Consider the following 55057-nt stretch of genomic DNA (forward strand, 5'->3'; position numbering starts at 1 on the left):
CCTGATCCGTCGCGAAGAGGGCCCATCGGGCCTGATGAGCGGCGTGCCCTAGTGCGCTTCGGCCCAATTCGCGCCGCGCCCGGCATCGACATCCAACTTCACATCCAGCTTCACCGCCGGGTCCGAGGCCCCCTCCATCACATCGCGCGCCACCTCGATCAGCCGATCAACACCGTCCTCAGACACTTCGAACAGCAATTCGTCATGCACCTGCAACAGCATCTTGGCGGGCAACCCGTTGATCGCATCCGGCATCCGAACCATCGCGCGCCGGATCACATCCGCCGCTGTACCCTGGATCGGCGCGTTGATCGCAGCCCGGCGCGAGAAACCCGCATGCGGCCCTTTGGCGTTGATCTCGGGCGTGTGGATTTTGCGCCCAAACAGGGTCTGCACATAGCCGTGCTCTTTCGCAAAGGCGATGGTGTCGTCCATATAGGCGCGAATACCGGGGAAGCGTTCGAAATAGCGGTCGATGAATCCCTGTGCCTCGGCCCTTGGAATGCGCAGGTTGCGCGCCAGGCCAAAGCCCGAGATGCCGTAGATCACACCAAAGTTGATCGCCTTGGCCTGACGACGGATGTCCGGCGTCATCTCATCCAGTGGCACATCGAACATCTCGGACGCGGTCATCGCGTGAATATCCAACCCGTCGGCAAACGCCTGTTTCAAGGCGTCAATCCCGGCAATATGTGCCAGAATGCGCAGCTCGATCTGGCTATAGTCGAGGCTCACCATCACATTGCCCGGCTCGGCGATGAACGCCTCACGAATGCGGCGGCCTTCCTCGGTCCGGACGGGAATGTTCTGCAGGTTCGGATCGGTCGAGGCCAAACGGCCCGTGTTCGCCCCAGTGATCGAATAAGACGTATGCACGCGGCCCGTGTCCGGATTGATATGGGTCTGCAGCGCATCCGTGTAGGTCGATTTCAACTTCGACAGTTGCCGCCAGTCCAGTACCCGGCGCGGCAATTCATGCTCGGTCGCCAGATCCTCAAGAATATCCGCCCCGGTCGAGTACTTCCCGGTTTTCCCCTTCTTGCCGCCTTCCAGACCCATCTTGTCGAACAGGATCTCACCCAACTGTGCGGGCGAGCCGACATTGAAGTTCTGACCGGCCAACCCGTGAATTTCAGCCTCTAGTCCGGCCATTTTCTGCGCAAAGGCATTCGACATCCGGCTGAGGACATCGCGGTCCACCTTAATACCGTGCATCTCCATTTCCTTGAGAATCGGCACCAGCGGGCGTTCAAGAGTCTCATAGACCGTCGTCACCTGCACCTGATGCAGTTGCGGCTTGAACAGTTTCCACAGGCGCAATGTGATATCCGCATCCTCGGCGGCATAGGCCTTGGCCTCATCAATCGGAACCTTGTCGAAGGTGATCGCCGATTTGCCCGAGCCCAGCAGCGGTTTGATCGGGATAGGAGTATGGCTTAGATAGCGCTCGGACAGAGTATCCATCCCATGTCCATGCTCACCGCCATGCATGGCGTAGGACATCAGCATCGTGTCATCGATCGGAGCGATATCGATGCCATAGCGCGCAAAGATCTTGGCATCGTATTTCATGTTCTGCCCGATCTTGAGGATCGAGGGGTCCTCGAACAGCGGTCTCAGCAGTGTTAGAGCCTCATCTAGCGGCATCTGCCCCTCGGCCAGCGCATCCGAGCCGAACAGATCATCCGCCGATCCGTCGCGGTGGGTCAGCGGGATGTAGCAGGCCTCCCCTGCTTCGATACAAAGCGAAATGCCGACCAGATCGGCGATCATCTCGTTCAGGCCGGTGGTTTCCGTATCAACGGCGATCCAGCCGGTTTCATAGGCCCGGTCGACCCAGACTTGTAGCGCAGCCGCATCCCGAACACATTCGTATTTCGAGGCGTCAAATGGCATTGCTTCGACTTCGGGCGCTGCTTCGGCCGCGGGAGCATCGGGGATTACTGGCGAGTCCACGCCCAGTTTATCCGCAATGCGCTTGGTCAGCGTACGGAACTCCATCTGAGCCAGAAAACTCATCAAGACGTCGGCCTCAGGGTCCTTCACTTCCAGATCATCGAGCGTGAAATCAAGAGGGGTCTGTTCATCCAGCTGCACCAGCTTCTTCGACAGCTCGATCTGATCGCGCTTTTCGATCAGGGTCTGGCGGCGCTTGGGCTGTTTGATCTCTCCCGCACGGTCCAGCAAGGTTTCCAGATCACCATATTCGTTGATCAGCAAGGCTGCCGTTTTGACGCCGATTCCCGGTGCCCCGGGTACGTTGTCAACGCTATCCCCGGCCAGTGCCTGTACATCGACCACTCGTTCCGGGCCAACGCCGAATTTCTCAATTACCCCGTCCCGGTCGATGCGCTTGTTCTTCATCGCATCCAGCATTTCCACGCCGCCGCCGACCAACTGCATCAGGTCCTTGTCGGAACTCACAATAGTCACACGTCCGCCAGCCTCACGTGCCTGAACGGCAAGAGTGGCTATGATGTCGTCAGCCTCATACCCTTCCAACTCTTTGCAAGCGATGTTGAAGGCCTTTGTCGCCTCGCGGGTCAGCGGCATCTGCGGGCGCAGGTCCTCGGGCATCGCCTCACGATTGGCTTTGTACAGGTCATAGAGGTCATTGCGGAAGGTGTGAGAGCCCTTGTCGAAGATCACCGCCACATGGGTCGGTGCATCCGGGCCATCGTTCCCCTCGACATATTTTTGCAGCATGTTGCAAAAGCCCGAAACCGCCCCGATCGGCAGACCATCCGATTTCCGGGTCAGTGGCGGCAGCGCGTGATAGGCCCTGAAAATAAAGGCCGATCCATCGATGAGATGCAGGTGACACCCTTTTCCGAAATTGCTCATGCGCACGCTCCCTGTCGGTCAGAGATGGTTCTGCCACAGGGTCGCTCGGGTGACCAGTCTTGAACTTGGGCTAACCGCCGAAGAGGCCGCTGAAAACGTCCGAAAAGCTGTTGAGCAAAGCCATAATGATCAAAACACCAAGGAAGGCAAAAAACGCGAAGGCAAAGAACTGGAACAGGATTGCGCCGACGCCAACCGCAATCCCGGCGATGGCAGGGCGGCGCCTTTCGTGACGCAGGAGGCCGACAACCGACAGAACAACTCCCAGCGCACCCAGCATAGCCACGCCGATCTGCAGGAAATCATCCAGATCGCGCGCACGCGCAACCGGCTCGGGCTGTTCCAGCCCAGCCGCAGATCGCAGGGTAGATTTGCCGATTTCAGCCGCCAGTTCGCCCAGCGACACGCCGGCGGATTGCTGAGGCGCGAAGGGTCCAGCCCAAAAGACGAACAAGGCAGCAAACAGCGTCAAAGAGGCAATGCAAAAGCCGATCCATCCGAAAATCGGGTTGGCAGAGTCATTGGGTGTAATGTCGGTCATCACGCTCGCCTACGCTGTATGCGCCACCGAAATAGCATAAAAAACACGGCGAGATTTGGGCGAAACCCGATTGGACGGGCAATCAGCCCTGCTCTGTGCCTTTCAGAACATATTTGCAGTCGCAATAGGGGCACTCGACCCAGCCCGTATCTTCAGGGATTTGCAGCCACACGCGCGGATGGCCCAGCGCACCTTCGCCGCCGTCACAAGCGACGCGGGTGGTTTCGACGATCTTGGTTTCCGGCGCTTCGATTGTCACGGCTGGCGATCCTTCACTGGTTGTCGGCCTCGCGGGCATGCATTAGGTGCGTTTATGAGCGATGAGCAATCCGGGGGCAAGTGCCACATGAGCGATGCGGCAATCAGGATCGAAGGTCTGCGCAAGACCTATCGGGCAAGCAAGGGCCAGCCCGAGAAGTACGCACTGAAGGGGATTGACCTGACCATTCCCAGCGGCTCGGTTTTTGGGCTTTTGGGGCCGAACGGCGCGGGTAAGTCGACCCTGATCAACATTCTGGCCGGGCTGGTGATTAAAACCTCTGGGAAGGTTTCGATCTGGGGCTTCGATCAGGATCAGAACCCACGCCAGTCGCGCGCCGCCATTGGAGTAATGCCACAAGAGCTGAACCTGGACCCGTTCTTTACGCCCCGTGGCGCGCTGGAAGTGCAGGCTGGCCTGTATGGCGTGCCCAAGGCCCAACGCCGCAGCGATGAGATTCTGGAGCTCGTCGGCCTCAGCGACAAGGCCGAAGCTTATGCCCGCACGCTATCAGGCGGGATGCGGCGGCGGTTATTGCTGGCCAAGGCGTTGGTGCATCACCCCAGGATTCTGGTTCTGGATGAACCGACTGCCGGTGTCGATATCGAGTTGCGCCAGATGCTTTGGGCCAATGTGCGCAAGCTGAACGAACAGGGGATGACGATCATCCTGACCACGCACTACCTGGAAGAAGCACAGGAAATGTGTGATCAAATCGCCATCATCAATCATGGTGAAAAGATCACCCAGGACAGCACCGCCAATTTGCTGGGCCGCATGGACCGGCGCACCATGGTGATCATGCCCGATAGCCCGGTTGCGGACCTTCCATCTGCTGACGGGGTCGAGGCCGCATTGCGCGACGATGGCAGCCTACTACTGCAATATCGCAGCGCCCAGACCAGTGCCGAGCAGGTATTGGAATCCGTTCGCGCCGCGGGTATCCGCATCCGCGATGTGCGCACCGAGGAAGCAGATCTTGAGGATGTGTTCCTTGCGCTGACCTCGTCTCAAGCTCGGGCGTCGTAAGCGCGGCCCAGAACCAGCCCTTAGCCCCGGTCGATCCGCGCTTGATAGCAGTTGTTGCGCGCGGATCGGACATGGATATAGGCCACATCGAGGCGGTCAAAGATATCTTTGACCTTTGCACCAATCTGATCCGTGGGGGTGATCGCTCCGGTGCCATAAACGATCCGATCATCCTGCCCGTATCCCTTGATCAAATAGTCAGGAGAGCTGGTCAGAATCTCGGGCAAATCATCCCCTTCATAGCGCTCGCAGGGTTCGGCGCACAAAAATATGGGCCCGGTTTCCGCATACGGATGCGTTGCGGCAAAGGGCCTGTGCGCCAGAACCAGCATTGGCGCGCCTTCTGGGATGTTTTGCAGACAATGACGGCAGGGATTGCCTGCGCCGGTTGAAACAGCGTGCTCTGGCGTGACTCCATAGGCATCCGGACCACCCTGTTGCAGGGTGCGGACTTCGTCAGTGGGCAATGCAGTGATTTTGAACATATCAATCCTCCGGTTTTCCGGACCATGCCCAATCATGACCACGCCGCGCGACCCGATTCCTGCGCAAATCGCACGTCGCCGTTGGCCGTAAGGATGAGCGCGACAAAACCACGCCTGTAGAACCGCCGGGATTCTGGTTAGGACCAAAACACTATGACCCGACCCATTCTGCCGCCGCGATTTCCGGCCACGTCTGATCAGATCAATGCGCAAGTGTGCGCCTTTTACGCCCGTGTCAGAACCGACCCGGTGCTAGGTCCCGTTTTTACACAGCATGTCGATGACTGGCCCGCGCATGAGGAAAAGATCGCCTCATTCTGGCGCAATGCGATCCTGTATGAGCGCGGGTATGACGGCAATCCGCAGCGGGTTCATATTGAACGGCTGGCAGTTCAGCCTGACATGTTCGCCCATTGGCTGGACCTGTTCGAAGAGGTCGCAGCCCAGATGCTGCCAGCCGAAACCGCGACGCCCTGGGTCGCCCTGGCGCGACGCATCGGGGTGGGGATGAAGGCTGGCGTGCAATCGGCGCGTCAGCCCAAGGATGCGCCACCGATCCTGCGTTGATCTGAAGACATGGCAGCTTTGCACTGTTAGCGGTAAGATAGGGGCTATGCGCGCTGGCAGAATGGGTTTACTCAGGGGCAAGACAGCCCCTTTGCGCTGCGACGGCACAGTGCCACCACACCGACATCACCCGAGGCCACACCGATGAGCACTCAGAACACCACCCTAAGGGGACTTGGTTTCGCGTTTCTTGGATTCGCGGTTTTCGCCAGCCATGACGCGTTGATCAAGGTGCTGGGCGGGACCTATTCGGTGATGCAGATCATCTTTTTCGCCACCCTGTTTTCCTTTGTCCCCATGGCAGTGACAATCCTGACAGACCGGACAACGGGCAACTTTCTGCCGCACCATCCCTGGTTGGTGCTGCTGCGGTCGGGATTGATGGTTACGGCCATGGTCTGCGCCTTCTACGCCTTTTCGGTGCTGCCACTGGCCGAGGTCTACTCGTTGCTCTTCTCCTTCCCATTGATCGTGACCGTTCTGTCGATCCCGATTTTGGGAGAGGTCGTCCGCGTCCAGCGCTGGGCCGCCGTTGGTGTTGGCCTGATCGGTGTTCTGATCGTCCTGCGCCCGGGTTCAACGGATATCACACTGGGCCACCTGGCCGCTCTGGCTGCCGCGTTTTGCAGCGCGTTCGGGTCTGTTCTGGTGCGCAAGATCGGGAATGAGGAACGATCCGCCGTCCTGATCCTGTACCCCATGTTACTGGCCATCCTGGTCATGAGCCTGATGCAACCCGCCGTCTATCAACCACCCTCGCTGCTGCATCTGGCAATGATGGCGCTAGTTGGTGTGTTTTCGGTCATCGCGCAACATCTGATCATCCTCGCCTACCGCGCCGCGCCCGCCGGAGTCGTCGCGCCCAGCCAATACAGCCAGATCATCTGGGCCACTTTGTTCGGCATGATCTTCTTTGGCGAGCGGCCCGATGGCTGGGTCGCCGTCGGCGCAAGTATCATCATTGCATCCGGCGTTTTCGTGGTCTGGCGCGAGAGTCGTACCGATGTTTCCACGAACAAACCAGTACTACGCGTGCGCTCACCCCGCTCAGATACGGGGGCGTCCGCACGGCCGAACAGATCGCTTGAAACGGGGATCTGAATCCTATGCAATCGTAAGAAGGTTGAATAGCATTTCAGAAAATCGCCGTAGCAACCTTACATCATGCAAATTTTGGAAGTTTTTGACTTTGAAGTTCTTTATTTCAGCATTGGCCGTTTGCATTCTATCTACGCCCTCACTGGCGCAATACCAACTCACAGATGGAACCGAAGTCACATCCTTAGACGTGTTTCAAGAGTGCAACCTCTGCCCAGAATTGGTTGTCTTGCCTTTAGGTGACTTCATCATGGGTGGACCAATCGGCGACTCGATCAATGGGTTGGTTGCAATCGATGGAAAACTCACCATGGTTGAGGTTGGTCATCCGGCAATTGGCGCAGATGAACGACCTCTGCACCGCGTTGAAATCGACATTCCAATCGCGATGAGCCGCAACGAAATCACCTATGACCAATGGATGGCATGCGTCAATGAAGGGGGATGCGGCGGCTATGTCCCGGACAACGTGATACTGGGAATGAACGAAGCTCGAAAGCGCGTCGAAACTCCTGTGTATGGCGATCATCCCGTCGTCGATGTGTCATTTTTGGATGCACAAGCATATGTTGCGTGGCTGAACAAAAAACTTGGTGTTGACGCGTACCGTTTACCAACCGAGGCAGAGTGGGAGTATGCGGCGCGGGCAGGCACGCAAACGCGCTTTGCTCAAGGCGACGAGCTGACGTCGGAGCAGGCAAATTTCTACGGGCGTGGAACTGAACAACTAACTGGAGTTGCACGACCTGATCTACTCTCGCGGCTTTTGCCGGTTCCCGTGGATGAGCTGGATGCTGCGAATGGATGGGGTGTCAGACATATGTCAGGCAACGTCAACGAACGGACGCGCTCCTGTTACACTGACAAGTACGCCGGTTGGACCACATCTAGTGAATGGTTGCTTCAAAGCGAAGTAGAAAGTTGCAAGCGAGTGTCTCGTGGTGGCGCATTTAATACGGGCATGGACTCCGTACGCGTCGCTTCAAGAGGCTCGGCCAGAGAGGATTTTCGTAGTCAGTACACTGGTTTTCGAATTGTTCGCGAGATGGAATAAGACCGGCGTACTCTGTAAATACGCCGGTCTGCGCGGTCTCCGCAGTTCATTGTTCCTAGTTAATAAACCACAACGGAACGGATGCTCTCACCTTTATGCATCAGGTCGAAGCCGTGGTTGATGTCGTTCAGACCCATGGTGTGGGTGATCATCGGGTCGATCTCGATTTTGCCTTCCATGTACCAGTCGACGATCTTGGGAACGTCGGTCCGGCCCCGCGCGCCGCCAAAGGCGGTACCGCGCCAGGATCGACCGGTGACCAGCTGGAACGGACGGGTTGAGATTTCGGCACCCGCAGGGGCCACGCCAATGATGATCGATTCACCCCAGCCTTTGTGGGCCGATTCCAGTGCGTCGCGCATGACACCGACATTGCCGGTGGCGTCGAACGTATAATCCGCGCCGCCCTTGGTGAGGTTGACCAGATAGGGAACCAGATCGCCTTCGACCTCTTTGGGGTTCACGAAATCGGTCATGCCGAATTTCGTCGCCATTTCCACCTTGGCGGGGTTCAGGTCAACGCCCACGATCTGATCAGCCCCGGCCAGACGCAGGCCCTGAATGACGTTCAGGCCGATACCACCTAGACCGAACACGATGGCCCGGCTGCCGATCTCGACCTTGGCGGTGTTGATGACGGCTCCGATACCGGTGGTCACGCCGCAGCCGATATAGCAGATCTTGTCGAACGGCGCGTCCTCACGCACCTTGGCCAGAGCAATCTCGGGCAGGACCGTGTGGTTCGAAAAGGTAGAGCAGCCCATGTAGTGCAGGATCGGATCACCATCCAGCGTCGAAAAGCGCGAGGTGCCGTCGGGCATCAGGCCTTTACCTTGCGTTTCACGGATCGCCTGACACAGGTTGGTCTTGGGATGCAGGCAGTATTCACATTCGCGGCATTCCGGCGTGTAAAGCGGGATCACATGATCGCCGGGTTTCAGGCTGGTCACGCCCGGCCCGACTTCGACCACCACGCCAGCGCCTTCGTGGCCCAGAATTGCCGGGAACAGGCCTTCGGGGTCTGCCCCCGACAAGGTGAACTCATCTGTGTGGCAAATACCGGTGGCCTTGATCTCAACCAGAACCTCACCCGCCTTGGGGCCTTCGAGGTTCACATCCATAATTTCCAAAGGCTTGCCAGCCTGAACGGCGACGGCTGCACGGGTGCGCATAGTGCTTGTCTCCCAGTCTTGTTTGTCCAAACCCTGCGTCAAAAACGGGGTTCTTTCAACTATGCATTCATGACAGAGTGGCTAAACTTTTGATATTGAAGAAACGACATTGTCCGAATGAGGAACGCCAATGCACCGATTTTTTCCGATCCTGGTCCTTCTGGCGGCCTGTTCAGAACCACCCCCACCCGAAGATATTCCGATTGAGCCAGAGGCCGCGCCTGTCGATCTGGCCTTTTGTCAGGGTGATCCATTTGCCGAGACGATTGGCCAGCCGGTTTCAACCATTCAAGCCGACCTGCCCGAACGCAGTCGCGTGCTGGGGCCAAACGACATTGCAACCCAGGATTATCGCATCGATCGTCTGAATGTGTTTGTGGATGATACCGGCGTGATCCAACGCCTGACCTGCGGCTGACCCTGAATCAACGTTATTTCCCGCGATAGATCAGCCAATCCGGAAGGTAGTCCAGCAACCGGACAACCCATGAAAACGGGGCCGGGAAGTCAGTCCGGAAACGGCGGCGCGACATCGCTTTGATCACCCGGTCTGCAGCGTCCTCAGCCGTCATCAACATCGGCATCTTGAAATTGTTTTTCTCGGTCAGACGGGTCTTGATGAAGCCCGGGTTGACGATGCGCACAGTGACCCCGGTACCCGCAAGATCAAAGCGCATGGTTTCCGCCAGCGACACCAAAGCCGCCTTGCTGGCCGCATAGCCCACAGCCGCGGGCAACCCACGATAGCCGGACAGAGACCCGATCAGGGTGATATCGCCGCGGCCTGCACGCACGAAAGACGGCACCGTTTCACCCAGAACACGCAGCGCTCCGGTGTAGTTCACATCGGTCATGGCCAGTACCGCCTCAGTATCCCAATCGGCGCTGCGCATCGGCTCGTAGGCTCCGGCATTGTAGACAAGACCGTTAAGCTCTCCGACTTCAGCCACAGCGCCGCGCACAGCATCCAGATCGGTGACGTCAAAAGGAACCGGGCGGGCATTCGGCAGGCTCGCGCAGATATCGGCCAGCCGATCCGCATTGCGCGCCGACAGGATCAGATGCGCACCCCGGCGGCTGAGCGCCTCGGCCAACGCGCGGCCCAGGCCCTCGCTGGCGCCCACGATCCAATAGGTTTTTCCGTCAAAGCTGCTCATGTCTGGGCCGTATTGTGATCTGATGCTTATTTTACGGGCGGGCACGGATGCTGGATCACGCCGCCATACAGGAAATTCGGCGCAGAAGTCACAATATAGAGCAGCGTGGAAAATAATCTAATCTGATTGATCCGACATCAAACCTGCTACGTATCCCCTTGTAAAATGTCGCACTAAGGGGATCACATGTTCGACGAAACGCGAGGCGAACGCAAGAAAATCGCAATCGTAGGTGCAGGCATTTCCGGTCTATCCGCAGCCTATTATCTGTCAGAAGATCACGACATTACTATTTACGAGACCGAACCCCGGCTGGGGGGACATGCGCGTACCGTCATGGCCGGCAAGAATGGCGATCAGCCTGTCGATACCGGGTTTATCGTCTTCAACTATGCGACCTACCCCTATCTGACCAAGCTGTTTGACGAGTTGAACGTGCCGGTCATCAAATCCGAGATGAGCTTTGGCGCAACCATCGACAACGGTCGGATCGAGTATGGGCTGAACAACCTGCGCACCCTGACCGCGCAGAAACGGAATCTGGCGCGCCCGTCCTACTACAAGATGATCGCCGACATCCTGCGGTTCAGTAAAGAAGCACCCGAGGCTGCCAAGGATGATGACACCACAATCGGAGAGTTGGTGGATCAGATGCGTCTGGGCCATTGGTTCCGCCACAACTATCTGATGCCGATGTGCGGCGCGATCTGGTCGACCCCGGTGGAGTTTGTTGATCAGTTCCCGGCGCGCTCGCTGGTACAATTCTTCCGCAATCATGCGTTGCTGGCCAGTGGCCGGGCCAATCAGCATCAGTGGTATACGGTCAAAGGTGGCAGCATCGAGTATGTGCGCCGCATCGACGCCGCCCTGCGCGAACGGGGCTGCGATATTCGACTGGCTGCCCCGGTCGATCACGTTCAGCGCGACGACATGGGCGTTTCGGTGACAAGCCAGGGACATACCGACCAGTTTGACGAGATCATTCTGGCCACCCATTCCGACCAGTCCCGCGCCATTCTGGGCGACAATGCCACGACCGCCGAAGCTGCAGCATTGGAAGCGATCCGCTATCAGCCCAACAGCGCCATCCTGCATTGCGACCCCGGTCAAATGCCCAAGCGTCGTGCCTGCTGGTCCAGCTGGACCTATCGCTCGCAAGCCGGGAATGTTGGCGTCACCTATTGGATGAACCGGTTGCAGAATATTCCGGACAGCGACCCGCTGTTTGTGACGCTGAACGCGTCGTCAGAAATTCCCGCGGATAAAATCTATGATCAGGTCGAGTTCGCCCATCCGGTGTTCGACAAGGCCGCCCTGAAAGCACAAGGGCAAATCCGCGAGATGCAGGGACAGAACCGGACCTGGTTTGCCGGAGCGTATAACCGGCACGGGTTTCACGAAGACGGGATTGCCAGTGCGATGCACGTTGTGGATCGCATCAAGGGCACCTCGCAAACGATCGGAGCTGACCATGGCACTTTGGAACAAGACCCGGCCATCCCTGCTGTTGCGGCTGAATAGACGCCTGTGGCGCGCTGGGCTTCTGTCCTTGACGCTGCTGGCCCCCGGTGGGTTGGCGGCTGATCCGCTGGCAAGCGAATTGCAAGATCCCAAACAGATCGGCAGCGGGACCTTTCGGTTTCTCGGCCTGCCGCTGTATGATGCGAAACTCTACACACCAAGCGGGGCCGCGTTCAGTTGGAGCCAGGATTTTGGCCTGAAACTGACTTACCGCAAAAACCTGAAACAAAAGGCGCTGGTAGAATCGACGCTGGAAGAAATGGCCCGTCAGGGCAATCCGCAGCCCACGCAGGCGCAGCTTGAAAAGTGCTTTCAGGCTGTCAGCAAAGGGGACAGCTATCTGGCAATCTCAGAGGGGCCAAACAAGGTTGGCTTCTGGCGGAATGGTACCCAGACCTGCACATTGGCGAGCAACGACATCAAGAAGTCCTTCATGTCGATCTTTCTGGGCAACAACACCCGCTCGGCCAGCTTTACGCAAAGCTTGAAGGGCCAGTGATGCTGTACCCCCGTGTCAGCCTGTATGCGCTGATGCTCGCTGCGGCGGGTATTCCGCTTTATATTCACCTGCCACGCTTTGCGGCGGTGAACTTGGGCATTGGTCTTGGGGTGATTGGCACGGTCCTACTGGTTATCCGGTTGGTCGATCTGGTTCAGGACCCGCTGATCGGCTGGGCCATCGACCGCTGGCCAGGCGGGCAGCTTTTGTTCGCCGCCTTGGCCGCGCTGGGTCTGGCCATCGGCTTCCCCCTGCTGTTTGGCCTGCCCGAAGGCGCTAGTATTGCCACTTTGGTGGCGGTCCTGATCTTGCTGTTCTCGGCCTACAGCCTCGGTACGATCCTTTTATATGGTCGCAGCGCGACGCTTGCTAAAAAGGCCGATGCCAAAGAGCTGATGACACTCGCCGCCTACCGTGAAGGTGGGCAATTGACAGGCGTCGTGATCGCCGCCAGCGCCCCGGCCCTGTTCGTGGCCTTGGGTGCATCCGCACAAGGATACCCCGCCTTTGGCCTGTTTCTGGGCTTTTTGGCGCTGTTGACCCTAATCCTGACCATTCCAATCTGGCGACGCACGCCGATCACCGGTCAGGGCTTGTCTTTTGCCGGACTTGGGCAGGCCGGAGCGCTGCGTCTACTGGCATTGGCACTGGTCAACAGCCTGCCGGTCGCCATCACATCCACCCTGTTCCTGTTCTTTGTCGAAGATCGCCTGCAACTGCCCGGCAAGGCGGGGCCGCTGCTGATCCTGTTCTTCCTCTGCGCAGGCGCAAGCGTTCCGCTTTGGGCCAAGCTCAGCAATCGGATCGGCCCGAAAAAGACCCTGATCATCGCCATGCCGCTCTCCATCGCGGGCTTCATCGGTGCCGCAACGCTATCCTCCGGAGACCTCACCGGTTTCGCCATCATCTGCATCGCGTCTGGCGCGGCGCTTGGGGCGGATATGGTTGTTCTGCCTGCCATGTTTTCCGTGGTGCTGACACGCGCGGGGCTGAACGCCTCGGCCGCGTTTGGCATCTGGTCTTTTGCCGGCAAGCTGGGCCTTGCCCTCGCTGCCTTTTTCACTCTGCCACTGCTGGAGCGCAGCGGCTTTACACCCGGTCAAACCAATAGTGTCGAGGCTTTGAAAACACTCAACCTCGCCTATGCCGTACTGCCCTGCATCCTCAAGCTTGGCGCGTTCGGGATGGTTCTGACCCTGCCCACGGAGGTTACAGCCAAATGAATACACTTGTCGTGCTTCTACTCGCCATCCTCGCTGTTCTGGCGGCCAAGGGGCGTTTCCTCAGCTTTCGCTCACAATCGCCTGCCGATTATGGGGGCACGGGCCCCAACTTCTCGCTGAAAGAGCACTTGAATGGCGAAATCCTGTCCGAAGGCCTGATCTATGGCCCGAATGGCAAGATGTCGAACAGCTTTGTCGCGCGCATGGTCGGCGAATGGGACGGCAACTCGGGCACATTGGCCGAATGGTTCACCTATTCCAATGGCAAACAGATGACCCGCAAATGGTATCTGACACTGGGCACCGGCAACACGTTCATCGCCACGGCGGATGACATTGTCGGTGAAGGAAAGGGAGAGATCTCGGGCTCGACCGTCAAACTGACCTATCGGATCATCCTGCCTGAAGATGCAGGCGGGCATACGCTGGATGTCACCGACTGGATGTACCTGACGGAAAATGGCGCGATCATGAACCGCTCGGAAATGCGCAAGTTCGGCATCAAAGTGGCCGAGCTGGTCGCCACGATGCGCCCCGCGCCCGAGGTCAAGACCGCGCATCTGAACGGCGCAAATGGCTATGATGCCAAGGCTGCGGAAAGACCACTTCAATGATCCGCGCCCGCTTTGTCATCACCTTTGCCGCCATCGCGTGCCTTGTGGTTCTGGCCGCCTGCTCGGCCAAGCCCCGCGTGCCAAAGACCTTCCTTTCGGACCGTGAATTGAACCTCGAGGAGTTTTTCGAAGGCAAAACCGTCGCTTATGGTCAGTTTCAGGACATCCTCGGCAACGTTCCGCGCCGCTTTACCGTGGATATCGACGGCACCTGGGACGGCGAAACGCTCACCTTGGTTGAGGATTTCGTCTATGACGACGGCGCAACCGAGCAGCGTATCTGGACCCTGACCAAAACCGGCGCCGATACCTGGACCGGCACCGCCCCCGGCGTGCTTGGCACCGCTGAAGGGATCGAGCGCGGTGACACCTTCAACTGGAAATACAAGATCGACCTGCCGATCAAGGACGGCACCATGCGCGTGAAGTTCGACGACTGGATGTGGCTGCTGGAGGATGACCGCCTGCTAAACCGCGCCTATGTCTCGCGTTTTGGGGTCCGCATTGGCGAGGTGATCCTGTTTTTTGAGAAAAAGTAGGCTCTAAACAGGGTCTTCTACACCTCACGCATCAGCGCGGCCAGCTGATCGGTTTCAGCGCCAAAACCGGTCGCCACCTGATCCGCCGCAGCGCGTCGCACCTCATCGGGCTTGTTCTGACCCAGTTTCCAGGTGCCCTGAATATCCTCAACCTGCATCCGGCAAGGCACGATCATCCGCATCATCCGGGCCAGCGCATCCTTTGACATCTTACCTGTGACCCAAGGGGGTTTCGGCAGCAGCTTCTGTTCGTAGAAGGCAGATTGCCGGTTCAGCAGATCCAACAATTCCTCCTGCGGGCGCAGCTCAAGGCGGCCGATCAGATGAACCGCCACATAGTTCCAGGTGGGCACCTGGTCATCCACCGCATACCAATCGGGCGAGATATACGCATCCGGCCCAGTTACAGCGATCCGCACAGTGCGCGGTTCCCTGAGCAGCCTGACAATCGGGTTTGACCTTACCAGATGCAACTCGGCCAGCTCACCTGTTTCATCCAGCAGAAACGGGACATGACTCATGATCGGCGCGGTATCGCCTGACACAGCCAAAACGCCAAAGCCACGGTCACGGGCAAAGGTGATATGCCGGGCGCGGTCTTCGGCACGAAATGCGGGATTGGGGTGCATGAAAATCCTCCTGTCAAATCTCTTGCAGATCAGGTGGGTTCTATGCAAGGTCGCGCCTGTTCTCAGGGCGGGGCGAAATTCCCCACCGGCGGTATGCGGGCAATGATCCGTAAGCCCGCGAGCGGCCCCGAAGTCCGGGGTGTCAGCAGATCTGGTGAGAGGCCAGAGCCGACGGTTACAGTCCGGATGAAAGAGAACGTGCATCGTGCCGCCCAGCGGCGCGCCTGCTCGTGATCGCCTTGGGTGACGTGTCTGTTGCGAAAGGAGATCATGATGACACACACCCGCTATGCTTTTGTGAAAGCCAACTGGCATTCCGATATTGTTGATCAGGCCCTGGAAGGGTTTCTGGAACTCATCCCCGCCGATCAGGTCGACGTTTTCGACGTTCCCGGCGCGTTCGAGATGCCGTTGCTGGCCCGCGATCTGGCCCAGACCGGGCGCTACGCCGCGGTCGCCTGCGCGGCGTTTGTCGTGGATGGCGGTATTTACCGGCACGATTTCGTTGCTCAGGCCGTTGTTGATGGGTTGATGCGTGCTGGCATGGATACCGGCGTACCGGTCCTGTCCGTCTCCCTGACACCGCATCAGTATCAGGAGACCGATCACCACAACGCCATCTACCGCGCGCATTTTGTTGAGAAAGGCCACGAAGCCGCACAAGCTGCGCTGAAAATCAACGCGACACGCGCACAATTGGCCACCGCTGCGTAAGCTCATTGGGTTGGGGCAAACACGCCCCAACCGCAAATCCGCTTGAGGCCAAAGGCTCTCCCCGCTAATCACAACCCACAAAGGAGCATGCCCCATGTCGATGAACAGCTTTGGACACCTCTTCCGCGTCACCACCTGGGGTGAAAGCCACGGGCCCGCATTGGGTGCAACCGTTGATGGCTGCCCTCCGGGTGTGACAGTCGACGCCGCGATGATCCAACACTGGCTGGACAGGCGCAAACCGGGGCAGAACAAATTCACCACCCAGCGGCGCGAGCCCGATCAGGTGAAAATCCTGTCCGGCGTGTTCGAAGGTCAGACCACCGGCACGCCCGTTCAGCTGATGATCGAGAACACGGACCAGCGCTCGAAAGACTACGGCGATATCATCGACAAGTTTCGCCCGGGACATGCCGATATCACCTACTGGCAGAAATACGGCATCCGAGACTATCGCGGCGGAGGGCGCAGCTCGGCCCGTGAAACCGCCTCGCGCGTCGCGGCCGGAGGGCTGGCGCGCGAAGCGATCAAACAAATCGCGCCGAATGTGCAGATCACCGGCTACATGACCCAGATCGGCCCGCACAGGATCGACCGCGCCAATTTCGACTGGTCGCAGATAGAACAGAACCCCTTCTGGACACCTGACGCCCAGGCCGCCGAGGACTGGGCCGCCTATCTGGATGACCTGCGCAAATCTGGCAACTCGGTCGGCGCCGTGGTTGAGGTCGTGGCGCGCGGTGTCCCTGCCGGGATCGGAGCACCCGTTTACGCCAAGTTAGACACTGATCTGGCCGCTGCGATGATGTCGATCAACGCGGTCAAAGGCGTTGAAATTGGAGAAGGCATGGCCGCCGCTGAACTGACCGGCGAGGCCAATGCAGATGAGATTTTCATGGGCCAGAACGGCCCTCAGTACAGCTCGAACCATGCGGGCGGCATTCTGGGCGGCATCTCGACCGGGCAAGACATCGTGGTGCGCTTTGCGGTCAAACCGACGTCGTCGATCCTGACCACGCGCAAGACGATTACCAAATCCGGTGAGGAAACCGAGATCATCACCAAAGGCCGCCACGACCCTTGCGTCGGCATCCGTGCGGTGCCGGTGGGTGAGGCAATGATGGCCTGCGTGATCCTGGACCACCTGCTGCTGCATCGCGGTCAGATCGGTGAGAACCGTGGCCACATTGGCTAATCTCCGCACCCGGCTGCGCGGCATCGTCGCACAGCGCATGCAGGCTGATCCGGCCCATGATCTGGCGCATCTGGACCGCGTCTGGAGCAACGCACAGGCCATCGCAGATGATCAGGCCAATATGCAGGTCCTCATGGCCGCATGCTATCTGCACGATCTGGTCAACCTGCCGAAAAACGATCCGAACCGGCATCTCGCATCTCGTAAATCGGCACAGATATCAGAGTCTATATTGGACGATTTGGGATTTGACGCCCCCTCGATCCATGCCACCCAACATGCAATCGAAGCGCACAGCTACTCGGCCAATATCCCGCCTCGCTCACCCGAGGCCCGCATCCTGCGCGATGCGGATCGCCTCGATGCGCTTGGGGCAATTGGGATTGCCCGGTGTTTCACCGTGGCCGGTGCTCTGGACCGGACGCTTTACGATCTTGATGACCCATTTGCAGAAAACCGCAATCTGGACGATCTGACATTCGCGATCGACCATTGGAAGATCAAACTGCTCGACCTACCGTCCGGCATGCTTACACAGAGCGGACGGGATCTGGCGACCGCGCGTGTGTCAGTGATGCTGGGATATCTTGAGGCTCTGGCAGAGGAAATCGGCCACCCCGTTCCCGATCATTGGAAATCTGCATAATTGGTACAATCTCGTCGTTGATCTTTCCGCGCCAAAGGCGCAGGTTCGCCGCACATGGCACAATCCTTAACATCGCATCGACCTATGCTTGCCGTGGGTCTGAAACTGGCCGCGCTGATGCTGTTCACCTCAATGTCGGCACTGGTCAAAGCCCTGTCCGAGGATTTCCCTCCCGGTGAGCTGGTCTTTTTCCGCTCGCTCTTTGCCATCCCGGTCATAATCATTTGGCTGATATCTCGCGGTGAGCTTGCGCAAGGCTTTGTGGTCAAAAAACCCATGGGCCATTTCTGGCGCGGCGTGTTGGGCACCAGCGCCATGGGCTTGACCTTTACCGGCCTCAGCCTGCTGCCCCTGCCTGAGGTCACGGCCATCGGCTACGCCACCCCGATCTTCACCCTGATTCTGGCCGCCGTGATGTTGGGCGAGCGCATTCGAATGATCCGCATTGGTGCGGTTGCGTTGGGACTGTTGGGCGTTTTGATCATGATCTGGCCCCGGCTGGGCAGCACCCAGATGGAAATGGCCGCAACCATAGGCGCGCTATGCGTCTTAGCCGCAACGCTAGCCCGCGCCTTTGTTCAAATCCATATCCGCCAACTGGTCAAGGTCGATCATCCCGCCGCCATCGTGTTCTATTTTTCGATGACCGCGACGCTACTCTCCTCGTTGACTGCGTTCTGGGGATGGACGATGCCGACCCTGAATCAGGCTCTAATACTGATTGCAATGGGCCTTATTGGGGGGGTCGCACAGATACTGGTGACCTCATCCTATCGGTTCGGGCAAGCCTCGATGCTGGCCCCTTATGACTATACCACAATGCTGTTTGCCATCTTCATTGGCTATGTCTGGTTTGATGAACTGCCAACACTGGCCATTCTGCTGGGGGCTACTCTGGTGATCGCGGGCAATGTGGTCGTGATTTGGCGCGAGCATCAGCTTGGGCTGGAACGAGGCAAGGCCCGTTCGGTCACGGACCCCAAAGCCTGATCTTTACCTTTCGCAAACTTCGCCTAGGTTGGGCGGAACAATCAATGAGGGTGCCCCATGAGCGACGCGCAGGATCACAAGGAAAAGATGCAGAAGGTGCAGGCCAAGCACCGCAAGAAAGTGTCCGAGGCGGTCGATCCGGGGCGCGGCCTGGTTCTGATCAATACTGGTAAGGGTAAGGGGAAGTCCTCGGCAGCCTTTGGTGTTGTGATCCGTGCGCTGGGCTGGGGGCAAAAGGTTGCCGTTGTTCAGTTCATCAAAGGCAAGTGGAAGACGGGCGAGCGCCGGTTCTTTCAAGACCGCGATCTGGTGACGTGGCACACGATGGGCGAAGGCTTTACCTGGGACACACAAGATCGCGAACGCGATATTGCCGCCGCTACCGCTGCCTTTGACAAAGCCTGCGATCTGATGGCCAGCGGGGATTATGATCTGGTAGTTCTGGACGAGATTAATATCGCGCTGCGGTATGAATACCTGTCGGTCGAGCGTGTACTAGACGGTCTCAAGGCGCGGTCGGATAAGACTAGCGTTTTCCTGACGGGCCGCGACGCGCCGCAAGCACTGCGTGACTATGCCGATCTGGTCACTGAAATGACCGAAGAAAAACACCCTTTCCAATCAGGCATCAAGGCACAGCGGGGCGTTGATTACTAAGGGGTTTCGTGACGGGCAGGATGTGAGAGGGCCACACCTGCCTTATTCGAAGCGCCTTAGAAGTACATTTTCGAAGATGTAGCGTATCGAATCCATGCGGCTGGTGGCGCTTTCAGGCGGTGTCACGTCCTCGGCCCGTTCAGAAATCGCGCTCTCGCGTTTCGTGCAGTCGAAATAGGCCGCAAAGTCAGTGTCGCAGCAGCTGCAGCCACAAGCGGTTGCAGCGTCATGCCGTGCAATGATCTCTTCAAGCGGATCGCCCATACCAGAACCCTATGCGGTCGTTTTCGGAGCGGCGGCACGCCATCACCAAGTTGTGCGCTAAGCCTGCAAACCGCCCCGAAACCTATGGCCGGACGAGGTACAATCCGGCGTTGGTTTTTATCTGACTATTTTTGTCTATTATTTCAAGGAAAAAACGCCCTCGAAAAGCAACGAGGGCGCAAGTCACAGGGAAACAAGTATCAGATGGACTGACCCTGCGGATCCAAAGTCACCGACCAAAGCTCGGTATCGGCACGATCCATCAGGCGCACCGTCATCTGTTGCGTAGCACCATCAATGTCGACCAGGCCAAAGAACTGCAAACCAGCGCTTGGGGGAAGGTTGACGCCCTGCCCTTTGGCGGGGGCTTTGGCAAATTTCACCTCGGGACCGAAGGTGCCATCCAGCGCATTCGGGCCAAAGGTCCCCGCGTGGAGAGGGCCGGACACAAACTCCCAAAACGGTTCAAAATCTTGGAATTGGGCTTTGTTAGGGTCATAGTAGTGCGCCGCGGTATAGTGCACATCCGCGGTGAACCAGACAGTGTTGGTGACACCAGCGGTTTTGATGAACCGCAGCAGATCGGCAATCTCTAACTCGCGACCCTTGGCCGGTCCGCTATCACCGTTCGAGATCGCCTCTGCCCCGGCCTGTTCTTTCCAGTTGTCCCAGACAATCAAGCCAATCGGCATGTCCGAGGCGATGACTTTCCAGGTCGCTTGTGATGCTGCAAGCTCGCGCTTTAGCCAATCCAACTGTGCCGCGCCCAGAATGCGGGACTGGTCGGTGATCTCATCTTCCATCGCCGGGCCGTTCGGGCCGCGATAGCTACGAAGATCCAAGAAGAACACCTCAAGCATCGGACCGTATGATATCTTGCGATAAACCCGACCGGGTTCGGCCGGTGTGATCCGCAGCGGCGTCATCTCATGAAAGGCACGACCCGCGCGGGATTGCAGAACATGCACCGATTTCTCGGAATACCGGTCATCGGAAATCAGGTCTTTGGCATCCGACCAGTTGTTCACCACCTCATGGTCATCCCACTGGAAAAAGGTCGGGCAAACCGCATTCATCGCCTGCACATGTTCGTCCATCATGTTGTATTTCCACTGAGCGCGGAATTCATCCAGTGTTTCCGCAACCTTGCGTTTCTCATCGATCAGAGTGGCGTTCTTCCAGATCACCTGCCCGTCTTTTTCAACCTCGTCCTGCATTGGGCCATCGGCGTAGACAGTATCGCCAGAATGGATGAAGAAATCGGGCCGGTGCTGGCTCATGGTCGCATAGGTGCGCATTCCATCGTCGTCGATGCCCCAGCCTTGACCGGCGGTATCCCCTGACCAGGCAAAGCGAATATTGCGACGAGCGGTCGGCGCGGTGCGGAACTGGCCAATAATAGGCTCTGATATGGTGTTGATATCACTCAGATCAGCGGCCACAAAACGATAGAAGATATCCTGATCCGAGGGCAGCCCATCGATGAGACGCTTAACCGCAAAATCGCTGTTTGGGATCGCATCCATTGGCGGCAATTGGCGGGCATCAGCAAAGCTTTCGGTGGTCGAAACCTCCATCATCACGCGCGCCGGGCGATCTGTACGGGTCCAGATCATGCCAGAGCTTGTGTCCACGTCGCCCGACTGAACGCCGTGGGTAAACACCGGGCGCGAAGCGGCGCGGCTGATCGCTGGCATCGACAGCGAGGCTGCAACAGCGGTGCTTCCAGCCAGAAACATGCGGCGATTGGGGCGAAGGAATTTGGTCATGGGGGCTCTCCTGTCTGGACACCTGTTCGAAGGCGCGCGATTGGTAAGCCGCAGTGAGCCGCCCATTTGTAAAACGGACGGCTCAGTTTCTTGAAACTATCACGATGATATTATGAAGCCCTGTGGATAACTGCTCAGGCAGCTACGCGTTGCTCGGGTGCGCTGAGCGAGATAACCGCGACAACTGCAGCCCCGTTCAGCCAGTAAAATGCTGCGTCCAGACCCGAAAACCCAAACATGCTGGGTGCGAACAGGAATGTTATGCCGACCAGAAGATCGACAGCCAGATGAAATTTGTAGGGCAACACGCGCCAGATGCCGAGGTGGTGATCCGTCAGGACAGTCAGCACGAAGGCAGCCGCCCCGGTGACGACAGACAGCCACAAAGCCAGCGGATTGGATTGACCCAGCCCAAGCACGAAGGGCAGCACCATCAAGGCAATAGCGACAGGATAGTCCAGATATGCGTGGACGGAGCGGGTGACAAAGCGAACAGACATTGCGATTTCCTTTCCTGGGTTGGTATGGCCCCAAGTTAGGTGCAGGTATTCGGTCGCAGAATTCCGGATCGTACGCGAAATCGTGCAGGTCGTTCAGAAACCTGATCGATCAGTGCATCGATCGATAGGCTGCCGGGGACAAGCCAATCTGTTTTTTAAACACACGGGAAAAGGCTGCTTCGGAAGCATATCCAACCTCTGCCGCAGCATCAGCCACATTCCAGCGCGCCTCGGTCAGGCCATGGCAAGCGATTTGCATGCGCCAATCGGTCAGATATTGCATTGGCGTGGTCGCCATCTTCTCAGCAAAAAGCTGCGCGAAGGCAGTGCGTGACATCCCCGCCTCGCGCGCCAGAGACTCAACGCTCCACTCTTGCGCGGGCGCTTGATGAAATGCAGTCAAAGCGCGCGAGATACGAGGGTCAGCAAACCCCGCAAGGGCCGAATCTGTAGGGCTTTGATGTTCAAGATGCGCGCGGATCGCCTGCGCAAATAGCACTTCCGAGAGTTTCAGTGCGATCAAGTCACCGCCAATCCGCGCACCACTAACCTCAGACCCGATCATGCGAAGGGTGGCTTCGATCCAGGCCCCGGCCTCTTCGCCATAGTTCTCGATCAGGATGTAAGGTGGCAGGCGGTCGATCAGCATATGGCCGGTACCTTGGCGCCCCGGCGGACCTGAGAATGAGAAATGGCCGCAGATCAGCTGAGTGTCACGCCCGGTCTCTTCACCGCCATAAACCAGCACACCATCCCCCTGATAGCCCGACTCCTGCAGCACCTGTTCAAGCGGCAACGCATCGACCGGTTGGACCTCGTTGCATAGCAGTGCATGGGCAGAACCGTGGGGGATCAGGATCAGGTCGCCTTGCTTAAGACGCACAGTTTCGCCTGTGTTAGAGACGAATAGCTTTAGCTCACCCCGCTGCACGAAGTGGAAGCGCGCCACATTCTGATAGGACGGCACCTGGACACCGAAGGGTGGCGTGAAAGAGGTTCGGAAGTAGAACGTTCCCCTTAGGGACAGGCGTGTCAGGATATCGCTCAGCAGGTCTAGCATGGGTGTAACCTACAGCGGCCCATGCATTCGTCCAGCTGTCAGAACGATCTGCACAAGAACTTGAACGATGCGCAACAAAAAACCCCCGCTTAACGCGAGGGTTCAGAGCTGATGCTTCAACATCGCTTAGGCGCGCACCAGTTTCTCATAGTCTTCGGCGATCTCACGCGTGATGTCGCCCACCTCAAACGTGTAGTCACCGATTTGGCCTACAGGTGTGACCTCGGCCGCTGTGCCGGTCAGCCAACACTGTTCAAAATCCGCCATTTCTTCGGGCTTGATGCGGCGTTCATGGACGGTCAGACCTTTGTCTTTCAACATCTGAATCACAGTTTGGCGGGTAATGCCGTTCAGGAAGCAATCGGCCAGCGGGGTGTGCACCTCACCACCTTTGACAAAGAACACGTTCGCACCGGTCGCCTCGGCCACATAGCCGCGCCAATCCATGAAAAGCGCGTCGGAACATCCCTTGGCTTCAGCCTTGTGCTTCGAGATGGTGCAGATCATGTACAGGCCTGCCGCTTTCGCGTGCACCGGGATGGTTTCAGGGCTGGGGCGCTTCCATTCCGCGATGTCCAGCTTGGCACCCTGCATCTTTGCATCCCCATAATAGGCACCCCAAGGCCAGACCGCGATGGCCATGCGCACCGGGTTCTTGGCCGAGGCGACACCCATATCCTCGCCCGATCCGCGCCAGACCAGCGCCCGCACATAAGCGTCCGTCAGACCGCTGGCTTTCAGCGCTTCTTCCTTGGCGGCTTCGATATCATCGACCGAATAGGGCATAGGCATATCCAAAGCCTCTGCCGAGGCGATCAGACGCTCAGAATGTTCGCGGCTTTTGAAGATTTTGCCGTTATAGGCACGCTCACCCTCGAACACCGAGGACGCATAGTGCATCGCGTGGGTCAGAATATGTACGTTCGCCTCACGCCAGGGCACCAGTTTGCCATCCATCCAGATGGTGCCATCACGATCATCATACCCCGCCATGCGAAACCTCCAGCCCTGGGTTGAATTTCCGATTGTTGCGCTATTTAGGTCCGATGCGGACACAATCTTGCGCAAAAACTGCGATTCGATACCTGTCTGCCCTTGGAATGTCAATAACGCTGACATAAACTCGGAGCCATGTAACGAATGAGGCAAGATATGTCCGAAATCCGCCCCGCCCCGATGTTTGGGGGCGAAAGCCTGTTGTTTCTTACGGATGAGCAGTTGCGACAGGGGATCGAGGCCATGTTTTTCGCCTATCGCGGCTTTACCGCCGATCCTGACCGCATCCTGTCCGAGATGTCCTATGGCCGCGCGCACCACCGGGCGATTCACTTTGTCAATCGCGCGCCGGGGACCACGGTGAACAACCTGCTGGCCATTCTAGGGGTGACAAAGCAATCCCTGAACCGGGTGCTGCGGACATTGATCGAGGATGGAATGGTCGAAAGCCGGGTGGGTACCGTCGACAAGCGCGAGCGGCACCTGTTTCTGACCGAAAAGGGCCGCGCGCTGGAGGCCACGTTGTCCGACGCCCAGCGCGCCCGGATGCGTGCGGCATATAAGGACGCAGGCCCCGAAGCGGTGGCCGGTTTTCGTAAAGTGCTTGAAGCGATGATGGATGCTGATATGCGTCATGCGTATACGAAGCTGCGGGATACGACCTCATGAGCGATATGGACGCCCATCTGCTGATCGTCGACGATGACGAACGCATTCGCGATCTGTTGAAGAAGTTCCTGATGCGGAACGGGTTTCTGGTAACCGCCGCTCGCGACGCAGCCCATGCGCGCCGGGTGCTGTCGGGGCTGGATTTCGACATGATCGTGCTGGACGTGATGATGCCGGGTGAGGATGGCGTGAGCCTGACAAAGGCACTGCGCGAAACGCATGCGACTCCGATCCTGCTGCTGACCGCGCGGGGTGAAACCGAGCACCGGATTGCCGGGCTTGAGGCCGGAGCGGATGATTATCTGGCCAAACCGTTCGAGCCGAAAGAGCTGCTGCTGCGCATCAATGCCATTCTGCGGCGGATGCCGGAAACACCAGCCCAAGATACCGCGGCGAAGATCCTGACGCTGGGCCCGATCCGCTATGACATCGAACGTGGTGAGATGTGGCAAGGTGAAGACCCCGTGCGTCTGACCGCAACGGAAAGCCAGTTGATGAAGATCTTCTCGGCCCAGCCGGGCGAGCCGATCAGCCGGGCCAAACTGGTCGAGGATCTGGGCCGCGACAAGGGGCAGGCGCAGGAACGCGCGGTGGACGTGCAGATCACCCGGTTGCGTCGGAAGATCGAACAGGATCCGAAGCAGCCCAGATACCTGCAGACGGTTCGGGGTGCAGGATATATGCTGGCGCCGGATTGATTTGGCCGCTGCGCGGCGATTTTATGCCTTCGGCGAAGGTATTTTTAGCCAGATGAAGAAGGGATCCCGATGAAGACTGCCTTGTTGACCCATGCCGATTGTCTGGGGCACGTGACGCCGGACGGGCATCCTGAGCGGGTGGCGCGGCTGGAGCATATTCTTCATGCGCTGGAGCCTTTGGATCTGGATCGCAGGACGGCCCCGATGGCGGCGGATGATGATTTGCTGCGGGTCCATCCCGAAGACCACATCCGGGATATTCGCGCAGCGCGTCCGGCTGAGGGCTATACGCAGATTGATGGGGATACCTTTATGTCTCCGGGCTCGGTCGATGCGGCCTATCGCGCGGCAGGGGCCGTGGTGCGGGCGGTCGATCTGGTGCTTGGGGGAGAGGTTTCGAACGCGTTTTGCGCGATCCGGCCGCCGGGGCATCATGCGGAAACGGACAAGGCGATGGGGTTTTGCCTGTTCGGCAATGCGGCGCTTGCAGCGAAACATGCGCTGGATCATCACGGGTTAAGCCGCGTCGCCGTGGTTGATTTCGATGTGCATCACGGCAATGGCACGCAGGATCTGCTGTGGGATGAGAAGCGCGCGTTGGTGATTACCAGCCAGCAGATGCCCCTGTGGCCCGGATCGGGACGACCGGATGAGACCGGCGCATATGAAACCATTGTGAACATACCACTGGCCCCCGGCACGGGTGGGTCTGAGATGCGGGCGGCTTATGAGGCGCTGGCTTTTTCGCGCCTGCGTGCGTTCAGGCCCGAATTGATCATCATCTCAGCCGGGTTTGACGCCCATCAGGACGATCCGCTGGCCAATTTGAATTGGTCCACCGAAGATTTTGCCTGGATCACAGCTGAGCTTTGCAAGATCGCGGGTGAGGTTTGTGAAGGTCGTATCGTCTCGACTCTGGAAGGCGGGTATGATCTGAACGCACTGGCCGAGGCGACGCGCGCCCATGTGGAAGAACTGATGAAGGCAGCACAATGACCGATACCCCCGTTGAACAAATGACGTTTGAACAGGCGATGAAAGAGCTTGAAGCTGTAGTCGGCCAGTTGGAACGCGGCGACGTGGCTCTGGATCAGTCAATTGCGCTCTATGAACGCGGAGCGGCCCTGAAGAAACGCTGCGAGGATGAGCTGAAGCGGGCCGAAGAGAAGGTCGCCGCGATCACTTTGGACGCGGGCGGCCAGCCGACCGGGACGACACCTGTCGACGGTCAGTAAATGTTTCGGGACAGGCTGGCACAGGACGCCGCGCAAATTCAGGCGCAGTTTGACCATGTGCTGAGCGGCTTCGATGATTTCGACGTGACGCGGGCCATGGGCTATGCCACTCGTGGCGGTAAGCGCTTGCGCGGGTTTTTGGTGCTGGAAAGCGCCCGCCTGCATGACGTGGACGAGGCGCGCGCGATCTGGCCCGCCGCGGCGATTGAAGCACTGCACGCTTATTCACTGGTCCACGACGATCTGCCCTGCATGGATGATGATGACCTGCGGCGCGGGCGCCCCACAACCCATGTGAAATGGGATGAAGGAACGGCGGTTCTGGCCGGAGACGCGCTGCAGACACTGGCCTTTGAGCTGTGCACACGCCCTGAGGTGGGCAATGCCGAAATTCGTGCGGATCTGGCCCTGACGCTGGCCAAAGCCAGCGGTGCGCAGGGCATGGTTATGGGTCAGGCGCTGGATATCGCTGCTGAATCGGCGGCGGAGCCTTTGTCGCTTGAGGCGATCACCCATTTGCAAGCAGGCAAAACTGGCGCCTTGATTGAATGGTCTGCCTGTGCCGGTGCACGGCTGGCACAGGCCGATCCGTCCGCCTTGCGCCAATATGCCCAAGCCCTTGGCCTTGCTTTTCAAATTGCAGATGACATCTTGGATGTGGAAGGTGATGCGGAGCGCGCCGGAAAACGGCTGCAGAAAGATGCGGATGCGGGCAAAGCCACGTTTGTGTCGCTGCTTGGGTTGGGCCCCGCCAAAACCCGTGCGGCAGAACTGGTGGATCGGGCTTGCGCCGCGCTGGATGGATATGGACCAAGGGCCGAAACCTTGAAGGATGCCGCCCGCTTCGTTATTGCCCGGGACAGCTAAGTCAGGAACGCGCTAAATGTCTGATCGCCCGAACACGCCTCTGCTGGATCTTGTGAGCCGTCCTGCCGACCTCAAGCAGTTCTCGGACATGCAGTTGCATCAGGTGGCGCAGGAATTGCGGGCCGAGACGATTTCCGCCGTGTCCGTCACTGGCGGGCATCTGGGTGCGGGATTGGGCGTTGTGGAACTGACCACCGCGCTGCATGCAGTGTTCGACACACCCCGCGACAAGATTGTCTGGGATGTGGGGCACCAGTGCTATCCGCATAAGATCCTGACCGAACGACGTGATCGCATTCGAACGTTGCGCATGAAAGATGGCCTCAGCGGATTCACCAAACGCAGCGAGAGCCCCTATGACCCCTTTGGGGCTGCGCATAGCTCAACCTCGATCAGTGCAGCGCTTGGTTTTGCGGTTGCGCGCGATCTGGGCGGCGTCACGCCCGAAGGGCTGGGCGATGCGATTGCGGTGATCGGCGATGGCTCGATGTCGGCGGGTATGGCCTTTGAGGCGATGAACAATGCGGGCCACCTGAAAAAGCGCCTGATCGTGATTCTGAACGACAATGAGATGAGTATCGCGCCGCCCGTTGGCGCGCTGTCCAACTACCTATCGCGCATCTATGCCGAGGAACCGTTTCACGATCTGAAAGCCGCCGCCAAGGGTGCGGTGTCGCTGCTGCCCGAGCCGTTCCGCGAAGGAGCCAAGCGCGCCAAGGAGATGCTGAAAGGCATGGCCGTTGGCGGCACTTTGTTTGAAGAGCTTGGCTTTTCCTATCTCGGTCCAATCGACGGGCATGATCTGGACCAATTGCTGCCGGTGCTCCGCACGGTCAAAGCGCGTGCGACGGGTCCGATCCTTATTCATGTTCTGACCAAGAAGGGCAAAGGCTACGCCCCCGCCGAGCAAGCCCGGGACAAGGGCCACGCCACCGCCAAGTTCGATGTGGTGACAGGTGAGCAGAAAAAGGCGCCATCGAACGCGCCGTCCTACACCTCGGTCTTTGGCAAGACGCTGGTGGAAGAGGCCGCACGCGATGACAAGATCGTGGCTGTCACGGCGGCGATGCCGGACGGCACCGGGTTGAACCTGTTTGCGGAACGCTACCCCTCGCGCTGCTTTGATGTGGCGATTGCGGAACAGCACGGGGTGACCTTTTCCGCCGCGCTGGCGGCAGGCGGGATGAAACCCTTCTGCGCGATCTATTCGACTTTCTTACAGCGCGGATACGATCAGGTGGTGCATGATGTGGCGATCCAGCGCCTACCTGTCCGCTTTGCCATCGACCGCGCCGGGCTGGTCGGTGCCGATGGCGCGACCCATGCGGGGTCCTTTGACATTGCCTACTTGTCAAACCTGCCAGGTATGGTTGTCATGGCCGCCGCAGATGAGGCGGAACTGATGCATATGGTGGCCACCGCAGTCGCACATGACGAAGGCCCCATCGCGTTCCGATATCCACGTGGCGAAGGTGTGGGCGTTGACCTGCCCGAACGCGGAGAGGTGCTGGAGATCGGCAAAGGCCGCATGATCCAGGAAGGCGCGCGCGTGGCATTGCTCTCCTTTGGCACACGCCTCGCAGAGGTGCAGAAAGCCGCCGAGTCGCTGGCCGCGCGGGGGATCACACCCACCATCGCAGATGCCCGTTTCGCTAAGCCACTGGATCGCGATCTGATTCTGGGTCTGGCGGAAACGCACGAGGCGCTGATCACTATTGAAGAAGGCGCTGTGGGCGGGTTCGGCAGCCACGTAGCGCAATTGTTGGCGGATGAAGGGGTGTTTGATCGGGGCCTGAAATACCGATCAATGGTTTTGCCCGACATCTTTGTCGATCAGGCCAGCCCGGCTGACATGTATGCCGTGGCGGGTATGAATGCCGAGCATATCGAGGCGAAAGTCTTGGATGTTCTAGGCGTCGCATCGATCGGTGAAAAACGCGCGTAAGCGCTAAGCTGAGCTTGGTTGCAACGCTCGCAGGCTTATCTGCGACCGTCAATTCCATCGTTTTGCTTCTCATGGAGCACGCTATGAAAAAGAGCTTTGGTTTCCGACTGGTCCAGACCCCCATCGAAACGCTCGTCATCAGATGAGTCCGGAGCAAGATTTCCCGGTATGGAAATACGGACTGATTTGTTTTCCAACCATTGGTTCAGAAGCGACTTAATCGACATCTTTAAACTCCAGCGCGTGTATTTCTTAATCAATGAGGTCGCTGCGGGTCGTTTCCGAACCGTGAGGGGGAAGTGGCTCAAGGAAATTTTGTGAGTGAGCGGAACCCGCAGCGACACGGCGCATCTACGAGTTTTATTTGACCGTGGAAGGTATGGAATTCCGCCAGTTTTTGCGTTTGTTGACCGGTCAGTCAAAATTTTCGTTCGCAAGCTTACGTTTACGTCAACTTTCTAACCAAGCGGTCTTAGATCTGGACGTTGCGTCACATTCGTTCGATCGCTTCTGTGAGTACTTTAGTGCCAGTTTTTTGGTGCCGCTGAAGGGACTCGAACCCCCGACCCCATCATTACGAATGACGTGCTCTACCAGCTGAGCTACAGCGGCACCTATGGTCGCCCTGACAGGATACGCCCGGGTGCGGAGCGTCATTTAGACCGTCATGATCGGGCCCGCAAGTCCAGATGCATATGCATGGGAAATCAGCGGGCACCTCGGTTTATGAAAGTTCTGTAAAAAGGTCGAACTTGGATTGATCGGCCAACATTATTTCGATAATTCATGAAATATGATAGAAAGAATCACGGATCAGCTGGCCATTCTGGGCCACCCACAACGCATCACCGTGTTTCGCATGTTAATGCGTCGGTTTCCTGACACCGTGCCGGCAGGTGAGCTGGCATCTGAGCTGGATATTAAGCCCAGCACCATGTCGAACTATCTGAACGCGCTGCAACGGTGCGGGTTGGTGACACAGCAACGTTCTGGCACGTCGCTGCTCTACTCCATCGACATGAAGAATGTGCAGGGGATGCTGGATTTCCTGATCGTCGATTGCTGCCGAGGGCGGCCCGATCTCTGTATGCCTTCAACAAAAGGAAAAGGCGAAATGACTGACCGCAAGTTCAACGTTCTGTTTCTGTGCGTGGGAAACTCTGCGCGCTCGATCTTTGCTGAATCGCTGTTGCGCCAGATGGGTGGAGATCGGTTCACCGTCTATTCCGCAGGAACGCAACCCGCGTCCGAGCTGAACCCATTTGCCGTGCAGGTCTTGCACGATAAGGGTCACGATACCTCGGTCCTGCGTTCAAAGCATATGTCCGAGTTCGCCACGGCTGAGGCACCACAGATGGATTTTGTCTTTACCGTCTGTAACAGGGCAGCGAACGAGGAATGCCCCGCCTGGGAGGGCCAACCGATCAGCGGCCATTGGGGCATGGAAGACCCAGTCAAAGCAACCGGAACAGATGCCGAGAAAAGCCTAGCTTTCCAAACAGCCTATGGCGCGCTGAAGCACCGGATCGAGGCGTTCACCTCTTTGCCGGTCGAAAGCCTTGACCGGATCGCCCTACAATCTGCTGTCGATGAAATCGGCAGAACCTCTGTCGGAGACTAAAATGACCACATATGCTGTGAATGGCTTGGGCCGGATAGGAAAACTGGCCCTGAAACCGCTGTTGGAAAAAGGCGCCAAGATCGCCTGGATCAACGACGCGGTCGGAGATGCCGAGATGCACGCGCATCTGTTGGAATTCGACACCGTCCATGGCCGCTGGGATGCCAATTTCGAGCATGATGAAGACAGCGTCACCATCAACGGCACCCGGCTGCCCTTCATCGGCACCAAGGACCTGAGCGCCCTGCCCTTGGATGGCGTCGATGTAGTGATTGATTGCACTGGCGTGTTCAAAACCGAGGCCAAGCTTGCCCCCTATTTCGAGGTGGGCGTGAAGAAGGTTGTTGTCTCGGCTCCGGTCAAGGACGGCCCGACTGCCAATATCGTGATGGGTGTGAATGACGACATCTACGATCCGGCGGCTCATCAGATCGTGACAGCGGCTTCCTGCACCACGAACTGTCTGGCCCCGGTGGTCAAAGTGATCCACGAGAATCTGGGTATCCGCCACGGCTCGACGACCACGATCCATGACGTGACCAACACGCAGACCATCGTGGATCGTCCCGCCAAGGATCTGCGCCGGGCGCGCTCGGCCCTGAACTCACTGATCCCGACCACAACCGGCTCGGCCACGGCGATCACGCTGATCTACCCTGAACTCAAGGGGCGTCTGAACGGCCATGCGGTGCGGGTGCCGCTGTTGAACGCGTCGCTGACCGACTGCGTGTTCGAGGTTGAGCGTGAAACCACTGTCGAAGAGGTCAACGCCTTCTTCAAAGCCGCCGCCGAAGGAGAATTGAATGGCATTCTGGGCTATGAGACCCGTCCGCTGGTGTCAACCGACTACACCAATGACGAACGCTCTTCGATCGTTGATGCGCCGTCGACCATGGTGGTGAACGGGACACAGGTGAAAATCTATGCCTGGTATGACAACGAGATGGGCTATGCCCACCGCCTGGTCGATGTGGCGCTGATGGTTGGGGCCTCGCTGTGACCGATCGGCCCGAGGGGCTGTCGGCCTATATCGCGGTCACGGCGGCCTATTGGGCCTTTATGCTGACCGACGGAGCCTTGCGGATGCTGGTGCTATTGCACTTTCACACGCTGGGTTTCTCGCCGGTGCAGCTCGCCTACCTGTTTGTCCTCTATGAAATCGCCGGGATGGTGACGAACCTTGCAGCGGGCTGGATCGCGGCGCGGTTTGGCTTGACCTCGACGCTCTATGCCGGGCTTGGGTTGCAGGTGGTGGCGCTGCTCGCGTTGACGCAACTAGACCCTAATTGGGCGATTGGCGCATCTGTGGCCTTCGTCATGATCGTGCAAGGCGCAAGCGGAGTGGCCAAGGATCTGGCCAAGATGTCCTCGAAATCCGCGGTGAAACTGCTGGCCCCGACCGAGGGCGGCGGGCTGTTTCGCTGGGTGGCGGTGCTGACCGGATCAAAGAACGCCGTCAAAGGGCTAGGCTTCTTGTTGGGCGCGGCGATGCTGGCAACGCTGGGCTTTCAGGCGGCGATCATCGTGATGGCAGTCGTTCTGGCGGTGATCCTGTTCGCCGTCATCCGCTTCATGCCCTCCGGCCTGCCCAAAGGGCGCAAGGGCGCGAAGTTCTCTGAGGTCTTTTCGAAATCTGCCAACGTCAACTGGCTGTCCGCCGCGCGGGTCTTTCTTTTCGGTGCCCGCGACGTGTGGTTCGTGGTCGGCATCCCGATCTATTTCTACGCCGTCCTCTCGGATGGTACGGAAGAGGGCAACCGGGCCGCCTTTTTCATGATCGGCACCTTTATGGCGTTCTGGATCATCCTCTACGGCGTCATTCAGGCCAACGCGCCCAAAATCCTGCGGGCCTCAGACCGGTCCGAGGGGGATTTGATCCGCGCCGCGCGCAGCTGGGCCGCCATGCTTTTCTGCGTACCTGCGGCTCTAACACTGGCAGTTTTGCTGTCTTCCGGGCCGGAGACATGGCTGACAATCACTTTGGTCGTAGGCCTTCTGGTGTTTGGGGCAATCTTTGCCGTCAACTCATCCCTGCATTCCTATCTGATCCTCGCCTTCACCAAGTCCGAACGGGTCACGATGGATGTGGGCTTCTACTACATGGCCAACGCGACGGGGCGCCTTTTGGGCACCGTCCTGTCCGGCTTTACCTATCAGGTCGGCGGCCTGCCCCTTGTGCTGGGCACAGCGGCTGTCATGGTGGCCCTTGCAGCGCTCACTTCGGGCAAGCTGACCTACCAAACAACTGAGGCATATTCATGAGCATCTTCGAGCGCTATCTGACCATCTGGGTCGCCCTCGCCATGGTCGGCGGCGTGCTGATCGGACTGGCAGCACCCGGTCTGGTCGGGTTGGTCGCCTCAGCCGAATTCGCAAGCGTCAACCTGGTTGTCGCCGTTCTGATCTGGGCAATGGTCTACCCGATGATGGTTGGCGTGGATTTCCGAGCGGTCGCCGGTGTCGCACGCCAACCAAAAGGCCTGATTGTGACGCTGGTGGTCAACTGGCTGATCAAACCTTTCACCATGGCCCTCCTGGCCGTTCTGTTCTTTGACTATGTCTTTGCGCCATGGATCGAACCCGAGGATGCCGCACAATACACCGCAGGCTTGATCCTGCTGGGCGCAGCGCCTTGTACCGCGATGGTCTTCGTCTGGTCACAGCTGACCAAGGGCGATGCGACCTATACGCTGGTGCAGGTCTCAGTGAACGATCTGATCATGGTGGTGGCCTTCGCACCGATCGTAGCCTTTCTGCTTGGTGTGACCGACATATCTGTCCCATGGCAGACATTGGTTCTGGCAACTGTCCTTTATGTCGTTCTGCCACTGATCGCTGGGTTGCTCACACGCCGGAAGCTGGGATCAAAAGACGCAATCGACACGTTTTCTGCGCGCGTTAAACCATGGTCCATCATGGGCCTAATCGCTACCGTGGTCATCCTGTTTGGCCTTCAGGGCCAGACGATCCTGTCCAAGCCCATGGTCATCGTCCTGATCGCCATACCGATCCTAATTCAAAGCTACGGCATCTTTGCGCTGGCCTACGGCGCGGCCTATGCTCTGAAAGTCCCCCACCGCATCGCGGCACCCTGTGCCATGATCGGCACATCCAACTTCTTCGAACTAGCCGTCGCAGTGGCCATCAGCCTATTTGGTCTGAGCTCGGGCGCTGCATTGGCAACGGTCGTTGGTGTCCTTGTAGAAGTCCCGGTGATGCTGTCACTGGTCGCCTTCGCCAACCGGACCCGCGACAGGTTTGCTGAGCCTGTTGTGCAGTAACAATGGCGACCCCGGCAGGATTCGAACCTGCAACCTGCCCCTTAGGAGGGGGCTGCTCTATCCAGTTGAGCCACGGGGCCGCTTGGGGCCTTCTGTAACCGGGAATTTCGGGGTTGTCATTGCCTTTGCACAATTGTTGTACACGTCGACCTGTTCACGCTACCATCGGGCAAAACAACAACGCAGGTGCCTCTCGTGAACACTGAAACCAAACGCCCGCTGACCCTTCGAGATGTATCCGAGGCTTCGGGGGTCTCAGAGATGACGGTCAGTCGGGTCCTGCGCAATCGTGGGGATGTTTCCGATGCCACCCGCACCCGTGTTCTGGCCGCCGCAAAAGAGCTGGGATATGTCCCCAACAAAATCGCGGGCGCGCTGGCGTCCAGCCGGGTTAACCTGGTGGCGGTAATCATCCCGTCGCTGTCGAACATGGTGTTCCCCGAAGTGCTGACCGGCGTCAATCAAGTCCTGGAAGACACCGAATTGCAACCCGTCGTTGGCGTCACCGACTACCTGCCCGAGAAAGAAGAGAAGGTGCTGTACGAGATGCTCTCGTGGCGGCCTTCGGGTGTGATCATAGCGGGGCTGGAGCATACCGAGGCAGCACGCGCCATGCTGGATTCATCTGGCATTCCGGTGGTCGAGATCATGGACACCGACGGCAAACCGGTGGATGCGATGGTCGGAATTTCCCATCGTCGCGCGGGCCGCGAGATGGCGCAGGCGATCCTGAAAGCGGGCTATGAACATATCGGTTTCATGGGCACCAAGATGCCGTTGGACCATCGCGCGCGAAAGCGGTTTGAAGGCTTCACCGAAGTGCTCGGCAAGAAAGGGATCGAGATCGAGGATCGGGAATTCTATTCCGGCGGTTCAGCGCTCGCCAAGGGCCGCGAGATGACACAGACCATGTTGGAACGCTCACCCGATTTGGATTTTCTTTATTATTCCAACGACATGATCGGGGCAGGTGGTCTGTTGTATCTACTGGAGCAGGGCATCGATATTCCCGGACAGATCGGTCTGGCCGGGTTCAACAATGTAGAACTGTTGCAGGGTCTGCCGCGTAAACTGGCAACGATGGACGCCTGCCGATTGGAGATTGGCCGACAAGCGGCCGAAATCATCGCGGAACGGCTCAAGGACCCGGAGTCGGAGATTGAGACCCGCGTGACTCTGACCCCCAAGATCAGCTTTGGCGATACGCTGAAACGGCGCTAGGCCGATGGCACTGCGGCAACTGGACAACCGCACAGCGCGGGCGATTTTTATGGATCGTCATGCGCTGGCCGAGCCGCCTGCGGGACCTTCCAAAGGAGCAGACCTGTTGGAGCTAATCCAGCGGCTGGGCTTTGTTCAACTCGACAGTATCAACACCGTCGCCCGCGCCCATGACATGATCTTGTTCTCGCGCAGGCCCAGCTATCGCAGCGGGAATCTGAAACGCCTCTATGAACACGATCGGGCGTTGTTTGAACATTGGACCCATGACGCCGCTGTCATCCCGATGGAGTATTACCGTCATTGGCATCTGCGGTTTCTGCGTGATGCTGATCTGTTGAAGTCGCGGTGGAAGAATTGGCGCCGGGATGGGTTCGAACAGCAGTTCGAGACGGTGCTGAACCATATCCGAGATCATGGTGCGGTGTCCTCATCCGATGTCGGGAAGGGCGAAAAGAAAGGGTCCGGCGGGTGGTGGGATTGGCATCCCTCCAAGACGGCGCTTGAGTTTCTGTGGCGCTCCGGCGCGCTGACCGTGGTCGGGCGCGACGGGTTTCAAAAACGCTATGACCTGACGGAGCGGGTGATCGAGACGCATCTGTGCCCCGGTCAACACCCATGTGACGCTGAGGCGACCGTCGATTGGCTTTGCAATGCCGCGCTGGACCGGCTTGGCTTCGCCACATCAGGTGAGATCGCTGCGTTCTGGGATACTGTCAGCCCGACGGAGGCCAAAGATTGGTGCGCGAAAGCTCTGCAATCGGGAGCCTTGGAGGAAATCGAGATTGCCTGTGTTGACGGGCGAACGCGCAATCTTTTTGCACGACCCGATCTGACCGATGATTTGGCGGACCTACCCCAACCAACCGGGCGCATCCGCGTGCTCAGCCCGTTTGATCCGATGCTACGTGACCGGAACCGGGCCGAGCGGCTGTTTGGTTTTCACTACCGGATCGAGGTTTTTGTGCCTGAGGCGAAACGGACCTATGGCTACTACGTGTTCCCATTACTTGAGGGTGACAAGCTGCTTGGGCGGATCGATATGAAAGCGCATCGGGATGCGGGCGAACTGCGCGTGCGTGCCCTTTGGCCGGAACGCACCATCCGATGGTCTGACGCGCGCACCCGCCGCCTAGAGGCCGAATTGGATCGGGTTCGCAGATTTACGGACCTGGATCGCGTTAGCTTTGTACAAGATTGGCTGAAAGAGCCAAAATAGACCCTATTCCGCGTTGCTCAGGGTCAACCGAAGCGGTGCAAGCCCGTTAATGCCACCTTCGATCATATCCCCCGCAACTACGGGCCCGACGCCGGCAGGCGTTCCTGTCAGGATCAGGTCTCCGGGACGCAGGTGATAGTAACCGGACAAATGGCATATGATCTCATCAATCTTCCAGATCAGCTCTTGCAGGCTTGCATCCTGACGGAGTTCGGAATTGACACTCAAATGAATACGCTTGCTGTCGTCCGGAGCCCACTCAGCCGCACGGGTCAGCGGTGCAAAAACCGTTCCATTCTCTAAATCCTTGCCCAAATCCCAAGGGCGCTGTTTGTTGCGTTCACGGATTTGCAGATCGCGGCGCGTCATATCCAGCGCACAACCATAGGCATAAACCGCATCCCAGGCCTGAGCGCTGGTCGCTTTGAACACCGATCTACCAATGGCAACGGCCAATTCCATTTCGTGATGGAAATTCTCGGTGCCCGGCGGATATGGCACGGTCGCGCCGGTCAGAATGGCGTTCGACGCGGATTTGGTGAAATAGAATGGCGCTTCACGATCCACCTCATGCCCCATCTCGGCTGCATGGGCAGCATAGTTGCGACCAACGCAGAAAATCCGACCAACCGGATACCGGGCCGTTTCACCCTGCACTGGGATGCCAAGGATATCCGGAATCGGGAACAAATGGTCGGTCATGATGGGCCCTCATGGATGTTTGCGCGCATCTTAATTCACAAGACCAATCCCGCAACCCGCAGAAATCCGCCGGTTTTTACCCTGCTCTCTCTGTAAATTCGGCACGGAACTGCCCAATTTTGACAATTTGGAAACGAATTGTTTCCCGAATCCCGAGGAATCGGTTTTAGATATACACATCGGATGCGCTTTTTGACCCCCGGCGCAGTTCGATACCTGCGATGGGCCCCAGAATCTGCACATCGCCATTTGACGAAAAGTGCTTGGATACCATCCTGTTCGCCCCAGAACGCTGGTTGCCAAAGTAATGAACCAATCTATTTGGCTCTGCGCGATCTGGTGCAGAGCGCTTTATCAACCGCCAGAACCGGATCGTTGGAATGCCGGACAAACAGCACGATCAAAGCGACGAAAAGAAACCACTTGCGGACCAGACAGCAAGTCGGCAAACGAGCATGACCGCTTCGGAGCACACGCAAAGGTTTAGGTCCATCCCCCTGGATCCTAAGCCTCGGTAACGAACCAATTTTCGGTTCTGCACGTCTTCGAAGCACGGGCCAGGCACATATCCAGTCCGGGTCTGGCCAAACCCCGTCGGAGAGTTCCCCCTACCATCTCCGACGGGGTCATAAACCTAAGGCCGGACCAGATCTTAGCTTTCCAGATCATTGAGTTCATTGAGAAGATCCAGCAGCATTTCATGCTTGTCGGGGCCAAGCTGGCTGCGCACCCGTTTGGCCTGTTCCACACTCACGGCCAAATTAGCGTGAATGATCTGAACACCCGCATCACTGATTTCGACAATCTGACGACGACCATCCTGAGGATGGCGGCGGCGCAAGATCAGGTTTTTCTGCTCTAGCGTTTGCAGAATACGGGTCAGGCTGGGCAACAGCAGGCAGGCGCGTTCAGCAATATGCGTCGGCTCTTGCGGCCCTTCTTCGTTCAAGACACGCAACACCCGCCATTGTTGTTCGGTGACACCGGCATCCACCAACAGCGCACGAATTGGCCCCATCACCTTTTCCCGCGCCCGCAACAGCGCGATGGGTAAAGATCTTGAAGTTAACGGTAAATCATCGGCCATGTTTAACCTTACCACGGTATTGGCGGATCGGCGCTTGCCGAGTTCCAGCCAAGGTCTGCGGCAATGCCTCGGGAATGCGATTGCTTGAAATCTCAAGCGGTTTTTTTCCAAAAGCTATGGATATTGACCGAGACTGCATGACAGAATGTAGCAGAATCTCAAGAGTCTCATACAGGACAGCGCAAAATGCCCGCCCCAAAGAACACGTTCAAACAGGCTCTGGCACAGGGCCAACGGCAGATCGGCTGCTGGATGAGCTTTGCCGAACCCACCACTGCCGAAGTTATGGGAACCACAGGGTTCGACTGGCTGGTCATCGATGGAGAGCACGCGCCCAATGATATCCGGTCGATCCGGGATCAGCTGGTTGCCCTGGCCAACAGCCCGTCTCATCCCGTCGTCCGCGTACCGGTGGGTGAGACCTGGCTGATCAAGATGGTTCTGGATGCGGGTGCGCAGACCATTCTAGTGCCAATTGTAGAAAGCGCAGAACAGGCACAAGAGCTGGTCCGTGCTTGCCGTTATCCACCCGAGGGTGCACGCGGTGTTGGCGCGACATCCGCGCGGGCGACGATGTATGGATCAACCCAAGACTACATACAGTCCGCCGATCAGGAAATCTGCCTATTGGTGCAAGTAGAAAACCGCGCTGGTATGGCTGCGCTGGACGAAATTTTACAGGTCGACGGGATTGATGGGGTCTTTATCGGACCCGCTGATCTGTCGACCGATATGGGCTATCAAGGCAACAGTGCCGCGCCCGAAGTGCGCACAACCATTGCCGACGCGATGAAACGGATCAGGGCCGCAGGCAAAGCGCCGGGGATTCTGGGCACCAATGATGAGGCAACCCAAGTCTATCTGGACATGGATCCACTGTTCCTGGCGGTTGGCATAGATGTCATGCTTCTGGCCAACGCAGCGCGCGCACTGTCGGCGCGATGGAAGTCCGGCTAGCACTAGCCCCGCATCAAAGCCGCCGCCTGCGCATACCCGCCGGATGCACCATCAACGAAATGAACGTGATCATCCCGCGTGGCGGCGGGCACAAAGCAGGTCATCATCGCCTCATCCTGTGCATGCAGGCCATATCTGATTTTGCCGCGACCGCGCGCCTCTTCCAGCATATGTTCGATCTGATCCAGCGTGGCATCGTCGCAATCCAGCGTCATCTTCAGCCCATCGTCAAACTTGCGGAAATCGGCATTGCGGCTGACCATCCGCTTATAATGCTCGGGCTCGAACTGACCCATACGCTTATTGGTCCAGAACAGGATCGCAATCAGTAGGTTCTGCCCCAGCAACACAAGCTTTTGGAGCAACAGGCTGCGGCCGGTTCGCGATACATGCGCATCCAGATCAACACCCGGTGGCGGCCATGTCATGGGTGGTCCGTTTTCAGGCACTGGGTGACCCGCGCGGTCCAACCCGTCCGACGCACGCAAGACCGATTGCGCCAGATCGGCAAAGTCACGCTCGGTCGCCTGCGACGTGGGCTGCACAACAACCGAAACGATGCGCCCATGCTGCGCCGGGCTGTTGGACCAGCGACAGGACAGACCAGTCAGATCTGGCTGGCTACCCGGCTCGGCCAGCGGCACCTGATGCTCTCCGGCCTTCATCTGTGCCTCGGCCCAGGCCAAACCACCGCCCGAGAACATGGCATAGTCCACCCCGTTCGATGGCGCATACCGGGCCACGCGCAAATCCTTTCCCGCCTGACGCAGCTCTGCCACGGGCACCAACGCCGCCCGCAGCGGCATTGAAAACTCTTCCTCAGCCCAGCGCCGTAGCGCGGCAAGCGTCTGGCGGGCCTGATCGGCGGCACTGGGCGGCACGGCAAGCCCGGCACCGTCTCCACCAAAGACATAAGGAAACAGTTTGCCATCCATCGTGTTGATCATGCCCGAGATCACAGCCGCGCCCACCATGTTCACGGTCTTGTAGCGTCCGCGCGCAATCTCTCCGGTCGAGTCGACGATATCGGCAACGCCCAGAACCCATTCATCCGGGACAGCCGCAAACGAGGACGGATCCGCCAGCTGATTGAAATCGCGCAGCAGCGGCAGGTTTTCGTAAAATGCAGAATGGAGGTCTTTCATGGTCCCCCTCAGATTGAATTGAATGGTCAGATAGCTCAAACGTGATCAATGTCTGTTACCTGCAACATTCTACACGCGCTTGTGCGTTTTACCACAACATGCCAAGGAGTGATCGCAAGATTTGAAGGGGACGTTAGATGAAATCTGGGCTGGTTGTACTGTGTCTGGCCTATGTCCTCAGCCAGTTCTTTCGCGCGTTCCTTGCGGTCCTGAGCCTTGATCTGGAACGCGACATCGGCGCCACGCCCGAAGATCTGGCCTTTGCCTCGGGCCTTTGGTTTTTGGTCTTTGCGGCCATGCAAATCCCGGTCGGCTGGGCGCTGGACCGGGTCGGCCCGCGCCTGACCGCTGCTGTATTGCTGCTGGTCGGCGGTGCAGGTGGGGCGGTTGTGTTTGCCGTGGCCACGTCCGCCGTTCACGTCAGTATTGCGATGGCGCTGATTGGGGTTGGGTGCTCTCCGGTTCTGATGGCGTCGTATTTCATCTTTGCACGCGAGTATCCGCCCGCCCGGTTTGCCACGCTTGCAGCAGTGATGCTGGGCGTGGGATCGGTGGGCAATCTGGTCGCTTCCTACCCAACCGCTCTTGCGGCTGAAATACTGGGCTGGCGTGCCACCCTGCTGGGCCTGGCTTTGGTTTCTGCAGTTGTCGCCCTTGGCATCTGGATCAGCGTGCGCGACCCGGCCAAGGTTGAAACCGAGCATAAGGGATCGGTTCTGGACCTGCTCAAAGAACCCGCCTTATGGCTGATCCTGCCCTTGATGCTGGTGGCTTACGCCCCCTCGGCCGCGCTGCGTGGATTATGGGCCGGTCCTTATCTGAACGATGTCTTTGGGCTCAGCACCACCCAGATCGGCACTGCAACGCTGATCATGGGGGCCGCGATGATTGCAGGGACCTTTGCCTACGGTCCGCTGGATCGCATTCTGGGCACGCGGAAATGGGTGATCTTCGGCGGCAACGCGCTGGGCGCTGCGGCTTTGGGTCTGCTGTGTGTGTGGATCGACAGCGCGGTCTGGGTCTCGGTCCTGCTGCTGGCAGTCATTGGGTTTCTGGGGGCCAGCTTTCCGGTTATCATGGCCCATGGCCGCGCCTTTGTGCCGCCGCATCTGATTGGGCGTGGGGTCACCTTGCTGAATCTGTTTGGAATCGGAGGCGTCGGCATTGCACAATTCGTGACCGGGCGTATCCATGCGGCAAACGCCGCTACCGGAGCCACCGCACCCTATCTGGCCATCTTCAGCTTTTTTGCCGTGACCCTTGCCATTGGCTGCGTGATCTATCTATTCAGCCGGGACAGCCTGGACTGATTGGAAACCGGAGGGACGGCCCGTGCAGGATATCGAGGTGATCGCACCCAACCTGAAACACAGCCTGTCCGGGGTCACAACCACGGTCATCCGCCTGCTGCCGATCCAGAAAGAGATGATCGGGATCGTCGCTACCGGTCCCGGCCTGCCCGAAGACCTGCCGCATATCCGCCTGATCAAGGTTCCGTTCCTGTCGAACCGCACCTGCCGGGTCTGGCACGCGCGACGCAATACCGAAATGCTGATGGGGCTGTTTCTGCGCAAGGTCCTGCGGCGCAATCTGAAACTGCTATTCACCTCTGCCGCGCAACGGGATCATTCGGGGTTTACCAAGACACTGATCTCGCAAATGGACGCGCTGATCGCGACAACGCCGCAGGCGGCCTCGTTTCTGCAACACCCGTCAACCGTCATCATGCATGGCGTAAACACCGAACTGTTCCATCCAGCGACCGACAAACAAACACTGCGCAACAAGCTGGGCTTACCCAGTGGCACCCTGATCGGTTGTTTCGGGCGCATTCGCCCTCAGAAGGGCGTTGATCTGCTGGTTGACGGCGCACTGAACGTCCTGCCCAATCACCCCGATGCCCACATCATCTTCACCGGCCGCGCCACCAGCGAATTCGAAGGGTTTCAAGCCGAACAGGAATCCAAACTACAAGCCGCAGGTCTAGCTGACCGTGTGCACTTCCTCGGCGAACGCCCGTGGGAAGAGATTGTCGAGACCTACCGCGCCCTCGATCTGTTCGTCGCCCCCGCCCGCCACGAAGGGTTCGGGCTGACCCCGCTTGAGGCAATGGCCTCGGGCGTGCCCGCGATTGCCTGTCACGGCGTAGGGGCCTTTAGCGCCCAGATTAAGGATGGCGAAACCGGGCGGCTGGTTGAAAAAGACAATGCCCCGGCATTGGCCCAAACGCTGGATCAGATGCTGTCCGACCCGGCCCAACTGGCCGCCGCCGGACAGGCCGCTCGCGCCCATGTGGAGCGGAATTTTCGAATCGAAGGCGAGGCGGAAGCCATCGTAAAGGTCTATCGATCTCTGCTGGACGCCGATTAGAGTGCGGTGAACGCCTCAAATCCGCGTCATTCATCGAAAACCGATCCGAAAGCTCTTTTTTCTTTGCTGCAACGCGGCTATCAACGCGCGTCCTTAACTTTGGAGACATGAAATGGGCTATCGCGTCGTTGTCGCCGGCGCCACAGGCAATGTGGGCCGCGAAATGCTGAACATCCTGGCGGAACGCCAGTTCCCGATCGATGAAATTGCCGCTCTGGCAAGCCGTCGTTCGCTGGGGACTGAGGTGACATTTGGCGACAAGACACTGACGACCAAGGACATCGACACATTTGATTTCACCGACTGGGACATGGCGCTGTTCGCAATTGGCTCAGACGCAACCAAGACCTACGGCCCAAAAGCGGCCGCAGCGGGTTGTGTGGTGATCGATAACTCATCGCTTTATCGCTACGACCCGGACATTCCGCTGATCGTGCCGGAATGTAACCCGCAAGCGATTCACGACTACAAAAACAAGAACATCATCGCCAACCCCAACTGCTCGACCGCTCAGATGGTTGTCGCGCTGAAGCCGCTGCACGACCGCGCACGTATCAAGCGCGTAGTCGTGTCGACCTATCAGTCGGTTTCGGGTGCCGGTAAAGAAGGCATGGATGAGCTGTGGGATCAGACCAAAGCCATCTACAACCCCACGACCGAGGTTGAGCCGAAGAAGTTCCAGAAGCAGATCGCCTTCAACGTCATTCCGCAGATCGACGTCTTCATGGAAGACGGCTCGACCAAGGAAGAGTGGAAGATGGTTGTCGAAACTAAAAAGATCGTCGATCCGTCGATAAAGGTTACGGCCACCTGCGTCCGCGTTCCGGTTTTCGTTGGCCACTCCGAGGCCGTGAATATCGAGTTCGAGGAATTCCTGGACGAAGATGAGGCCCGCGACATCCTGCGCGAGGCCCCTGGCATCATGGTCATCGACAAGCGTGAAGAGGGTGGCTACGTCTCGCCCATCGAGTGCGCGGGCGATTTCGCCACGTTCATCAGCCGCATCCGCCAGGATTCGACCATCGAGAACGGTCTGAACCTGTGGTGCGTATCGGACAACCTGCGCAAGGGCGCCGCGCTGAACGCAGTTCAGATTGCCGAGCTTATGGGTCGTGAGGTTCTGAAGAAGGGGTAAGAAAACCACCCTGACAAGAATATACAAAGCCCCGCAGCATCACCTGCGGGGCTTCTTTATTGTCCGAACGCAACGCGAATGCGCCGATTCAGACAGCGGCGTGCAAAATCTATTGAGTGAGAAGGTGTTGATTAAACCGCCAGTTCTGGACAAACCGGATCAGGACCCGATCTTGATGGCATCCTCATAAAGAAGAACCGCCCGTTCGGATTCGTTTTCAAGAACATCCATCTCAGCGCAGAAATGCACAACGTCATCAAGGCTGGGAACATCTGCGGCGTTCAAGGCTTCCACAGTCGGCTGAAGCTCGGCCCAATAGGCTTTTACCTGCTTCAGCGCAGCAAGCGAGGCGTCGCTTGGAGGCGTGGACATCTTGATATAGTCATTGCCGCCATCAATCAGCGCGTCGACGATCTTGCCAAATTTCTCGGCGTTCTTCTTGAACTTCTCGTGGTGTTCCGCCGTGTCTTTTCCTGTCGCGGCCAGGGCGATTTCTTTGCAAATTTTCTGTGTGATCATCCGCTGCCGACCCGCAAACTCCAGGGCCAAAGCCATAGACGGTTCGATATCGACCTCGCCATAGGCAGCTTCCAGCTTGCGAACGACCACGTGGTTGGCCTCTTCCAAAGGTTCCACATCGCCCACGATCATGGTCAATTGTGCGTCGCTCACGGATTTGGTGGTGACAATATCCTCAACCGCGATCCGATAGGGCGCCCACAATGTTGCGACTTCCTCAAGCGCTTTGTTGACCGAGTAGAACCGTTCGCGATCGATGCCCGACGATCCCTTGCCCTCTTTGAAACCAAGCAGAATATCGTCAAACTGATCATGCGCTTGTTGCAGTTCAGTCAGAGCCTTGTCGGCTTCGGCACCCAGGCTCAGCAACACGGTGGCTTTTGCGACTTTCTCGGTTAAAAAACTCAGCTTTTCCGCAGCCAGAATGCGATGCGCCACCTGACCTGCCGCCATAGCATGCGCGTAGCCTCCAACCGGCAAGAATGCTGCTAGCCCAAGTCCCAACGTTCCAGTGACGAAAACACGACGATCGATACTCATTTTTTACCTAACCCTGCTGCTTTTGCATGTGCATATCGAGCAAGAAGCGCCGCAATTGTCCCAGCGTAATGTTGAAAATAAGAAAATATAGTGACCTTTTACGGCTGAAATCCGCAGATTCACGCGCTAATCAACCGTATTAGCTAGGGATTCCGATCAGGGTTGTGTCCACCATCGACCCGTCGGCTTTTACGCAGGTTGATATCAGCGAGGCGCGCGCTCCACATGACCCAGACGGGTTTTCTGTTGGGAAATCACCGTGACGGGTACACCAGCCGGAAACCCCTGTTGTTGCATTCACCGGGTGCGTGTTTAGAAATCGAGTGGTCTGGACAAGTCTTACGCCCGCAATCGATCACATCCGCTCAAACAGAAGGCCCCGAGTAACCCCATGACGAACACAGCCTCCGAACAAAACCAACAGGACGCCGTCGAATACAGCCAGTCCCGGGGCTTGGTAGACCGGCTGGCGCGGTTGGGATGCTCGCTTGCGTTTTCATCCTACCAATCCGGGCTGCTGTACCATCTGGGGCGGGGTACTGACGGGTCGTTGCATGTACATCAGTCGGCCATGCCGAAACCCATGGGGCTGCATTATGATGGCCAAGGCGGGCTGACGCTGGCCGGGGGCGCCCAAATTCTGAGGTTCGAGAACATTCTCGCCCCGCATGAGCGCATCAACAACGTCTTCGATGCCTGTTTTATGCCTCGGGTTATACATAGTGTTGGTGAGTTGGATGTTCATGATATCGGGCTGGATACAGATGGTGCCCCCGTCTTTGTGAACACCCGTTTCAACTGCCTGGCGACCTTGTCCAAGCGCCACAGCTTCGTACCTGTCTGGACCCCTCCGTCGATCACTCAGATCGTGGATGAGGACCGGTGCCACCTGAATGGGATGGCCATGCGCGACGGCCAGCCCGCCTATATCACTGCCGTATCCCAATCCAACACGATTGACGGGTGGAGAGATCGCCGCGTTGACGGAGGCGTCGCCATTGACGTCCAGAACAACCAAGTTGTGTGCAAGGGCCTGTCGATGCCGCATTCGCCGCGCTGGTATAATGGCAAGCTCTGGCTTCTGAACTCTGGCACTGGTGAGCTTGGCTATGTGGACGGGTTGGAGAACGACGCGCCGGGCCAGTTCAAACCAATTGTCTTTTGCCCGGGTTTCCTGCGCGGGCTGCGGTTCTACAAAGGATATGCTTTCGTCGGTCTGTCCAAGCCGCGCTACAAACGGTTCGAAGGGCTGCCATTGGCAGATCGGCTGGACGCCGCAGACAGTGACGCGTGGTGTGGCTTGCAGATCATCGACCTTGCCAGCGGCACCTGTGTCGACTGGTTCCGCATCGATGGCGCGATCACGGAACTCTATGACGTCGAGATCATACCAGGATTTGCAACGCCCATGACGGTCAGCCCTGGCAGCGCCGAAGCGGCGAGCCTGATCACCTGGGATGAAGCGGGGTCAAACGCTGTGACTGGTTCACAAAGGTAATTCAGCCTGACCTTTACCTCCCAACCAATGTATTGAACGTCACACGGACCTGAACCACCCGTCATAGTCAGATCAAGGCTAGACTAACGTTCGACATCAAAAGACCCAAAAAAAATCGAACATACCGTTTGCAGTGAAGCTAGCTGCGAGCTGCGAGCTGCTGATCAGTGCGGTAAACCAAAAGAAAGTCCACTAGCGCCCAAGCTCTCAAATGCTGCGCAAGGCCCGAATGGCTGCTCGCGCTCATCAGACGCTTGCCATTCCGGCAGTCATTGCACCCAGGGCGACAAGGTGGACAAGCATGAGCGCCTTGTCATTCCATAGTGCTCCGACGGCGAACCATCCCACGACACCGACAAGAAACAGGTAAAGGTTCCAAGGTGTCCAGCCAAACCCCGTCGCGGTGTATCCCATGATCTGAATGGCAGATGCGCCCCACTTGACCGCGAAGACAAGGCGCTCGTGCGGTGATACAAGGGCCAAGGTATCAGACTGCACGGGTCAAACCTCCGTCGATACGCAGGTTTTGTCCCGTCATATAGCTGCCATCTTCCGAGGCGAGCCACGAAATGAGAGAGGACACTTCCGAAGCGAAACCGTAGCGCCCCATGGGAATGCGCTCCTTGCGGTCTTCGGTTTCGGGTAAGCTGTCGATGAATCCCGGAAGGACATTGTTCATCCGGATATTCTCTGACGCATATTTGTCCGAATAGAGCTTCGTGAATGCCGCAAGCCCGGCCCGGAAGACCCCCGACGTTGGAAAAAGAGGGTCGGGCTCGAATGCCGCAAAGGTTGAGATGTTGATGATTGCTCCGCCCCCATGCTCCTGCATCAAGGGAGTGACAAGCCGTGTTGGGCGGATGACGTTCATCAGATAAACTTCCATCCCTTCGTGCCAATCGTCGTCGCTGATTTCGAGGACCGATCCTTTTGGCCCGTGGCCAGCAGAGTTCACCAAGACATCGATGCGGCCCCAGCGCTCCTTCGCACCCTCGACCAAAGCGGTAAGCGCGTCTTGATCAAGGTTAGAGCCGGTTACGCCAAAGCCACCAAGTTCGCCGCCAAGCGCTTCACCCTTCCCGGACGAAGACAGGATGCCGATCTTGAACCCATCATCAGCCAGTTTGCGCGCTGCATCCGCACCCATGCCGCTGCCGCCTGCCGTGATCAGTGCTACTTTTTCTACTGTCATATCGAGTTTCCTTTCTTGCTTGAGCCATACATGCTGTTTTCTATGACAAATTTGGATTCAGAATTGATGTTGCATGACAGTAGAATTACTATTGCAGAATGATTGAACTCCCCCCGCTCAACAGCTTGCGTGCGTTTGACGCAGCAGGCCGCCGCCTCAGTTTCCGCTCAGCCGCCGATGAATTGGGTGTCACGCAGGGGGCCGTTGCGCAACAAGTGCGCCAGCTCGAAGCTCATCTGGGTGTGACACTGTTCGAACGGGTCCCAAAGGGCCTGAAGTTCACATCGGTCGGACGCAGCTTTCACAACAGGATAGCTAAGGTGTTCGCAGACCTTCGATCTGCAACTGCCGAATTGAAACCAGAGCCGAACAAAGTTCTCATCAGTGTCACACCGACCTTTGCTGCAAAATGGCTGATCCCCAATCTACCGGACTTCACCGCAGCACACCCGGATATCGATTTGCGGATCATGGCGACCGAAAGAGTTTCCAGCTTCTACAGCGACGGGATAGACCTTGCAGTGCGCCAAGGATCACCACCGTTTGGCGCATCACTGGACGTAGCCCTTTTGTTCAAGCAATCGCTGATCGCGGTCGCTGCGCCAAAGTTTGCGGACGAAGGTGACATTCCTCTGGATCCAGAAACCCTAGCAGAAAAGCCGAAGATCCATGACACTCATGACCAATGGCCCAGCTATCTCTCGTATTTGGGTGTGCAGGACCAGTCTCCTCGTCACCTTCGTCTAAGCCAAACATCCCTTGCGGTCGATGCTGCTATCGCCAGGCAAGGTGTGGCCTTGGTAAACCGGTTTCTGGTGGCTCATGACCTTGAGGCCGGACGTTTGGTCGAGGTCGGTAAAGCTTGGGACGCGGGCGGAAGTGATTTCTATGTCCTCATGCCGCGAACAGCCAAGAACAATGAGACGGTCGTCAATGTCATGACGTGGCTTACGGCGCGCTCCGCCAAAGATACCTAACTGTCTTGAAACATGAGTGGCCATTCAGATCATTCGGGCGAACGGCGGCAAAGGTCCACACTCCCGCCATTGAGTTAGAAACTTTTGGCTTTTGGAGCAACGATGTATGTCGTGGCAGTGAAATCATGTTTGTCCGATCCGCAACTTAAACATCGAAGGTCAAATATGAACAAAGGATAGGCGGTCGAAGCTTTGCCGCCAGTCGCTGACCTCGGCACCAACGTCGTCGCCCGCCAAGCCGCGCGCGATCAGGGTGGCCAGCCTGTCTGCATGATCCGTTGTCATGCCCCATCTTACCAGTTCCGGGGTGCCTATGCGCAAGCCGTTCATGTCGCCCTGCACTTCTGGCGCTGGAAGGCCGATGCCACAGGCCAGAAAACCCGCCTGTCGCAGGGTTTTGGAGGCTGTTTGCCCGCCACCAAACGCCTTGGCCAAGACAGCAAACTGGTGGGAGCAGGTGAAACCCTCTCGGCCAGCAAAGACTGGTACGCCATTGTCATTTAGACGCTCGGCAAGCGCTTGGGCCATTGCGATCATCTGTGCCGCATAGTCGGCCCCGAAATCGCGCCAATCCAGCATAGTGACCGCAAGCGCAGCAGATTTCGCCGCGTCGAAATTGGCCGTCATTCCGGGGAACGCGATTGCGTCCAGACGCTCGGCTAGATCAGCCTCATTGGTAACAATCAGCCCACCGGCAGGGCCGCCAAGGCTTTTGTAGGTGCTCATTGTCATCAAATGCGCCCCTTCAGCCAGCGGGTCACGCCACGCCTTGCCTGCGATGATCCCGCACTGATGCGCCGCGTCGAACATCACTTTGGCACCAACCTCATCGGCAATGGCGCGTATCTCTTTGACCGGGTGTTCGAACAGGTTGAGGCTGCCTCCGACCGTGATCAGTTTGGGTCGTTCGCGTTTCGCCATCACGTGCAGTTGATCCAGATCGATGGTGTATCCATCTGCGTCAGTTGGTGCCTCAACAGTACGCAGCCCGAACAAACCCGCACAGCCCGCCAAATGATGCGTGACATGACCGCCAATCGACGCAGGGGGTGCGATGATCGTGTCACCCGGTTTGCACGTGGCCATAAAGCCATAAAGGTTTGCAATCGCGCCCGACGGCACGCGGATTTCCGCGAAGCGTGCGTTAAAAACCTCTGCACAAAGCTGAGTTGCGATCACCTCGATCTCTTCGATGGCCTCAAGGCCCATCTCATATTTGTCGCCCGGATATCCAAGCGAAGGGCGCGACCCGATACCCGAAGACAGCAACGCCTCGGCGCGTGGGTTCATGACGTTGGTGGCCGGATTGAGGTTGAAACACTCTTTCTCATGAATCTCGCGGTTTCGGTTCGCCAAGTCTTCAATCCGGTCGAGCAAGGCCTCCGAGGTGCTACGCGCAGTGGTCGCTGCGATCTGCTGCACGAGCGTTTCACTGGCGTCCGGGACCCAGGATCGTAGGTCTATTGTCATTGTTGCATACTCCTTGCTTGGCTTCAGAATGGACGGTCTGCATGACAATGCAAATCAGTTCTGCTATTTCTTGCCCTAGAAAAACTAAGGCTGATGAATGGCAGTTCTTCCCCGACGACCCAAGGGGCCACCCCTGAACGCATTACGCGCCTTCGAGGCTGCCGCCCGTCTAGGCAGTTTCGTTGCAGCGGCCGAGGAGCTGGGTGTCACCGCAGGCGCGGTTTCACAGCATGTCAAAGCGATTGAGGCGTGGTCCGGCACCAGCCTATTTGAACGCAGCGCACAAGGTGTTTCACTGTCTGCCGCTGGCCGGTTGGTGACTGAAGAATTCACACAGGCCTTCGACCTTCTGGCAGCAGCAACCCAAAATTTGCGCAATCTGGCACCCAACCCCGAGTTTCACATCGCCGCGTTGCCGTCAGTCGCACAGCTTTGGTTGCCACCGCGTCTGGGTCGATTGCGTGAAATGCGCCCCAATCTGAACATCTCCGTGACAGCGATGGAGAAACCTCCGAGCCTGTCGAGAGATCTGTTCGACCTGTCCATCTTCATTTCCCTGCCCGATGAAACCGCAGATCAGATCATTGTCGAGGACGACATCATCTTTCCGGTTTGCTCGCCAAAGCTGGCGCAGGGTATCGAGCTTTCAACTGCGCCGCTGCTGCACGATCAGACCTGGGACAGCGATTGGCCAGCATGGTCAGGCGCCACAGATATCGATATCGGCGATCCGGCGCGCGGCCCTCGGTACTCGCTCTATGCCTTGGCGGTAGAAGAGGCGAAATCAGGCGCGGGGGTGCTGATGGGGCATGGTGCGCTAGTTGCGCAGGCGCTGGATGCACAGCAGCTCAGCCGAGTTTCAGAACGCAGCCATAAAACCGGCAAAGCACTGATGATCGAACGTCCACACAAGTCGCGGCGCCATCCGGAAATCGATCATGTCATCGATCTGCTGTGTAGAAAAGACCAGAGCTAACGCCAAAGCTGGTTTCGCTAACCGGCCGCATATCCAAGATAGCGACGGGTCCTGATATCCTCTGGCCGCGATCCGCACCGCTCGAACAAGGCGCGCGACAAAGCTGAGCGCGAGGAAAATCCGGTCGCAGCCGCAATTTCCAGCAACGACATGTCGGTCTGCCTCAGCAGATCAAGAACCCTCTCCAACCGAAGCTCTTTATAGGTTTGCAGAAGCGTCGCACCGGTCTTGCACAGATAACGTCTTTGCAGCTGGCGGGTCGAGGCACCGACCGCCTTTGAAAGGTCAGTGATACTCAGGGGCTCTTCAATATGCTCCAACATGGTCGCCAGGGTCAGAATGACCAGCTCATCCCCGTTGGATCTACGAATAAGCCGATTTACGGTTTGGCTTTCGATGGCCTGATTTGGCTCGTCCAGACCGACATATCTGCGCACCGCATCTGCAAGATGCTCGCCATGATCCCGCGACACAAACTCAGCCAGCAGGCGAAGGGCGCTGATGCGTGTGTTGGCGCTGTGCAATCGTCCATTGGGCGAAAGATAGGTTGAGGCGCCGCAACTTCTTATGCCTTGCTCGGATGCGGCCGCTTGAAAACTCGGATGTATTGCAGCGATATGCCCATCACACCCGCTAGCCTGAGCCAACAGCATCACAGCACCTCCAACCAGAACCGCCCGAGGCGCCAGATTCAAAATCTGAGTCGCCCAGTGCTTTTGCGTGCCAATCAGGTTCCAGTTGTCATCCAGATTGCCCCAGAAGACAGCCGTCCGCCCCGACCAATACAAAGGCCCGCCGACCTTATCCTCCGCAAGGATACGCAGCGTCACAACATGGCTCTGGTTTTCCATCAAACCGTTCAAAGCCCGGTAGAAATCCAATACCAGCTCTGCCGACGCCTTCGAGGCCTTCGGGTGTAAAATAACATCAACATACTGAACACGCTCAGACACCGCAGCCAAGGCGTTTGCCCTGTTTTCGGGTTCGTTGCGCAGGACGTAGTGTTTCATTTGCCAGGATACTTCTGTTTTGAGTGGCAGAGAGCGGGAACCGCTCTGCTGCCGGTGGCCCCCTCCTTTGTGTCGGGGGTTTGTTATCTTTACTCTGCGGCTTCGATGTATTCGGTCATTGGTGGGCATGTGCAGATGAGGTTTCGGTCGCCATATGCGTTATCGACGCGGTTGACGGGGGACCAGTATTTGTCGACGCCCATGGAGCCCGGGGGGAAGCAGGCCTGTTCGCGGGTGTAAGGCCGATCCCAGTCGCCGACCAGATCGCGCACCGTGTGGGGGGCGTTTTTCAGCGGGTTGTTTTCCGCGTCGATGGTGCCATCGATGATGTCTTGCGCCTCGGATCGGATCGAGAGCATGGCGTCGCAGAAGCGGTCCAGCTCGGCCTTGGGTTCCGATTCCGTGGGCTCGACCATCAGGGTGCCTGCCACCGGCCAGGACATGGTCGGCGCATGGAAGCCTGAATCGATCAGGCGCTTGGCCACATCGTCGACGGTCACATGCGCCGCGGCGTCCAAGGGGCGGGTGTCGAGGATGCATTCATGCGCCACACGACCGGTCTCGGAGGTGTAGAGGATGGGATAAGCATCCTTGAGCCGCGCCGCGATGTAGTTGGCGTTCAGGATCGCCACTTTGGTCGCTTGCGTCAGGCCCGCGCCGCCCATCAGCAGCACATAGGCCCATGAGACCGGCAGAATGGACGGCGAGCCGAAGGGCGCGGCCGAGACCGGACCCACGGCGGTGCCGTATTCCGGGTGGCCGGGCAGGTGCTCAGTCAGATGCGCCTTGACGCCGATCGGGCCCATGCCGGGGCCGCCGCCGCCATGGGGGATGCAGAAGGTCTTGTGCAGGTTCAGGTGGCTGACATCGCCGCCAATGTCACCGGGACGCGACAGACCCACCATGGCGTTCATGTTGGCCCCGTCGATATAGACCTGACCGCCATGATCATGGGTGATCTGGCAGACCTCTTGCACGGTGGTCTCAAACACGCCATGGGTCGAGGGGTAGGTGATCATGCAGCCGGCCAGATGATCGGAATGCTTCTCGGCCTTGGCGCGGAAGTCGTTCAGATCGATATTGCCATTCTCATCCGCCAGAACCGGCACAACCTGCCAGCCGACCATCTGGGCCGAAGCCGGGTTGGTGCCATGCGCCGAGGTTGGGATCAGGCAGACGTTCCGCTGACCCTCGCCACGGGCGAAGTGATAATTGCGGATGGTCAAGAGACCCGCATATTCCCCCTGTGCGCCCGAGTTGGGCTGCTGCGAGATCGCGTCATAGCCGGTGATCTGGCACAGCTTGTCGTTCAGATCGGCAATCATCTCGTGATAGCCCTGCGCCTGATCTTGCGGCACAAACGGGTGCAGATTGCCGAACTCGGGCCAGGTGACCGGGATCATCTCGATCGTGGCGTTCAGCTTCATGGTGCACGAGCCCAGCGGGATCATCGCCCGGTCCAGCGCCAGGTCGCGGTCGGCCAGACGGCGCATATAGCGGGTGATCTCGGCCTCGGCCCGGTTCTGGTGGAAGATCGGGTGGGTCAGGTATGCGCTTTCGCGCAGGGCGTAATCGGGCAGACGGTAATCGACATTTGCGCTGTCATCCTGACGGTCGATGCCGAAGGCGCCCCAGACGGCCTCGATGGTCTCGGGCCGGGTCTGTTCGTCCAGGCTTATGCCAACCTTGGTCTCGCCCACCTTGCGCAGGTTCACACCACGCGCGACGGCGGCCTCCATCACTGTTGTCTGCAGGGGACCGACCTCAACCGTGATCGTATCGAAGAACACTTCCGGTTCCACGGCAAAGCCCGCCTCTTCCAGACCGGCCGCCAGACGCGAGGTCTTGCGGTGTACCGATTGCGCGATGGCCTTGATGCCATCAGGGCCGTGATAGACCGCATACATCGAGGCAATCACCGCCAGCAGCGCCTGCGCGGTGCAGACATTCGAGTTCGCCTTCTCACGCCGGATATGCTGTTCGCGGGTTTGCAGCGACAAGCGGTAGGCCTTGTTGCCGCGGCTGTCGATCGACACACCGATGATCCGGCCCGGCATCGAGCGCTTCAGCTTGTCGGTGGTCGCCATATAAGCCGCGTGCGGGCCACCATAGCCCATCGGCACACCAAAGCGCTGGGTCGAGCCGATGGCGATATCCGCGCCCATCTCACCAGGGGATTTCAGCAGGGCCAGCGACAGGATGTCGGCGGCGACAATGGCGATGGCTTTGTGCTCATGCAGCGCGGCGATTTCCGATGTGAAGTCGCGCACGTGGCCATGGGTGCCCGGGTACTGGAAGATCGCGCCAAAGACGGCGCCCGCATCCAGCGTGTCCGGATCGGCGACCTGCACGTCGATGCCCAGAGGTTCGGCGCGGGTTTTGATCACCGCGATGGTCTGCGGGTGGCAGTTCTTGTCGACAAAGAAGGCCGCGTTGTTGGCTTTCGAACGCCCGCCGCGCTTGGCCATCGCCATGGCTTCGGCCGCAGCAGTGGCTTCGTCCAGCAAGGAGGCATTGGCCACATCCAGCCCGGTCAGATCGCTGACCATGGTCTGGAAGTTCAACAGCGCCTCAAGACGGCCCTGGCTGATCTCGGGCTGATAGGGCGTATAGGCGGTGTACCAGGCCGGGTTTTCCAGGATGTTGCGCAGGATCGGCGCAGGCGTCGTGGTGCCGTAATAGCCCTGACCGATCAGCGAGG

Annotated in this window: 56 protein-coding genes, 2 tRNA genes and 1 riboswitch (2 of these 59 only partly in view); of the genes, 35 read left to right on the plus strand and 23 right to left on the minus strand. The window is 58.2% G+C overall.

What is annotated here, in order from left to right; genetic code table 11:
- Window positions 1-5 carry the 3' portion of a DUF2798 domain-containing protein gene (locus ACR0JX_RS09610; RefSeq protein ID WP_480543489.1) on the plus strand. The gene continues 226 nt to the left of window position 1, outside the view, so the window shows 5 of its 231 coding nt (coding positions 227-231); its start codon lies off the left edge, out of view; the stop codon is at window positions 3-5.
- Window positions 6-48: 43 nt separating this feature from the next.
- Here the strand turns inward: ACR0JX_RS09610 and polA are convergent, their stop codons facing one another.
- The 3 genes from polA to ACR0JX_RS09625 all read right to left on the minus strand — a co-directional run bounded on the left by polA (window position 49) and on the right by ACR0JX_RS09625 (window position 3644).
- The gene (polA, locus tag ACR0JX_RS09615) at window positions 49-2844 is read right to left on the minus strand and encodes a DNA polymerase I (protein ID WP_480543491.1); all 2796 of its coding nucleotides are present in this window, start codon (window positions 2842-2844) and stop codon (window positions 49-51) included.
- 70 nt (window positions 2845-2914) lie between these two features.
- Complete coding sequence (locus tag ACR0JX_RS09620; protein WP_480543493.1) at window positions 2915-3385, minus strand: hypothetical protein; 471 nt, start codon at window positions 3383-3385, stop codon at window positions 2915-2917.
- Window positions 3386-3467: 82 nt separating this feature from the next.
- On the minus strand, window positions 3468-3644 hold the full coding sequence (locus ACR0JX_RS09625) for a zinc-finger domain-containing protein (RefSeq protein ID WP_170533977.1): 177 nt from the start codon (window positions 3642-3644) through the stop codon (window positions 3468-3470).
- 87 nt (window positions 3645-3731) lie between these two features.
- On the opposite strand from ACR0JX_RS09625, the gene ACR0JX_RS09630 reads away from it, so the two are divergent.
- A complete protein-coding gene (locus ACR0JX_RS09630; protein ID WP_480543754.1) occupies window positions 3732-4673 on the plus strand; it encodes an ABC transporter ATP-binding protein in 942 nt (313 codons plus the stop codon).
- Between the two features lie 20 nt (window positions 4674-4693).
- On the opposite strand, the gene ACR0JX_RS09635 is transcribed toward ACR0JX_RS09630, so the two are convergent.
- Entirely contained in the window at window positions 4694-5158 is a 465-nt protein-coding gene (locus ACR0JX_RS09635; RefSeq protein ID WP_480543495.1) for a DUF1203 domain-containing protein, read from the minus strand.
- Window positions 5159-5311: 153 nt separating this feature from the next.
- Here ACR0JX_RS09635 and ACR0JX_RS09640 point away from each other — a divergent pair, with 153 nt between their 5' ends.
- From ACR0JX_RS09640 to ACR0JX_RS09650, 3 genes are all read left to right on the plus strand, one after another.
- Window positions 5312-5725 carry a group III truncated hemoglobin gene (locus tag ACR0JX_RS09640; RefSeq protein ID WP_480543497.1) on the plus strand — a complete coding sequence of 138 codons (414 nt, stop codon included), beginning with the start codon at window positions 5312-5314 and terminating at the stop codon, window positions 5723-5725.
- A gap of 144 nt (window positions 5726-5869) precedes the next feature.
- Window positions 5870-6826, plus strand: coding sequence for a DMT family transporter (locus ACR0JX_RS09645; protein WP_480543499.1), 957 nt, complete (start codon window positions 5870-5872; stop codon window positions 6824-6826).
- An 88-nt stretch (window positions 6827-6914) separates the two neighbouring features.
- Window positions 6915-7877 (plus strand): formylglycine-generating enzyme family protein, encoded by a 963-nt coding sequence (locus tag ACR0JX_RS09650; protein WP_480543500.1) that lies wholly within the window; start codon window positions 6915-6917, stop codon window positions 7875-7877.
- 59 nt (window positions 7878-7936) lie between these two features.
- Here ACR0JX_RS09650 and ACR0JX_RS09655 read toward each other — a convergent pair whose 3' ends face one another.
- Window positions 7937-9049, minus strand: a complete 1113-nt coding sequence (locus ACR0JX_RS09655; protein WP_480543503.1) for an S-(hydroxymethyl)glutathione dehydrogenase/class III alcohol dehydrogenase — start codon at window positions 9047-9049, stop codon at window positions 7937-7939.
- 130 nt (window positions 9050-9179) lie between these two features.
- On the opposite strand from ACR0JX_RS09655, the gene ACR0JX_RS09660 reads away from it, so the two are divergent.
- Window positions 9180-9467: an I78 family peptidase inhibitor gene (locus tag ACR0JX_RS09660; protein ID WP_480543505.1), complete on the plus strand. Its 288-nt coding sequence runs from the start codon at window positions 9180-9182 to the stop codon at window positions 9465-9467.
- 13 nt (window positions 9468-9480) lie between these two features.
- On the opposite strand, the gene ACR0JX_RS09665 is transcribed toward ACR0JX_RS09660, so the two are convergent.
- Window positions 9481-10206 carry an SDR family NAD(P)-dependent oxidoreductase gene (locus ACR0JX_RS09665; protein ID WP_480543506.1) on the minus strand — a complete coding sequence of 242 codons (726 nt, stop codon included), beginning with the start codon at window positions 10204-10206 and terminating at the stop codon, window positions 9481-9483.
- Window positions 10207-10392: 186 nt separating this feature from the next.
- Here ACR0JX_RS09665 and ACR0JX_RS09670 point away from each other — a divergent pair, with 186 nt between their 5' ends.
- From ACR0JX_RS09670 to ACR0JX_RS09690, 5 genes are read left to right on the plus strand one after another with little or no spacing between them, the layout of a single operon-like run.
- Window positions 10393-11727 carry an NAD(P)/FAD-dependent oxidoreductase gene (locus ACR0JX_RS09670; RefSeq protein WP_480543508.1) on the plus strand — a complete coding sequence of 445 codons (1335 nt, stop codon included), beginning with the start codon at window positions 10393-10395 and terminating at the stop codon, window positions 11725-11727.
- The gene (locus ACR0JX_RS09675) at window positions 11678-12226 is read left to right on the plus strand and encodes a hypothetical protein (protein ID WP_480543509.1); all 549 of its coding nucleotides are present in this window, start codon (window positions 11678-11680) and stop codon (window positions 12224-12226) included. Before ACR0JX_RS09670 ends, ACR0JX_RS09675 begins: the two co-directional genes overlap by 50 nt.
- Entirely contained in the window at window positions 12226-13449 is a 1224-nt protein-coding gene (locus tag ACR0JX_RS09680; RefSeq protein WP_480543511.1) for an MFS transporter, read from the plus strand. The genes ACR0JX_RS09675 and ACR0JX_RS09680 overlap by 1 nt, the downstream gene beginning before the upstream one ends.
- Window positions 13446-14063 (plus strand): DUF3833 domain-containing protein, encoded by a 618-nt coding sequence (locus ACR0JX_RS09685; RefSeq protein ID WP_480543513.1) that lies wholly within the window; start codon window positions 13446-13448, stop codon window positions 14061-14063. Before ACR0JX_RS09680 ends, ACR0JX_RS09685 begins: the two co-directional genes overlap by 4 nt.
- The gene (locus ACR0JX_RS09690; RefSeq protein WP_480543515.1) at window positions 14060-14602 is read left to right on the plus strand and encodes a DUF3833 domain-containing protein; all 543 of its coding nucleotides are present in this window, start codon (window positions 14060-14062) and stop codon (window positions 14600-14602) included. The genes ACR0JX_RS09685 and ACR0JX_RS09690 overlap by 4 nt, the downstream gene beginning before the upstream one ends.
- Before the next feature lie 17 nt (window positions 14603-14619).
- On the opposite strand, the gene ACR0JX_RS09695 is transcribed toward ACR0JX_RS09690, so the two are convergent.
- A complete protein-coding gene (locus tag ACR0JX_RS09695; RefSeq protein WP_480543517.1) occupies window positions 14620-15231 on the minus strand; it encodes an FMN-binding negative transcriptional regulator in 612 nt (203 codons plus the stop codon).
- Window positions 15232-15285: 54 nt separating this feature from the next.
- Window positions 15286-15433: riboswitch (FMN riboswitch) on the plus strand.
- Between the two features lie 71 nt (window positions 15434-15504).
- On the opposite strand from ACR0JX_RS09695, the gene ACR0JX_RS09700 reads away from it, so the two are divergent.
- The 5 genes from ACR0JX_RS09700 (at window position 15505) to cobO (ending at window position 19433) form a co-directional block, all read left to right on the plus strand.
- Window positions 15505-15945 (plus strand): 6,7-dimethyl-8-ribityllumazine synthase, encoded by a 441-nt coding sequence (locus ACR0JX_RS09700; protein WP_480543519.1) that lies wholly within the window; start codon window positions 15505-15507, stop codon window positions 15943-15945.
- 94 nt (window positions 15946-16039) lie between these two features.
- Window positions 16040-17140 (plus strand): chorismate synthase, encoded by a 1101-nt coding sequence (gene aroC / locus ACR0JX_RS09705; RefSeq protein ID WP_480543521.1) that lies wholly within the window; start codon window positions 16040-16042, stop codon window positions 17138-17140.
- The gene (locus ACR0JX_RS09710) at window positions 17124-17786 is read left to right on the plus strand and encodes an HD domain-containing protein (protein ID WP_480543523.1); all 663 of its coding nucleotides are present in this window, start codon (window positions 17124-17126) and stop codon (window positions 17784-17786) included. The genes aroC and ACR0JX_RS09710 overlap by 17 nt, the downstream gene beginning before the upstream one ends.
- A 54-nt stretch (window positions 17787-17840) precedes the next feature.
- Window positions 17841-18776: a DMT family transporter gene (locus ACR0JX_RS09715; protein ID WP_480543525.1), complete on the plus strand. Its 936-nt coding sequence runs from the start codon at window positions 17841-17843 to the stop codon at window positions 18774-18776.
- A 57-nt stretch (window positions 18777-18833) separates the two neighbouring features.
- Complete coding sequence (gene cobO, locus ACR0JX_RS09720; RefSeq protein WP_480543527.1) at window positions 18834-19433, plus strand: cob(I)yrinic acid a,c-diamide adenosyltransferase; 600 nt, start codon at window positions 18834-18836, stop codon at window positions 19431-19433.
- Between the two features lie 42 nt (window positions 19434-19475).
- Here cobO and ACR0JX_RS09725 read toward each other — a convergent pair whose 3' ends face one another.
- The 5 genes from ACR0JX_RS09725 to ACR0JX_RS09745 form a co-directional block, all read right to left on the minus strand.
- Window positions 19476-19697 (minus strand): hypothetical protein, encoded by a 222-nt coding sequence (locus ACR0JX_RS09725; protein ID WP_480543528.1) that lies wholly within the window; start codon window positions 19695-19697, stop codon window positions 19476-19478.
- Between the two features lie 200 nt (window positions 19698-19897).
- Complete coding sequence (locus ACR0JX_RS09730) at window positions 19898-21466, minus strand: alkaline phosphatase D family protein (protein WP_480543530.1); 1569 nt, start codon at window positions 21464-21466, stop codon at window positions 19898-19900.
- 134 nt (window positions 21467-21600) lie between these two features.
- Window positions 21601-21966: an SPW repeat domain-containing protein gene (locus ACR0JX_RS09735; RefSeq protein WP_353008637.1), complete on the minus strand. Its 366-nt coding sequence runs from the start codon at window positions 21964-21966 to the stop codon at window positions 21601-21603.
- A 109-nt stretch (window positions 21967-22075) separates the two neighbouring features.
- Window positions 22076-23026, minus strand: a complete 951-nt coding sequence (locus tag ACR0JX_RS09740; protein WP_480543532.1) for an AraC family transcriptional regulator — start codon at window positions 23024-23026, stop codon at window positions 22076-22078.
- A gap of 126 nt (window positions 23027-23152) precedes the next feature.
- Window positions 23153-24019, minus strand: coding sequence for a branched-chain amino acid aminotransferase (locus ACR0JX_RS09745; protein ID WP_480543534.1), 867 nt, complete (start codon window positions 24017-24019; stop codon window positions 23153-23155).
- A 159-nt stretch (window positions 24020-24178) separates the two neighbouring features.
- Here ACR0JX_RS09745 and ACR0JX_RS09750 point away from each other — a divergent pair, with 159 nt between their 5' ends.
- From ACR0JX_RS09750 to dxs, 6 genes are all read left to right on the plus strand, one after another.
- Window positions 24179-24691, plus strand: a complete 513-nt coding sequence (locus ACR0JX_RS09750; RefSeq protein ID WP_170631408.1) for a MarR family winged helix-turn-helix transcriptional regulator — start codon at window positions 24179-24181, stop codon at window positions 24689-24691.
- Window positions 24688-25389 (plus strand): response regulator, encoded by a 702-nt coding sequence (locus tag ACR0JX_RS09755; RefSeq protein ID WP_170453461.1) that lies wholly within the window; start codon window positions 24688-24690, stop codon window positions 25387-25389. Before ACR0JX_RS09750 ends, ACR0JX_RS09755 begins: the two co-directional genes overlap by 4 nt.
- A 69-nt stretch (window positions 25390-25458) precedes the next feature.
- Window positions 25459-26385, plus strand: a complete 927-nt coding sequence (locus ACR0JX_RS09760) for a histone deacetylase family protein (protein WP_480543537.1) — start codon at window positions 25459-25461, stop codon at window positions 26383-26385.
- Window positions 26382-26624 (plus strand): exodeoxyribonuclease VII small subunit, encoded by a 243-nt coding sequence (locus tag ACR0JX_RS09765; protein ID WP_170534025.1) that lies wholly within the window; start codon window positions 26382-26384, stop codon window positions 26622-26624. The genes ACR0JX_RS09760 and ACR0JX_RS09765 overlap by 4 nt, the downstream gene beginning before the upstream one ends.
- Entirely contained in the window at window positions 26625-27491 is an 867-nt protein-coding gene (locus tag ACR0JX_RS09770; protein WP_480543539.1) for a polyprenyl synthetase family protein, read from the plus strand.
- Between the two features lie 16 nt (window positions 27492-27507).
- Complete coding sequence (gene dxs, locus ACR0JX_RS09775; protein WP_480543541.1) at window positions 27508-29436, plus strand: 1-deoxy-D-xylulose-5-phosphate synthase; 1929 nt, start codon at window positions 27508-27510, stop codon at window positions 29434-29436.
- A 536-nt stretch (window positions 29437-29972) separates the two neighbouring features.
- Here dxs and ACR0JX_RS09780 read toward each other — a convergent pair.
- Window positions 29973-30048, minus strand: a tRNA-Thr gene (locus tag ACR0JX_RS09780).
- Between the two features lie 181 nt (window positions 30049-30229).
- On the opposite strand from ACR0JX_RS09780, the gene ACR0JX_RS09785 reads away from it, so the two are divergent.
- Genes ACR0JX_RS09785 through arsB form a run of 4 tightly spaced genes read left to right on the plus strand, consistent with a single transcriptional unit; the run spans window position 30230 to window position 34338 of the window.
- Entirely contained in the window at window positions 30230-31057 is an 828-nt protein-coding gene (locus ACR0JX_RS09785; RefSeq protein ID WP_480543543.1) for an arsenate reductase/protein-tyrosine-phosphatase family protein, read from the plus strand.
- Window position 31058: 1 nt separating this feature from the next.
- Entirely contained in the window at window positions 31059-32057 is a 999-nt protein-coding gene (locus tag ACR0JX_RS09790) for an ArsJ-associated glyceraldehyde-3-phosphate dehydrogenase (RefSeq protein WP_480543545.1), read from the plus strand.
- Entirely contained in the window at window positions 32054-33319 is a 1266-nt protein-coding gene (arsJ, locus tag ACR0JX_RS09795; protein WP_480543546.1) for an organoarsenical effux MFS transporter ArsJ, read from the plus strand. Before ACR0JX_RS09790 ends, arsJ begins: the two co-directional genes overlap by 4 nt.
- Window positions 33316-34338, plus strand: coding sequence for an ACR3 family arsenite efflux transporter (gene arsB, locus ACR0JX_RS09800; protein WP_480543548.1), 1023 nt, complete (start codon window positions 33316-33318; stop codon window positions 34336-34338). The genes arsJ and arsB overlap by 4 nt, the downstream gene beginning before the upstream one ends.
- Window positions 34339-34341: 3 nt before the next feature.
- Here arsB and ACR0JX_RS09805 read toward each other — a convergent pair.
- Window positions 34342-34418 (minus strand) — tRNA-Arg (locus tag ACR0JX_RS09805).
- Window positions 34419-34533: 115 nt separating this feature from the next.
- Between ACR0JX_RS09805 and ACR0JX_RS09810 the strand changes: the two genes are divergently transcribed.
- Window positions 34534-35559 (plus strand): LacI family DNA-binding transcriptional regulator, encoded by a 1026-nt coding sequence (locus tag ACR0JX_RS09810; protein ID WP_480543550.1) that lies wholly within the window; start codon window positions 34534-34536, stop codon window positions 35557-35559.
- A gap of 4 nt (window positions 35560-35563) precedes the next feature.
- On the plus strand, window positions 35564-36778 hold the full coding sequence (locus ACR0JX_RS09815; protein ID WP_480543552.1) for a winged helix-turn-helix domain-containing protein: 1215 nt from the start codon (window positions 35564-35566) through the stop codon (window positions 36776-36778).
- 3 nt (window positions 36779-36781) lie between these two features.
- On the opposite strand, the gene ACR0JX_RS09820 is transcribed toward ACR0JX_RS09815, so the two are convergent.
- Window positions 36782-37480, minus strand: a complete 699-nt coding sequence (locus ACR0JX_RS09820; RefSeq protein ID WP_480543554.1) for a fumarylacetoacetate hydrolase family protein — start codon at window positions 37478-37480, stop codon at window positions 36782-36784.
- 652 nt (window positions 37481-38132) lie between these two features.
- Window positions 38133-38567: a homoprotocatechuate degradation operon regulator HpaR gene (gene hpaR, locus ACR0JX_RS09825; RefSeq protein ID WP_480543556.1), complete on the minus strand. Its 435-nt coding sequence runs from the start codon at window positions 38565-38567 to the stop codon at window positions 38133-38135.
- A 186-nt stretch (window positions 38568-38753) separates the two neighbouring features.
- Between hpaR and ACR0JX_RS09830 the strand changes: the two genes are divergently transcribed.
- Complete coding sequence (locus ACR0JX_RS09830; protein ID WP_480543558.1) at window positions 38754-39524, plus strand: aldolase/citrate lyase family protein; 771 nt, start codon at window positions 38754-38756, stop codon at window positions 39522-39524.
- A gap of 2 nt (window positions 39525-39526) precedes the next feature.
- Here ACR0JX_RS09830 and ACR0JX_RS09835 read toward each other — a convergent pair whose 3' ends face one another.
- Entirely contained in the window at window positions 39527-40669 is a 1143-nt protein-coding gene (locus tag ACR0JX_RS09835) for a DUF3095 domain-containing protein (protein ID WP_480543560.1), read from the minus strand.
- Window positions 40670-40806: 137 nt separating this feature from the next.
- On the opposite strand from ACR0JX_RS09835, the gene ACR0JX_RS09840 reads away from it, so the two are divergent.
- The 3 genes from ACR0JX_RS09840 to ACR0JX_RS09850 all read left to right on the plus strand — a co-directional run bounded on the left by ACR0JX_RS09840 (window position 40807) and on the right by ACR0JX_RS09850 (window position 44174).
- Window positions 40807-41979 (plus strand): MFS transporter, encoded by a 1173-nt coding sequence (locus tag ACR0JX_RS09840; protein ID WP_480543562.1) that lies wholly within the window; start codon window positions 40807-40809, stop codon window positions 41977-41979.
- Between the two features lie 22 nt (window positions 41980-42001).
- Window positions 42002-43039, plus strand: a complete 1038-nt coding sequence (locus tag ACR0JX_RS09845) for a glycosyltransferase family 4 protein (RefSeq protein ID WP_480543563.1) — start codon at window positions 42002-42004, stop codon at window positions 43037-43039.
- Between the two features lie 112 nt (window positions 43040-43151).
- Entirely contained in the window at window positions 43152-44174 is a 1023-nt protein-coding gene (locus ACR0JX_RS09850; RefSeq protein WP_480543565.1) for an aspartate-semialdehyde dehydrogenase, read from the plus strand.
- 159 nt (window positions 44175-44333) lie between these two features.
- Here the strand turns inward: ACR0JX_RS09850 and ACR0JX_RS09855 are convergent, their stop codons facing one another.
- On the minus strand, window positions 44334-45233 hold the full coding sequence (locus ACR0JX_RS09855) for a type IV pili methyl-accepting chemotaxis transducer N-terminal domain-containing protein (RefSeq protein ID WP_480543567.1): 900 nt from the start codon (window positions 45231-45233) through the stop codon (window positions 44334-44336).
- Window positions 45234-45624: 391 nt separating this feature from the next.
- Here ACR0JX_RS09855 and ACR0JX_RS09860 point away from each other — a divergent pair, with 391 nt between their 5' ends.
- The gene (locus ACR0JX_RS09860; RefSeq protein ID WP_480543569.1) at window positions 45625-46731 is read left to right on the plus strand and encodes a TIGR03032 family protein; all 1107 of its coding nucleotides are present in this window, start codon (window positions 45625-45627) and stop codon (window positions 46729-46731) included.
- Between the two features lie 246 nt (window positions 46732-46977).
- Here ACR0JX_RS09860 and ACR0JX_RS09865 read toward each other — a convergent pair whose 3' ends face one another.
- The gene (locus tag ACR0JX_RS09865) at window positions 46978-47229 is read right to left on the minus strand and encodes a DUF6552 family protein (protein WP_480543571.1); all 252 of its coding nucleotides are present in this window, start codon (window positions 47227-47229) and stop codon (window positions 46978-46980) included.
- Window positions 47219-47923, minus strand: coding sequence for an SDR family oxidoreductase (locus tag ACR0JX_RS09870; protein ID WP_480543573.1), 705 nt, complete (start codon window positions 47921-47923; stop codon window positions 47219-47221). The genes ACR0JX_RS09865 and ACR0JX_RS09870 overlap by 11 nt, the downstream gene beginning before the upstream one ends.
- Before the next feature lie 98 nt (window positions 47924-48021).
- On the opposite strand from ACR0JX_RS09870, the gene ACR0JX_RS09875 reads away from it, so the two are divergent.
- Window positions 48022-48900 (plus strand): LysR substrate-binding domain-containing protein, encoded by an 879-nt coding sequence (locus ACR0JX_RS09875; protein ID WP_480543575.1) that lies wholly within the window; start codon window positions 48022-48024, stop codon window positions 48898-48900.
- 159 nt (window positions 48901-49059) lie between these two features.
- Here ACR0JX_RS09875 and ACR0JX_RS09880 read toward each other — a convergent pair whose 3' ends face one another.
- On the minus strand, window positions 49060-50370 hold the full coding sequence (locus ACR0JX_RS09880) for an aminotransferase class I/II-fold pyridoxal phosphate-dependent enzyme (RefSeq protein ID WP_480543577.1): 1311 nt from the start codon (window positions 50368-50370) through the stop codon (window positions 49060-49062).
- 97 nt (window positions 50371-50467) lie between these two features.
- Here ACR0JX_RS09880 and ACR0JX_RS09885 point away from each other — a divergent pair, with 97 nt between their 5' ends.
- A complete protein-coding gene (locus ACR0JX_RS09885) occupies window positions 50468-51346 on the plus strand; it encodes a LysR family transcriptional regulator (protein WP_480543579.1) in 879 nt (292 codons plus the stop codon).
- Between the two features lie 17 nt (window positions 51347-51363).
- Here the strand turns inward: ACR0JX_RS09885 and ACR0JX_RS09890 are convergent, their stop codons facing one another.
- Window positions 51364-52356, minus strand: a complete 993-nt coding sequence (locus tag ACR0JX_RS09890; RefSeq protein ID WP_480543581.1) for a helix-turn-helix domain-containing protein — start codon at window positions 52354-52356, stop codon at window positions 51364-51366.
- Between the two features lie 89 nt (window positions 52357-52445).
- Window positions 52446-55057 carry the 3' portion of an aminomethyl-transferring glycine dehydrogenase gene (gene gcvP / locus ACR0JX_RS09895; protein WP_480543583.1) on the minus strand. It continues 244 nt past the right edge of the window, so 2612 of the gene's 2856 nt are visible here — the last part of the coding sequence; its start codon lies beyond the right edge, outside the window; the stop codon is at window positions 52446-52448.

This window comes from Ruegeria sp. AH7 (assembly GCF_056541325.1).

What these genes read in the sequence shown, in the direction of transcription:
- ACR0JX_RS09890 (WP_480543581.1), bottom strand. Translation starts at nt 52,356, where the DNA reads ATGAAACACTACGTCCTGCGCAACGAACCCGAAAACAGGGCAAACGCC.
- ACR0JX_RS09725 (WP_480543528.1), bottom strand. Translation starts at nt 19,697, where the DNA reads ATGGGCGATCCGCTTGAAGAGATCATTGCACGGCATGACGCTGCAACC.
- arsB (WP_480543548.1), top strand. Translation starts at nt 33,316, where the DNA reads ATGAGCATCTTCGAGCGCTATCTGACCATCTGGGTCGCCCTCGCCATG.
- ACR0JX_RS09840 (WP_480543562.1), top strand. Translation starts at nt 40,807, where the DNA reads ATGAAATCTGGGCTGGTTGTACTGTGTCTGGCCTATGTCCTCAGCCAG.
- ACR0JX_RS09645 (WP_480543499.1), top strand. Translation starts at nt 5,870, where the DNA reads ATGAGCACTCAGAACACCACCCTAAGGGGACTTGGTTTCGCGTTTCTT.
- ACR0JX_RS09665 (WP_480543506.1), bottom strand. Translation starts at nt 10,206, where the DNA reads ATGAGCAGCTTTGACGGAAAAACCTATTGGATCGTGGGCGCCAGCGAG.
- ACR0JX_RS09855 (WP_480543567.1), bottom strand. Translation starts at nt 45,233, where the DNA reads ATGAGTATCGATCGTCGTGTTTTCGTCACTGGAACGTTGGGACTTGGG.
- ACR0JX_RS09790 (WP_480543545.1), top strand. Translation starts at nt 31,059, where the DNA reads ATGACCACATATGCTGTGAATGGCTTGGGCCGGATAGGAAAACTGGCC.
- ACR0JX_RS09745 (WP_480543534.1), bottom strand. Translation starts at nt 24,019, where the DNA reads ATGGCGGGGTATGATGATCGTGATGGCACCATCTGGATGGATGGCAAA.
- ACR0JX_RS09685 (WP_480543513.1), top strand. Translation starts at nt 13,446, where the DNA reads ATGAATACACTTGTCGTGCTTCTACTCGCCATCCTCGCTGTTCTGGCG.
- ACR0JX_RS09750 (WP_170631408.1), top strand. Translation starts at nt 24,179, where the DNA reads ATGTCCGAAATCCGCCCCGCCCCGATGTTTGGGGGCGAAAGCCTGTTG.
- ACR0JX_RS09640 (WP_480543497.1), top strand. Translation starts at nt 5,312, where the DNA reads ATGACCCGACCCATTCTGCCGCCGCGATTTCCGGCCACGTCTGATCAG.
- ACR0JX_RS09635 (WP_480543495.1), bottom strand. Translation starts at nt 5,158, where the DNA reads ATGTTCAAAATCACTGCATTGCCCACTGACGAAGTCCGCACCCTGCAA.
- ACR0JX_RS09830 (WP_480543558.1), top strand. Translation starts at nt 38,754, where the DNA reads ATGCCCGCCCCAAAGAACACGTTCAAACAGGCTCTGGCACAGGGCCAA.
- ACR0JX_RS09670 (WP_480543508.1), top strand. Translation starts at nt 10,393, where the DNA reads ATGTTCGACGAAACGCGAGGCGAACGCAAGAAAATCGCAATCGTAGGT.
- dxs (WP_480543541.1), top strand. Translation starts at nt 27,508, where the DNA reads ATGTCTGATCGCCCGAACACGCCTCTGCTGGATCTTGTGAGCCGTCCT.
- hpaR (WP_480543556.1), bottom strand. Translation starts at nt 38,567, where the DNA reads ATGGCCGATGATTTACCGTTAACTTCAAGATCTTTACCCATCGCGCTG.
- ACR0JX_RS09715 (WP_480543525.1), top strand. Translation starts at nt 17,841, where the DNA reads ATGGCACAATCCTTAACATCGCATCGACCTATGCTTGCCGTGGGTCTG.
- ACR0JX_RS09875 (WP_480543575.1), top strand. Translation starts at nt 48,022, where the DNA reads ATGATTGAACTCCCCCCGCTCAACAGCTTGCGTGCGTTTGACGCAGCA.
- ACR0JX_RS09885 (WP_480543579.1), top strand. Translation starts at nt 50,468, where the DNA reads ATGGCAGTTCTTCCCCGACGACCCAAGGGGCCACCCCTGAACGCATTA.
- ACR0JX_RS09660 (WP_480543505.1), top strand. Translation starts at nt 9,180, where the DNA reads ATGCACCGATTTTTTCCGATCCTGGTCCTTCTGGCGGCCTGTTCAGAA.
- ACR0JX_RS09700 (WP_480543519.1), top strand. Translation starts at nt 15,505, where the DNA reads ATGACACACACCCGCTATGCTTTTGTGAAAGCCAACTGGCATTCCGAT.
- ACR0JX_RS09675 (WP_480543509.1), top strand. Translation starts at nt 11,678, where the DNA reads ATGGCACTTTGGAACAAGACCCGGCCATCCCTGCTGTTGCGGCTGAAT.
- ACR0JX_RS09730 (WP_480543530.1), bottom strand. Translation starts at nt 21,466, where the DNA reads ATGACCAAATTCCTTCGCCCCAATCGCCGCATGTTTCTGGCTGGAAGC.
- ACR0JX_RS09820 (WP_480543554.1), bottom strand. Translation starts at nt 37,480, where the DNA reads ATGACCGACCATTTGTTCCCGATTCCGGATATCCTTGGCATCCCAGTG.
- ACR0JX_RS09760 (WP_480543537.1), top strand. Translation starts at nt 25,459, where the DNA reads ATGAAGACTGCCTTGTTGACCCATGCCGATTGTCTGGGGCACGTGACG.
- polA (WP_480543491.1), bottom strand. Translation starts at nt 2,844, where the DNA reads ATGAGCAATTTCGGAAAAGGGTGTCACCTGCATCTCATCGATGGATCG.
- ACR0JX_RS09655 (WP_480543503.1), bottom strand. Translation starts at nt 9,049, where the DNA reads ATGCGCACCCGTGCAGCCGTCGCCGTTCAGGCTGGCAAGCCTTTGGAA.
- ACR0JX_RS09695 (WP_480543517.1), bottom strand. Translation starts at nt 15,231, where the DNA reads ATGCACCCCAATCCCGCATTTCGTGCCGAAGACCGCGCCCGGCATATC.
- ACR0JX_RS09680 (WP_480543511.1), top strand. Translation starts at nt 12,226, where the DNA reads ATGCTGTACCCCCGTGTCAGCCTGTATGCGCTGATGCTCGCTGCGGCG.
- ACR0JX_RS09785 (WP_480543543.1), top strand. Translation starts at nt 30,230, where the DNA reads ATGATAGAAAGAATCACGGATCAGCTGGCCATTCTGGGCCACCCACAA.
- ACR0JX_RS09740 (WP_480543532.1), bottom strand. Translation starts at nt 23,026, where the DNA reads ATGCTAGACCTGCTGAGCGATATCCTGACACGCCTGTCCCTAAGGGGA.
- ACR0JX_RS09860 (WP_480543569.1), top strand. Translation starts at nt 45,625, where the DNA reads ATGACGAACACAGCCTCCGAACAAAACCAACAGGACGCCGTCGAATAC.
- ACR0JX_RS09735 (WP_353008637.1), bottom strand. Translation starts at nt 21,966, where the DNA reads ATGTCTGTTCGCTTTGTCACCCGCTCCGTCCACGCATATCTGGACTAT.
- aroC (WP_480543521.1), top strand. Translation starts at nt 16,040, where the DNA reads ATGTCGATGAACAGCTTTGGACACCTCTTCCGCGTCACCACCTGGGGT.
- ACR0JX_RS09765 (WP_170534025.1), top strand. Translation starts at nt 26,382, where the DNA reads ATGACCGATACCCCCGTTGAACAAATGACGTTTGAACAGGCGATGAAA.
- ACR0JX_RS09880 (WP_480543577.1), bottom strand. Translation starts at nt 50,370, where the DNA reads ATGACAATAGACCTACGATCCTGGGTCCCGGACGCCAGTGAAACGCTC.
- cobO (WP_480543527.1), top strand. Translation starts at nt 18,834, where the DNA reads ATGAGCGACGCGCAGGATCACAAGGAAAAGATGCAGAAGGTGCAGGCC.
- ACR0JX_RS09620 (WP_480543493.1), bottom strand. Translation starts at nt 3,385, where the DNA reads ATGACCGACATTACACCCAATGACTCTGCCAACCCGATTTTCGGATGG.
- ACR0JX_RS09630 (WP_480543754.1), top strand. Translation starts at nt 3,732, where the DNA reads ATGAGCGATGCGGCAATCAGGATCGAAGGTCTGCGCAAGACCTATCGG.
- ACR0JX_RS09850 (WP_480543565.1), top strand. Translation starts at nt 43,152, where the DNA reads ATGGGCTATCGCGTCGTTGTCGCCGGCGCCACAGGCAATGTGGGCCGC.
- ACR0JX_RS09755 (WP_170453461.1), top strand. Translation starts at nt 24,688, where the DNA reads ATGAGCGATATGGACGCCCATCTGCTGATCGTCGACGATGACGAACGC.
- ACR0JX_RS09835 (WP_480543560.1), bottom strand. Translation starts at nt 40,669, where the DNA reads ATGAAAGACCTCCATTCTGCATTTTACGAAAACCTGCCGCTGCTGCGC.
- ACR0JX_RS09770 (WP_480543539.1), top strand. Translation starts at nt 26,625, where the DNA reads ATGTTTCGGGACAGGCTGGCACAGGACGCCGCGCAAATTCAGGCGCAG.
- ACR0JX_RS09690 (WP_480543515.1), top strand. Translation starts at nt 14,060, where the DNA reads ATGATCCGCGCCCGCTTTGTCATCACCTTTGCCGCCATCGCGTGCCTT.
- ACR0JX_RS09870 (WP_480543573.1), bottom strand. Translation starts at nt 47,923, where the DNA reads ATGACAGTAGAAAAAGTAGCACTGATCACGGCAGGCGGCAGCGGCATG.
- ACR0JX_RS09815 (WP_480543552.1), top strand. Translation starts at nt 35,564, where the DNA reads ATGGCACTGCGGCAACTGGACAACCGCACAGCGCGGGCGATTTTTATG.